Origin of the sequence: Streptomyces macrosporus (assembly GCF_039533145.1) — a bacterium.
Taxonomy (GTDB): Bacteria; Actinomycetota; Actinomycetes; order Streptomycetales; family Streptomycetaceae; genus Streptomyces; species Streptomyces macrosporus.
In genome coordinates, this window is sequence record NZ_BAAASZ010000052.1 from 56668 (window position 1) to 112559 (window position 55892).

The following is a 55892-nucleotide window of genomic DNA, read 5'->3' on the forward strand; positions in this document are numbered from 1 at the left end:
GCAACGGGCTGCTCGACGGCGTCCCCAAGTCCGAGGTCGAGCACCTGCTGCGCCCGGGGACCCGCCGGACGTACGACACCTTCGCCCGCTGCCGCGACTGCGGACACGTCTACTGGCGCGGGGCGCACGGGAGTCGGCTGGAGGAGCTGGTGGCCGGGGCCGCCGAGTCGGTCCGCACCGCCGAGCCCTGATCGGCCCGGCCGAGCCCGGACCGGCCCGACGGGGAGGGCCCGGCGTCCGCGGCCGGGCCCTCCTCTCCCTCCGTCCCGCCGGGTTCAGCCGCGCGGGTCGGCCGCCAGGAACTCCTCCAGCACCGGCGCCAGCGCCTCGGGCCTCACATCGTGGTCCTGTCCGGGAAGCTCGCGGTACTCCCCGCGGGGCACGGCGTCCGCGACCGCCCGTGCCGTGGCGCGCATCCACTCCCAGGTCTCGCCGCCCGCGGCGACGAGGGTGGGCACCGTGACGGAGGCCAGCCGCTCGAAGGGCGGCGAGCCGTCCCCCAGGACCGCGTTGTCGTAGGCGAGGGTGTGGGCCAGCGCCTCGCACCCGGGCCACATCGGGGAGTTCCGCAACTGGTCGACGACCTCGCTCGGCGCGCCCGTCAGCCTCACGAACAGCTCGACCGCGTCGCCCCGGCGTCCGGCCGCCAGCGTCTCCGTCAGGCGCGCGGTGTACTCGGCCTTCCTCCTGCGGCTCTCCTCGTCCGACGAGTACGGGGGCTCGTACATCACCAGGTGCGTGACGCCGGCGTCGCCGTCCGCCGCCGCGGCGAGGGCCAGGGCGGCGCCGGAGGAGAAGCCGCACACCGCCGCCGACCCGCCCGCCGCGGCGATGACGGCCGCGATGTCCTCCACCTCGCGCCGGACGGCGTAGGGCGCGGAGGAGTCGCCGCTCGCGCCGCGCCCGCGGCGGTCGTGGTTGTAGACGGTGAAGCTCCGGGCCAGGAGGGCGGCCAGCGGCGCGTTCGCCGTGCGGTCGCAGAGGGCCCCGCTCACCAGGACGATCGGCGGGCCGTCGCCGTGGCGCTCGTAGGCGATGGGGGTGCCGTCGCGCGAGGTCACTGTCTCCATGGTCTCTCCCTGCCGTGTTCTCGGGGGGTGCGGTTCTCGGGAGGGTGGACCGTCCGGCGCGACGGAACTCATCGGTCGCGGCGCTCCCGTTCTCCTCCGGTGAGTTCCGGAGGGTCACTCATCTGTTCCGCCACCTAGGTTGCGAAGCTACCTAACTCATGGTGTCATCTAGGTATGGCAACAGACCGTAGGGCCAGTTGGCTCAAGGGCGTCCTGGACCTGCTGGTCCTCGCCTGCCTGACCGAGGGCGAGAACTACGGCTACGAGATCGCCAAGCGGCTGGACGAGGCCGGGCTCGGCACGATCCGCGGCGGCACGCTCTATCCGGTGCTCAACCGGCTGGAGGAGGCCGGCCTGGTGGAGGCCGAGTTCCGCGCCGCCGAGCGCGGCCCCGGCCGCCGCTACTACCGGCTGACCGGCGACGGACGCCGGCACCTGGCCGAACAGGGCGGCGCGTGGCTGGTGTTCCACCGGTCGGTGAAGGACGTACTGGGCAAGGGAGGGGTGGAGGAATGACGGGGCAGGGAAAGACGGCGCGGAGCACGGACCCGTACTTCACGGAGTTGGCGGACCGGCTCCGCGCGCGGGGCCTCGCCGAGGCGCGGGTGACCGCCGTCCTGGCGGACCTGCACGAGTACCTGCTGGACGCCGACACCACCCCGGAGGCCGAGTTCGGTCCGGTGGAGGAGTTCGCCGAGCAGCTCGTCCGCGGCGGCACGGACGCCTCCCCCGCCGAGCCCGCCGGAGAGCCGGGCCCCCGCGCCGAGGAGTGGCGCTGGCTCTGCGACGCCTACACCGACCGGGAGCTGCTGGCCCGCTTCGGCGACCAGGGCTGGGAGGTCGAACGCATCGACCGGCTGGGCCGCTTCGTCTGCCGCCGCGACCCCGCCGGCGCGATGCGCTGGGAGTACCGCCGCGAGATCGTCAGCCGCAAGGACCACGACGAGGTGGCCGCCCGCCTCGCGCCGGACGGGTGGGAGCCGTGCGGCCGGTGGACGTACATCACCTACTTCAAGCGCCCGCGCGCCGCCGTCACCGGCCCCGCCGCCGAACTCCCCGCCGTCCCCGAGCCACCGGCGCGCCGCCTCTTCCTCGGCTCGAAGTACCGGTGGCTGCTCGTGGCGGCCGCGGCGGCGTGGGGGGTGGCGGGCGTCGTCCTCCTCGTCACCGACGCCTCCCCCTTCACCCCCGCCACGCTGACGGGCACGCTCGTCGGCGGCCTGGCCGGCGGCGCCTTCGGGTCGTACGCCATGCGCCGCCGGTTGGCGAAGGAGTCCGCCGAACTGCCGTGACGCCCGGCGGGGGTGGACAACCGCCGGGCGCGTCGACCACGCTGACGCACAGCCGACACACAGACGCACCCGGCGGAGGGAACCCCGATGACCGCGGCCGGCACGGCCCGCACGGCAGCCCTGCTCACGTGGCTGCGCCCCGCCCTCTACGGCCTCGTCGTGGCGCTCGTCCTGCTCGACCTCGCCCACGACCTGTTCGGCCTCGGCGTCGACGCCCCCGGCCGGCTGCTGCTCGGGGCCGCCGTCGTCGCGCTCTCCACGGAGATCCCCCGGTCGCTCCTCGCCCGGAACGCGCACCGGGGCCCCGAGCCGGCGCCCGTCGAGGTCGCGCCGCCGGTCACCGGCCGCTGGAGCGCGCTCAACAGCCCCGCCGACAAGGTGCCCAGCCACGGCACCCGCGCCTACGGCCAGGCGTACGCGATCGACATCGTGCACGAGCCGGAGGACCGGCCCCGCCCGGCGTTCGGCTGGTGGCCGCCCGTCCGGCGCAACGGCGACTTCCCCGCGTTCGGCGCACCGGTGCTGGCGGTCGCCGACGCCACGGTCGTCCGCGCCCGGGACCGCCGCCGCGACCACCTCTCCCGCAACTCCTGGCCGGCCCTGCCGCTCTTCTTCGCCGAGGCGTCCGTCCGCGACGTGTCCGGACTCGGCGCGATCGTCGGCAACCACCTGGTGCTCGACCTCGGCGACGGCACGTACGCCCTCTACGCCCACCTGATGCGCGGCTCGCTGACCGTCCGGGAGGGCGAGCGGGTGCGCGCGGGCCAGGTGGTGGCCCGCGTCGGCAACACCGGCAACTCCACCGAACCGCACCTGCACTTCCAACTGATGGACGGGGCGGACCCGCACACGGCGCGCGGCATACCGTTCCACTGGCGCGGCGTCGGCGTCCCGGCGAACGGCGCGACGTTCACCGTGTGACCCGCCGGCCCTCCCACCGTCCGCGCTCCTCCCCGTCCGCCCCGAGGGGCCGGAGGACCCGCCGCACGCCGCCGAACGGCCGGCGGGGACGGCCGGCTCCACCACCGGCACGGCGTCGACCGCCCGCAAACCCCGCTCCCACCACACCAGTTGGCGCGATTGTCCAATTTTGGTCGATTGATCGGCATGCGCAGGGAAACGCGGAGCGGTGTCGGACGAGTTGGGGACGAGCGACGAGCACCGCTCCGCGACACCGAGGGAGAGCGAATGGCGCGCATGTCACGCGGGACCAGAACCGGCGCGATGGTGGCCGCCGGGCTGCTGGCCGGCACGGCGCTGGTCGGCTGTGGGACCGACGGCGGCGGGGAGAACCGGAGCACGGCCGATCGTGTGCAGGAGGGGAGTGCGCGGGCCGAGGGGCGCGAGGACGCCGCCGAGGTCGTGCGGACGGCACACGAGAAGACCGTGGCGGCCGAGACCGCGAAGATGACGCTGAGGCTCCACGCCGCCTCCGGCGGACAGGAGCGGACGGTCACCGGAAGCGGCTCCATCGACCTGGCCGACGGAACCAGCGACCTGACGATCCGGGTCGGCGGCGAGACGATCCGGCAGCGCGTGGTGGACCAGGCGCTCTACCAGAAGCTGCCGGAGTCCCTGCGGGACCGGGTGTCGGACGGCAAACCGTGGATCAGGATCGACCTGCGGGAGGCCGCCGGACGGATCGAGGGCGTCAACGGGGTGCGGATCAGCGACCCCGCCCGGGCCGTCGACTACGCCCGGGCCCTGTCGGACGACGACGCCACCCGGATCGGCCGCGAGAGGATCGACGGCGTCGACACCACGCACTACCGCGTGACCGTGGACGTCGAGGACCTCGCCGGCGAGGACACCGCCCAGGGCGAGCGGCTCCGGCGCCAACTCGGTGAGTCCCTGCCGATGGACCTGTGGCTCGACGACCGGGACCGCATCCGCCGCCAGCAGTTCGAGATCGAGGCCAAGGGCGCCGGCGGCCCGTCGGCGGAGTCGCGGGAGCCGGGAGAGCCCGATCGGACGCGGAGCGCCGCGGTCCGCACCGTGCTGGAGTTCCACGACTTCGGCACCCCGGTCGACGTCTCCGCGCCGCCCGCCGGACAGACCACGGACGTCACCGACAGGTTCGTCCGGCCGAGTGGAGAATCCCCCGCCGGCTGACACCGGCGGGCGCCGATGAGTCCGGCCACCGGCTCGCGTCTCTACCTTCGCAGAGACCCGTGGGCGTCCGCGGGCGAGCGACAGGAGGAGAGATGGCGAACACGCCGAACACGTCGCACACGCACACCACCCACGTGACCCGCACGGCACGCGCGACGCGCACGACGATCACCGAGCCGGTGGCCGAACTCGACCCGCGGTTCAGCGACGAGGGCGCCGTCCCCACCCCCTGGTCCGAGGCGACGCGGGGGCTGGAGGCGGCGGAGGTGTTCTGGCTGTCGACCGTACGGGTCGACGGACGCCCCCACGTCACCCCGCTGCTGGCCGTCTGGCTGGACGGCGCCCTCCACTTCTGCACCGGCCCGACCGAGCAGAAGGCCCGCAACCTCCAACGCAACCCGCACTGCGTCCTCACCACCGGGACCAACATCCTCCGCGAGGGCCTGGACCTGGTGGTCGAGGGCGACGCCGCACGGATCGTCACCGACGCCGAACTCCGGCGCCTGGCCGACCTCTACGAGGCCAAGTACGGTCCCGACTGGCGCTTCACCGTCCGCGACGGCGCCTTCCACGACCCGCGGGGCGGCGAGGCGCACGTCTACCGGGTCGTCCCCACCGTGGCCTTCGGCTTCGCCAAGGGCGACGCGTACGCCCAGACCCGCTGGCGGTTCGCCCGGTGACCGCGGCGAAGTCGGCAGGGGGTCAGGAGCGGAGGATGCCCGCCCGCCGGGCGGCCCTCAGCCAGGAGGGGAACTCCGACAGCAGCCGGTCGTACAGCTCGGGGTCGGGGACCCGATCGATGTCGTCCACGGCGAAGAAGCCGACGTTGTCCACGCGCCGCCCCGGCAGGGTGTCGAACCGCTCCAGCACCCCGTAGTTCGCCCGGCCCATGCCCACGAACTGCCAGAAGATCGGCTCCTCGACCGCCGCCCGCAGCTCCCGCTCGATCTCGTCGTCGCGGTAGACACCGCCGTCGGAGAAGAACAGCACCAGGGTCGGGTCGGGCGCCGGGTTCTCGCGGACGTGGGCGCGGACCTCCGCGATGACCCGCTGCTCCTCGTTCTGGACCCCCACCAGCCGCATGTCCACCTGATCGGGCTCCAGCCCCCGCTTGCGCTTCCTCGGGCGGCCGAACAGGCTCATCTCGCCCACCCGCACATGGCGGCGGATCCACCCGGGCAGCTCGCCGATCCGCAGGTCGGGCAGGCGGGCCGGATGGGTGGCGAACGTCCACGCCTGCATCTCGCCGTCGTCGTCGAGCTGCGCGGCGACGGCCGCCATGCGCTCGACGACGCCCGCGACGGTCCCCTTGCCGTACAGCAGCGCCATCGAGCCGGAGGCGTCCAGGACGAGGATCACCCGCGCCCTGACCCCCTCCGCGCCGTGCTTGCGCAGGCTGACGGCGACCTGCTCCTTGCGCAGGGACAGGCGCGTGCGCACGTCGACGGGCAGGCTCTCCTCGCCCGTGCCCGACCGCGGGGACGCCGCGGTCGGCTGCCGCAGGGGCAGGGGCGGACGCGGGGCGACCGGCTCCCGCGGCGGGAGCGGGGCGGGCGGCCGGACCGGCTCCGGTGCCGTCCGCGGCAGCTCCTCGTCCACGGTGATCCCGTGGTCGCGGGCCAGCCCGGCGAGTCCCGACGCGTACCCCTGCCCGACCGCGCGGAACTTCCACTGCCCGCCGCGCAGGTACAGCTCGCCGCCGACGAACGCCGTCTCGGTCGTCGCCTCCGTCTCGAAGCGCACCACCTCGGCGCCCGTCGCGGCGTCCAGCAGCGACAGCCGCAGCCCGGCCAGTTGCCCGAACGTCCCGCCGTCGGCCGACGCGCACAGCAGCACCCGCGCGATGCCCGCCTCCAGCCGGGCGGTGTCCACCTCGACGGTGTCCGTGACGGTGCCCTCCTGCCGCCGCTTGCCCAGGTGGCGCACGGCGCCGGAGGCGTGGTGGGGCTGGTTGTAGAAGACGAAGTCGGCGTCGTCCCGCACCCGTCCGGCGGCGGTCAGCAACAGCGCCGAGGCGTCGGCGTCCGGCGCGCCGGGGGCGTCCGCCCAGCTCAGCCGGGCCCGCACGGCGGGAACGGGCAGGGGGACGTTGGCTCCCTTGCTCAGCGATATCGGCTCCACGCGCTCCAGTCTGCCCGCCCGCCCCGATGGAAGGCCCCGGGAACCCCTCGTTCGTTCCGAGAGATCCACAGGTCGGATCAGTCCTCGACGACCGGACGGACGGGCGAGGGGAACGGGTCCGGACGGTCGTGGATCTCGCCCCCGGCCAGGACGCGGACACGGCGGCGGAACGGAAGCCGCGCGGATGTGTCGTTCACGACACCCCCGTGCTCCCGCCCGTCCCGGCGCCCGGCTCCCCGCCACGACGGAACCGCAGGTCGGCACCGCCGAGAACCGCGCCGGAGATCAACACCGCTGCCCCGCTTCGCGTTTGGTGCCGGGGGTGGGAATCCGAGACCGGAACCAACGCCTCATCGGTTTATGTATGCTCCTTGTCGTTTCATCACATCCCAGGGGGGATCTTTCGTGCGCAAGCACCCTGTCATGGCCGCTGCCGTCACCGCCGGTGCGCTGGCCGCTCTCGTCGCCGCTCCGGCCCAGGCCGCCGAGTACAGCTCGGCCCTGAAGGTCCGCGGAGTCCAGTACGACGCGCCCGGCCGGGACTCCAACAGCTGCTCCTCCGGCAACACCCGCGAGGAGTACCTGACGATCAAGAACTACTCGTCCTCGGCGACCGTCAACCTCAAGGGCTACATCGTCAAGGACGCCGCCGGGAACCGCTTCACCTTCACCGCGAGCCACTCGCTCCAGCCGGGCGACTACGTGAAGCTCCGCGGTGGCCGCGGCACCGACTCCGACAAGAACAACGTGGTCTACCGCAACAACTGCAACTTCCTCTGGAACAACGACCGCGACACGATCTACCTGTACAAGCCCTCCGGCAGCCGCGCGGACGTCCACTCCTACACCAAGAGCGGATCCGACCCCGACGGCAACGGCTACATCACCTTCCACAAGTAGGCTCCACAAGTAGGCCGAACGCCCCCGGTCCCCCGTCTCCCCGAACGGAGGCGGGGGACCGCCCGGGCCGACGGCCCACGGCGGCCCACGGCGGTCGGGACGTCGGCGCGGAGCCGAGAAGGCCGAGGCTCACACCCGGAAGCCGCAGACGTACACCAAGTCCGTCGGGTCCGTCATCCGCCTCATCCCCGCGTCGACGCGGGCGAGGACGGTCTCCCTGTCGGCGTCCCACGGGTCGATGTCACGGTCCTCGCGCTCACCGACGTCCCCGACCCGGACCCCTCGGTCGATCAACGCGCCGATCAGTTCCAGGGCGACCTCCCGGACCCGCGACACGGGGGCGCCTCTGCCCGCCACCGTCTCGGCCGAGTCCCACAGGGGGACGAAGTAGAGGAGCCCCTTCTCCGCGTACCGGAAGAGGTACTCCACCTCCTCCTCGAAGAGATCGGCCGACACCGCCCCGCCTCCCTCACCTGTCCATCGGTTCCGGCCGCCCGGTCGTTCCCGGAGGCGCCCGTCCGGTGGCAGGAGTCCGTCCCCTCGGCCGGGTGACGGCACAAAGTGGCCGAATCTCATCGTCGGCCGCTTCTCCTCGTCCGTCCGGGGCCGCCGTCCGTCCCCGGCCGCCGGATCTCGCGGCGCGCCTCCGCCCTACAGGCGCCGCACCGCCTGCGCCTCCGCCCTCTCCACCGGCGTACGGCCGTAGACGTGCACCAGCGCGAGGTGGAAGAGCGCCGGCGCGAGCGGGGCCCACCGGTGGACGCGGTCGGCGCGCAGCATGTACCGGGCCACCGCCGCGGGTCGGAAGGGCACGTAGTCGACGGTCTGGTGCTCCCACCGGTCCGCGACCCCCCGGCTCATGCGCTCCTGGAGTCCCTCGCGGGTCAGGTCCTTCAGCCGGGCGTGGAAGTGGGCGCTCCAGTGACGCCTGTCGACGTCCAGCACGAAGGCCAGCAGGTCGAGCGAGTACTCGTGCGGCTCCAGGGACAGCTCCTCGCGCATGCCGCGCCGGGAGACCGCGTACAGGTCCGGCGCGCTCCTGCCGGCGGAGTCGATGTGCCGCGACATCCCCTCGTTGACCGAGGAGTTCCAGACGCCCGGCGCCATGCGGACCCGGTTGCTGCGCCGGCTGACGACCAGCATGTCGTCGGCGGTCACCACCGCGATGTTGACGGCGAAGCTGCACTGCAGGAACGCCGGTGCCCGCAGCGGGTCGTCCGGGTCGAGGTACCGGGAGCGGGGGGTCGTCCCGTCGGACAGCCGACGGTCGAGCTGCTGGGCGGCGAGGAAGGTGTAGTAGTCCGTCGGACGCAGCCGCAGGTGCACTTCCGGCCGTTCGTCGAGGGCCGTCCGGGACACGTCGAAGGACTCCACCGCGTACCGGGGGCCGTTCCACAGCGGCGTCCGCCCCTCCGCCCTCAGGCGCTCGCTCTCCTCCGCGATCTCCTCCCGCCACGCGGCCATGTCCGGCGGCAGCTCGACCTCCCCGTCGAGGACCTGGACGTGGATGCTCTCGGGGGAGATCGGGGAATCCCCGTCGCCCTCCACGATCAGGGCGGAGGTGTGGAGGGGGCCCAGGGAGAAGGTCCGCCACACGGGCGCGGACTCCTCCCGGCTCCGGAGGCCGCGCAGCGCGACGGAGGAACGTCTGCGCAGCCTGAACCAGCCGTCCTGCAACGGCTGTTGGAACAGCACGGCGAACACCATGCCGATCACAGCGCCGACCACTCCGTTGGCCACGTCGATGCCGCCCATGCCAGGGAGGGTATCGGCGGTGATCACACCGGTCGCGCCCTCCGCTTCCCGGATGCCCCGGCAGCGGCCGGGGCATCCGGGAGGAGCGGTCCGTGCGCGGAGGTCAGTCCACGACCGGCAGGTAGACGCGGTGCCCCGCCGCGGCGAACTCCTCGGACTTGCGGCGCATGCCCTCCTCCGGGTCGACGCCCGGGTCGACGGCGGCGTCACCCGCGCCGACGGCCTCGACGGCGAGGTCGCCGCCGTGCTCGCGACGGATGTCCCGGGAGATCTTCATCGAGCAGAACTTCGGCCCGCACATCGAGCAGAAGTGCGCCGTCTTCGCCGGTTCGGCCGGGAGCGTCTCGTCGTGGTAGGCGCGGGCCGTGTCCGGGTCGAGGGCCAGGTTGAACTGGTCCTCCCAGCGGAACTCGAACCGGGCGTCGGAGAGGGCGTCGTCCCACTCCTGGGCACGGGGGTGGCCCTTGGCCAGGTCCGCGGCGTGGGCGGCGATCTTGTAGGTGATGACGCCCGTCTTGACGTCGTCGCGGTCCGGCAGGCCCAGGTGCTCCTTCGGGGTGACGTAGCAGAGCATCGCCGTGCCCCACCAGGCGATCATCGCGGCGCCGATGCCGGAGGTGATGTGGTCGTACGCCGGGGCGATGTCGGTGGTGAGCGGGCCGAGGGTGTAGAAGGGCGCCTCGTCGCAGATCTCCTGCTGGAGGTCGACGTTCTCCTTGATCTTGTGCATCGGGACGTGGCCCGGGCCCTCGATCATCGTCTGCACGTCGTGCGACTTGGCGATCCGGTTGAGCTCGCCCAGGGTGCGCAACTCGGCGAACTGCGCCTCGTCGTTGGCGTCCGCGATGGAGCCCGGCCGCAGTCCGTCGCCCAGGGAGAAGGTGACGTCGTAGACGCGCAGGATCTCGCAGAGTTCCTCGAAGTGGGTGTAGAGGAAGTTCTCCTTGTGGTGCGCCAGGCACCAGGCCGCCATGATCGAGCCGCCGCGCGAGACGATGCCCGTCTTGCGGCGGGCGGTCAGCGGGACGTAGCGCAGCAGGACGCCGGCGTGGACGGTCATGTAGTCCACGCCCTGCTCGCACTGCTCGATGACGGTGTCCTTGTAGACCTCCCAGCTCAGCTCCTCGGCCCTGCCGTCGACCTTCTCCAGCGCCTGGTAGAGGGGGACGGTGCCGATGGGGACGGGGGAGTTGCGCAGCACCCACTCGCGGGTGGTGTGGATGTTGCGGCCCGTGGAGAGGTCCATCACGGTGTCGGCGCCCCAGCGGGTCGCCCAGGTCATCTTCTCCACCTCCTCCTCGATGGAGGAGGTGACGGCGGAGTTGCCGATGTTGGCGTTGACCTTCACCAGGAAGTTCTTGCCGATGATCATCGGCTCGGACTCCGGGTGGTTGACGTTCGCCGGGAGCACGGCGCGGCCCGCGGCGATCTCGTCGCGGACGAACTCCGGCGCGCACCCCTCGCGGATCGCCACGAACTCCATCTCGGGGGTGATCTCGCCCCGCCTGGCGTACGCGAGTTGCGTGACGGACGTGGTGCCGTCGCGGCCCCGGCGCGGCAGGCGCGGGCGGCCGGGGAAGACGGCGTCGAGGTTGCGCAGGCCGCCGCGCGGCGAGGTGTGCCTGATGCCGTCGTCCTCGGGCCGCACCTCGCGGCCCGGGTACTCCTCGGTGTCGCCCCTGGCGACGATCCAGTTCTCCCGCAGCGGCGGCAGGCCGCGGCGGACGTCGGTGTCGATGTTCGGATCGGTGTACGGGCCGGACGTGTCGTACAGCGTCACGTCCCGGCCGTTGGTGAGGTGCACTCGGCGGACGGGCACCCGGATGTCGGGGCGCGTTCCGCTCAGATAGCCCTTGTGCCAGCCGATCTCGCGCTGGGCTCCGCCGTCGGCGGTGTTCTGGGCAGCGTTTTCGGGCGTGCGTGCATCCTGCGTGGTCATGAGACCCAACTCCCTACGCCGGCATTACCCGGTAACAGGTTCGGCGGTCGACGCAGCGTGTCCCCGTGGCCGTCCCACGGAGGTCAGCGTCCTCTCAGCCCCGTGCTCGGAGCTCCCGCGGTGTGCAAAAGCGCCCCCACGCTAACGGCTGATCCCGGACGTGCGCCAGAGTGCCCTCCACACCTCCTGGGATGATCGGGGTGTGGACTCTCCTCCCCGCCCTCCGTACCCCCGTCCGCCACAGCCGCCCACGCCCGGCAACACGCCCGGTCCCGCGGACGCGCACGGCCGCGCACACGACCGCGCGGCCGGACCCGCGGCCGGTCACGCGCACGCGCACCACCACGGTCCCGTCGCGCCCGCCTCGGCGCGGCTGCGCAGGATCATCGCGGTGGTGCTGGTGCCGTTCGCCGTGGCGGTGCTCGCCGGGCTGGTGGTGCTGTGGCCGGGCGGGACCCCGGAGGGGAAGGAGGGGCAGAGCGGTCTCGGCTACGACCGGCAGACGTTCTCCGCCCGGGTCACCGCGGTGGAGGAGGTGGCCTGCGAGGACGTGAACGCGGCCCCCGGACAGCGGCCCGGCGGGGAGCCGGGCGTGGCGGACTCGCTCCCGCGGACGGGCGGGACGTGCCTGAAGGCGACCGTCGAGGTCACCGAGGGCAAGGACGCGGGCCACACGTTCCCGGAGGTCGTCACCCCGGACGCCACCCGCCGTCTGACGGCCGGCCAGGAGGTCGTGGTGGCGTACGCGCCCCGGGCGCCGCGCGAGTTGCAGTACAGCGTGGTGGACGTGCGGCGCACCGTCCCCCTGACGGTGCTGGCCGCCGTCTTCGCGCTGGCGGTGGTGGTCGTCGGACGGCTGCGCGGGGTGCTGGCGCTGGTCGGGCTGGTGGTCGGCTTCGCGGTGTTGACGCTGTTCATCCTGCCCGCGATCCTCCAGGGCTCCGATCCGCTGGCCGTGGCGGTGGTCGGGGGCAGCGCGATCATGCTGGCGACGCTGTACCTGTGCCACGGCGTCAATGCCCGCACCTCGGTGGCCGTCCTGGGGACGCTGGTGTCGCTGCTGCTGATCGGGGTGCTGGGCTCGGCGTTCATCGGCTGGGCGGAGCTGACGGGCAACACCGACGACCAGACGGGCCTGGTGCACACCCTCTACCCGGACATCGAGGTCCGCGGTCTGCTGCTGGCCGGGGTGCTGATCGGTTCGCTGGGCGTGCTGGACGACGTGACGGTGACGCAGACCTCGGCGGTGTGGGAGCTGCGGCAGGCCGATCCGGAGGCGGGCTGGCGCAGGCTCTACGGCGCGGCGATGCGCATCGGGCGCGACCACATCGCGTCGGTGGTGAACACGCTGGTGCTGGCGTACGCGGGCGCCTCGCTGCCGCTGCTGCTGCTGTTCTCCGTCGCGCGGAGCGACGTGGGGACGGTGGCCGGCAGCGAGGTGGTGGCGGAGGAGATCGTGCGGACGCTGATCGGCTCGATCGGCCTGGTCGCCTCGGTGCCGGTGACGACGGCGCTGGCCGCGCTGGTGGCGGTCGCGGACCGCGGGGACGGACGGGACCGGGGGCGCGGTCGGCGGGGACGGCGGCGGGCGCGGCACTGAGCCGCGCCCGCGACGCTCCCGTGCGCCCCGGCATCCGTCGGGGCGCTCCCTCCGCCCCTCCGCCGGATGCCGGAGGGCTCGGGTGCCGGGCGGGTCAGGTGCCGGACGACGAGGTGAACTTCCGCACCACGTAGACCAGTCCGCCGACCAGCGCGACGAAGAGCAGCAGCTTGAACAGCAGCCCCAGGATGAACCCGACGACGCTGGCGATCAGGCCGCCGAAGACGAAGAGCGCGATGGCGGGGATCGCGACCCACTTCACCCACCACGGCAGCGCCGCGAAGGTCTTCTTGACGTCCATGCCCGTTACCCGCTTCCTCTGCCCGATCGCTCGCCCGATCGCATGCCCGATCGCTGTGGCTCCGGGACCGCGGTCTCGTTCCGCGGTCCCCGTCGTCCGTCTCCGATGCTAGGCGGGCCGGAGCCCCGGTGGGAGCCGCACCGGCCCGGGTCCTTCCCCGATCCGGCCCCTAGGGAACCCCGAGGCCGGGGGCGTCAGCTCTCCGGGGGAGAGAAGACGACCAGGACCCGCAGGTCCTCGGAGACGTGGTGGAACTTGTGCGGCACCCCGGCCGGCACGTAGACCACACTGCCGCGCGCCACCTGGGTGGTCTCGTCCCCGACGGTGATCAGCGCCCGGCCGCTGACGACGAAGTACACCTCGTCCTGGCGGTGCGGCTGCTGCGGGTCGGGTTGGCCGCGGTCCAGGGCGTACAGGCCGACGGACATGTTCCGCTCGCGCAGGAACTGGAGGTACGCGCCCTCGTTGGCGGCCCGCTCCGCCTCCAGTTCGTCCAGTCGGAACACCTTCACAGGTCCTCAACCCCTCACCGGTAGGCGGCCGCGTCCACATCTGGGACGATCTCGACCATGGTGACCTTTCTCGTCAAGACGATCGCCAACGCCGTGGCCCTGGCCGTCGCCGTGTGGCTGCTGGACGACATCACGCTCACGGGTGACGACACCGCCGACAAGGCTCTCACGCTGGTCCTCGTCGCGCTGATCTTCGGTCTGGTCAACCTGGTGGTCAAGCCGATCGCGAAGCTGCTCTCCTTCCCGGTGCTGGTCCTCACCCTGGGCCTGTTCACGCTGGTGATCAACGCGCTGATGCTGCTGCTCACCTCCTGGCTGGCGGACCGGACGGGCCTGGCCTTCCACGTCGACGGCTTCTGGACGGCCGTCCTCGGCGCCCTGATCATCTCCATCGTGTCGTGGGCGGTGAACATGCTGCTGCCCGACGGCGACTGACCGCGGAACACCGGCGGAGCACCGTCCGAACGCCGGCACGTCGCCGATGATGGAACACATGCGCACTCGCACGTCCGACACCCCCGACCCCGCCGGCGCCCGTACGCCGTACCGCGTCTGTTTCGTCTGCACCGGGAACATCTGCCGCTCTCCCATGGCCGAGGCCGTCTTCCGCGCCCACGTGGCGGAGGCCGGGCTGGCGGACCTGGTGGAGGTGAGCAGCGCGGGCACCGGCGGCTGGCACGTGGGCGACGGCGCCGACCACCGCACGCTCACGGTGCTGGAGGCGGCCGGATACGCCCTGGAGCACGTCGCGCGGCAGTTCCGCGGCGACTGGTTCGAACGGCTGGACCTGGTGATCGCCCTGGACGAGGGGCACCTGCGCGAGCTGAGGGCGCTGGCCCCCACCCCCGAGGACGCCGCGAAGATCCGGCTGCTGCGCTCGTACGCCCCCGACGCCGACGGCGCCGAGGGGGACGTGCCCGACCCGTACTACGGCGGGATGGAGGGCTTCGAGGAGTGCCTCGCCCTCGTGGAGGAGGCCGTGCCGGGGCTGCTGGAGGAGGTGCGGGCGGCGGTGGAGGCCGACGGGGCCGCCGCGGCGCGGTCGTGAGCGAGGGGTTCGTCGTCGGCCGTGCCGCGGCCCTGACCGGCTCCGCCGTCGACGGGGTTCGGCCCGTGGGCGGCGGCGACATCTGCGACGCGTACCGGATCGCGCTCCCGGACGGCCGCGCCGTCTTCGCCAAGACCCTCCGCCCCGCGCCCGAGGGCTTCTTCGCCGCCGAGGCCGGCGGTCTGGAGCTGCTGGCCTCCACCGGGACGGTCGCCGTTCCCCGAGTGCTCGCCGCCGAGGCGGACGTGCTGCTGCTGGAGTGGATCGAGCCGGGCCGGGCGGACGCCGCGCAGGCCGAACGGCTCGGCCGCGAGCTGGCCGCCCTCCACTCCACACCGGCCCCCGCCTGGGGCAACCCCGACCCGTCCCGCCCCGCCTACCTCGGCTCGGTGCCCCTGCCCTCGCCCGCCGAACCGCCCACCGCCCCGGAGGACTGGCCCGCCTTCCACGCCGAGTGGCGGCTGCTGCCCCTGCTGCGGCAGGCCGTCGACCGCGGCGGGATCGGCCGTGGGGACGCCCGCGACGTGGAGCGGCTGTGCGAGGAGCTGGCCGCCGATCCGGGGGACGGCACGGGCGTCTCCGGACCGCCGCAGCCGCCCGCCGTCGTCCACGGCGACCTGTGGTCGGGCAACGTCCTCTGGTCCGCCGACGGTCGCGCCCGTCTGATCGACCCGGCCGCGCAGGGCGGTCACCCGGAGACCGACCTGGGCATGCTGGAGCTGTTCGGCTGCCCCCATCTGGAGCGGCTGCTGGCCGCGTACGAGGAGGTCAGGCCCCTGCCCGGCCGTCGGGCCCGGCTGCCGCTCCACCAGCTCCAACACCTGCTGGTGCACGCCGTCCTCTTCGGCTCCGGCTACGGCGCCCGGTGCGGTGCGGCGGCCCGGTCGGCGCTGGGCTGAGCGGCGCACGTACGCTCGAAGGCACCGAGTACGACGACCGGGGCGGAGCACGAGGAGCGGCACATGGTGGACGGCGGGAACGGCGACGGCGACGGGACGCGGGTGGTACGGGCCGGGCTGCCCGAGGAGGAGCCCTACGCTCCGCCGCTGCCGGGTCCCGTCCTCGCCGCGCACTACCACCTGCCCGGCGACCCTCCCCCGGAGTCCTTCGGACCCGGGAGGGACCCCCGTGGCGTCCCGTACACCTACGGCCGCGACAACAACCCCACCTGGACGGGGCTGGAGCGCGCGATCGGCGAGCTGGAGGCGCCCGGCGACGAGACGGCGCGGACCACCGTCTTCGCGTCCGGCATGGCCGCGATCTCCGCGGTGCTGCTGTCGCGGACGAAGCCCGGCGACGTGGTGGTGCTGCCCTCGGACGGCTACAACCTGCTGATTCCCATGCGGGAGCGCCTGGAGGGCTACGGCGTGGAGGTCCGCACCGCCCCCACCGGCGGCGACGCGCAGCTGGAGGCGCTGGACGGCGCGACGCTGCTGTGGATCGAGTCGCCCTCCAACCCCGGCCTGGACGTCTGCGACATCCGCCGGCTGGCCGACGCCGCCCACGAGCGCGGCGCGCTGGTCGCCGTGGACAACACCCTGGCCACCCCGCTGGGCCAGCGCCCGCTGGAGCTGGGCGCCGACTACGCCGTGGCCAGCGGCACCAAGGCGCTCACCGGCCACGGCGACGTCCTGCTGGGCTACGTGACCTGCCGGGACGAGGAGCTGGCGGCGTCGGTGCGGCTGTGGCGCAAGACGGTCGGGGCGATCCCGGGGCCGGTGGAGGCGTGGCTGGCGCACCGCTCGCTGGCCACGCTGGAGCTGCGCACCGCCCGGCAGGCGTCCAACGCGCTCGCCGTCGCCGAGGCGCTGCGCGAGCGTCCCGAGGTGAGCGACGTACGCCACCCGGGGCTGCCGGACGACCCGGCGCACGAGGTGGCCGCCCGGCAGATGCGGCGCTTCGGCTGCGTGGTCTCCTTCACCCTGCCGGACAAGGGCTTCGCCGAGCGCTTCCTGGCCGCGCTGCGGCTGGTGGGCGAAGCGACCAGCTTCGGCGGCGTGCGCTCCACGGCCGAGCGGCGCGGCCGGTGGGGCGGGGACGCGGTGCCGGAGGGCTTCGTGCGGATGTCGGTGGGCGTGGAGGACGCCGCCGACCTGATCGCCGACCTCCGGACGGCGCTGGACGTCGCCGGACGCGGCTGACCCGCGGACGACCCGACGCGCGCGCCGGGCGCCGGCCCGCGGAGAGGGCGCGGGCGGCTTGACGCTCCCCCCCTCGTGCCTCAAGCCGCCCCGCGCGACGCGCGTGGACCGCGCCGGGTCAAGGGTAGTTGACCCACCGTCATTGTCCCATCACGATTTTCGACACTCCCGCTCGCCTCGTCGGCCCCGCTCGTCTCGTCGACCCCGGTCGCCCTCGTCGACCCGCTGACCGGGCGGGTGCCGGGTGCCGGGCGAGGTTTCGCCCCCACCGCGCCGGGCGAGACCTTCCCCATGACCGTCGACGCACGCCCCGTGGTCAAGCGCACCGCCCGGGCCATCCTGCTCGATGACGACGAGATGATCCTGATCAAACGCACCAAGCCCGGCCGCGCCCCGTACTGGATCACCCCGGGCGGCGGTGTCGAGCCGGAGGACGCCACCGTCGTCGAGGCGCTCCACCGCGAACTGGACGAGGAACTGGGGGCGAAGGTGACCGACGTGGTCCACGCCTTCGTCGACACCGTCCCCTACGACCCGGCCGACGACCCGGACGCCGCGGACCCGACCGGCCCGCCCGGGGTGAAGGTGCAGCACTTCTTCGTCTGCCGGCCGGCCGACATGGACCCCTCCCGCCGCCACGGCCCCGAGGTGGACGCTCCGCGCGGCGAGTACGAGATCGTCCGCGTCCCCTTCACCCGCGCGGGCATCGCCTCGGTGGAGGTGGTGCCGCCCTCCCTGCGCGCCTTCCTGGACGCCAACATCGAGGGCGTGCGAGCCCTGCTCGCCCCCGACCTGGGCCTGGGCTGACCGGCCCGGAAACGGGAGCCGGTCCGGGGCCGGGCGTCAGCCGAACCAGCCGGTGAAGGGCACCTCCTCGGCCTCCGCGCGGCGGCTGCGCGCCCGGGCCAGCACCCTCTCGGCGTGGGCCCGCCAGGCCGCCGGGTCCTTGGCGTCCGGCAGCGCGTCCGCGAACGCCGGCCGCGCCGGCGGACTCCCCGCGGCCCCCCGCTCCGCGACCGCGGGAACGTGCTCGCGCGCCGGACGCTCGGCCGGACCGCGCTCACGCGCCGCGCGCGCCGTCCCGAAGAAGTCGCCGCCCTTGCGCCGCTGGTCGTCGGTGCCCCAGTCGCGCGGCGTCCCCTTGGGCGCCTTCTGCAGGTGCGGGATGTGCTTGGCGCAGTGGATGTACGCCTCCTCCACCGTCACCCGCACCCACATCCGCGCCCGCCGCCCGGGCACGGAGTCGACCGTGAGCTCGGGGTGCGCCGCCCGGACCGCCTCGTCCTCGACGATCTCGGCACGCCCGTTGACGTGCAGGCCGATCCGGGCCCGGAAGAAGTCGATCATCAGGATGCCCACGTGCGGGTTCTCCTGGATGTTGCCCAGGCTGGCGTGCACGCCGTTGCCCCGGTACTCGGGGTACAGCAGGGTGCGTTCGTCGACCACGTGCAGGAAGCCGGGCGGCCCGGCGCGGAAGGTGCTGTCGCACTCGCCGTGCCGGTCCGCGGTGGCCAGGAAGAACATCTCCTGCCGCCCGATGAACTCCCGCATCCGCTCGTTGAGGTGGTCGAGCATCTGCTCGTCGTAGAAGCGGTCGGCGCGCTCGACCGTGCCCAGCCGCCGCTGTATCGCGTGCTCGCCGTCGCTGCCGGGCCGTACGGGCGTGACCGCGGTCGCCTGCCGGTGCTCCACCGGCTCCACCACCCGCAGCAGCATCGTCTCGTCGGTCGCTCGGACCGCACCCGCCGCTTCCGTCACATCCATCCCGTGGTTCACGCCGCGGTCCACATTCCGTTCCAATTCCCTGCCGCTCTCGGTTCCCTGCCGTACCCGGTCGCGCCCGCCGCCCTCAACCGCCCACGGCGGCCAGGCCGTCGAGGGAGTCGTGCCGTATGCGGTGGGAGGGGATGCCGGACCCCACCAGCGCGTCCACCCCGCTGCGGATCATCCCGGGCGGGCCGGACAGATAGCCGTCGTACGCGTGCCACGGCCCGTACCGCCTGACGGCGTCCGGGAGTTGACCGACGAGACCGTCCGACGGCCCCTCGGAGACCACCGGGCGGACCGACAGCCAGGTGTGCCGCCGCTCCAGCTCGCGCATGGTGTCCAGGTCGTACAGGTCGTGGGCGCTGCGGGCGCCGTAGAACACCTCCATCCGGCGGGCCCGACCGTGCCGGGCCACGTCCTCCACCAGCGCCTTGATGGGCGCGATGCCCGTGCTGCCGCCCAGGCAGAGCAGGCCGTTGTCGCGGGAGTGGTCCACGGTCATCGTCCCCGCCGGGGCGCCCAGCCGCAGCACGTCGCCGGGGCGGGCCCGGTGGACGAGCGCGCCCGACACCCAGCCCGCGGGCACGGCCTTGACGTGGAAGACGAGCAGCCCGTCCGTCCGCGGGGCGCAGGCGAGGGAGTAGTTCCGCCACACCCTCGGCCACCACGGGGTCTCCACACTGGCGTACTGACCGGCCAGGAAGGGGTAGGGCCGGTCCGGCCGCACGGTGATGACAGCGATGTCGGACGTGCGCATCTCGTGCGAGACCACCTCCGCCTGCCACCAGGCCGGGGCGCGCCGCTCGTCCTCCGCCGCGGCGTCGATCATGATCTGGGAGATCGCGGTGTAGGCCCGCACCCAGGCGGCCTCGGCCTCCTCGCTCCAGGTCCGCGTGGCGTAGCGGGTGAGCGCGGCGATCAGGCACTCGCCGACGGCCGGGTAGTGCTCGGGCCGGGTGCCGTACTTGCGGTGGCCGCGACCGAGGTGGGAGAGGTACTGGGTCAGGACGCGGGTGTCGTCGATGAGCTTGGCGGAGGTGAGCAGCGCCTTGAACAGCCGGTCGCGCTGGGCGTCCATGGAGGCGGGGAAGAGCTCGCGCAGCCGCGGGTGCCGGACGAAGAGCAGGGCGTAGAAGTACGAGGTGACCGCCTGGGAGATCGGCTCTATCTCCTCCAGCGTGCGGCGTATCAGCAGCGCGTCGCTCTCGGGGTCGAACCTGCCGTAGTCGGGGTTGGCGACGAACGGCTCGGGCGCGGGACGGGCGGCCGGGGGCGACGGCGCGGGACCGGACGGCGGCGCGGCCCGCTCCTCCGCCGGAGGGGTGAACCAGTTCCACTCCCCACCGCCGGCGTCACGTCCTACGGCGGCGGTCCCGCCGGCCGCGCCCTGGGGAGTTCCGTTGTCCGCCGACGTAGTGGCCATGGTCTGTCTCGCCTCGAACATCTTCCGATCGGTGCGGTCGCTCGCCGGGGGCGGAAAGCGCCCGTAAGGAGACCCCGTGTCATCGGCCGCGGATTGACGTGAGCGGCGATGTGGACTCGACCATACCGGCGACCCGTCAATGCACAAGTCCCCTCCGCGGTTTCACGGAATTCCGCCTCCCCCGCCCCCGCCGGACATGGCCGGCCGCCGCGTCCGGCGTCCCGTCCGCCGTCCCGACGGGCGCGCGGAGCAGGGCAGTCGGCCCTCGCCCCGGCCCGGGGGGCGGGGTCCGGGACCGAGGGGAAACGGATTGCGCGCACGGCGGTCGGCACACCTCCGCATGTCACCGGCGCGCGTCCCGCAAGCCCTCCGTCGCGTATCGCTCACACTTTCGATGCGCGATCTTCACTTTCCCGGGCGGCATACGGAAAACCTGCGGGATCGCCCCCTCCGCGCTTTCCATCACGGGCCGTTCCCTTTCCTCCCCCCGGCCCGCGCATTTCCCCTCTCGGCAACCGGGGCGGACGGCGACCGGACTCCCGGGAACCACACGCGAGCACGCCGGAACGCGCGGGAACACCCGGCGGAGCACCCGCGCGCCTCCCGGGAGCGGACCGCCGCCCTTCCCGTACTCCCGGCCGAGTACACCGGGACACTCCCGCCACCGGACGCGCCGCGGACCGCTAACGACGAACGCGGTGGGCATGCGACACCTCTCCCGCCCGGCCCGCCGGGCCCTCCTGGTCGTCCACGTCACCGTCTCCGCCGCGTGGCTCGGCCTCACCCTCGCTCTGCTGACGCTCGCCGTCGCGGGCGCGGCCGGCGACTCCCCCGACGCCGCCGAGACGGCCTACCGCGCCATGGCGACCATCACCGACCGGCTGGTCGCCCCGGTCGCCCTCCTCACCCTGACCAGCGGACTGGCGCTCTCCCTCGGCACGTCCTGGGGGCCGGCGCGCCACCGCTGGGTGTTCACCAAGTTCTGGCTGACCCTCGCCGCCAACGGCGCCTCGATCCTCCTCCTCCGTCCCGGAATCGACGCCGCCGCGGCCGAGGCCGCCGCCGGACGTCCGGTGAACCCCGTCGACCCCCTCGTCCCCCGTCCGTCGCGCCGGCGACCCACGCGTTCGTCACCGCGATCTCGGTGCTCAAGCCCTGGGGGCCGACACGCCGGGGCAGGCGGGCGCGCGCCGCGGGACGCGCGAGGACGGGAACGAGGACGGGAACGGGGACGGAAGCGGGGACGAGGACGGAGGTCGGGGCCGGCACGAGGGCGTAAACCGGTGGCCGTGCCACCGACCCGTCGGCCATCCTGGGCCTCCGTGACCTCCTCCTCACCGTCCTCACCGACCGCACCGACCGCACCGACCGCACCGACCTCGCCCTTCTCGCCCTCGCCGCTCCCGCCGGCCCCGCCCGTCCGCCGCCTCACCCTCGCCGACCTCCCCGCCTGCCTCGACCTCGCCGCCGACCGCGGCTGGTCACGCGAGGAGCACAAGTGGCGGCTGCTGCTGACCGCCGGACAGGGCTACGGCATCGACGCCCCGGCCGACGACGTCCGCGGCGGCCTGATCGGCGCCTTCGTCCTCACCACCTACGGCCCCCCGGACGGCGTTCCCGGCGGCAGGCCCTGCGTCTGCGTCTCCATGGTGCTGGTCGCCCGGCGCCACGCCCGCCGCGGCCTGGGCCTCCGGCTGATGCGGCACGCGCTCCGGGAAGCCGGCGACGCCACCGTCTTCCTCTTCGCCACCGACCTCGGACGGCCGCTCTACGAACGGCTCGGCTTCACCCCCCTCACCCCCGTCGACACGTACACCGGCCGCTTCGCCTGCGCCTGCCCCGGAGGCCACACCGCCGACGTCCCCGTGCGCGACGCCACCGCGGCCGACCTGCCCGCCGTGCGCGCCCTGGACACCGCCGTCTTCGGCGCCGACCGCACCCACCTCCTCGCCCGCCTGCCGTCCTTCGCCGACCGCCTCGCCGTCGCCGCCTCCGGCACCGAAACGACCGGCTTCGCCGCCGCCTGGCCGAACGGGGACACCACCGTGATCGGCCCGGTCGTCGCCGAGGACGAGACCACCGCCCGCGCCCTGATCGCCCACCTCGCCTCCCGCACCGAGGGCCCGATCCGCTTCGACACCCACGCCCACCACCGGGACCTGGCGGTCTGGCTGCGCGCCCACGGCCTCGCCGGCGGCTTCCTCTCCACGCTGATGGTCCACGGCGCCCCGGACGTCCCCTGCGACACCCGCCGCGTCTTCGCGCCCTGCTCGGTGGCGCTGGGCTGACGCCCCCGGACGGCCCGGCCGAACGATCCGGGGGCGCCGGACGCGCGGGCGTCAGTCCGCGCGCCAGCCCTCCGGGTCCACCCCGCCCGGGACGGGGGCCTCCGGGTCGTACGGGCGGCGCGTGAAGACGAACGTCCCCAGGTCGAGGTGGTCGACCGTGCCGTCCGCCCGGCGTGCCACCCGCAGCGTCTCGCCCGCGTAGTAGCCGTCCAGCCCGGTCCAGGTGCCGTCCTCCTCCGGCCGGAACCGGGAGCCCCGGCCCGCGCCGCCCACCGCGCCCAGTTCCAGCTCCCGTCCCGAGCGCAGCCGCAGCACGAACGCCGACGGCCCCCAGTACCAGGGACCGGTCAGCTCCAGCAGCTCCGGATCGGCCTCGGACCGCGGCCGCCACGGCTCGGGGCAGGACGGCTCGCGCTCCGCCACGATCCCCAGCAGGTCGGCCGCCAGACCGCCCACCGGCAGCCCCGACGTCGCGTTGACCAGCACCACGCTCGCCAGCCGCTCCTCCGGAGCCGTCCACAGCGCGGCGAGGAACCCCGGCATGGACCCGGTGTGCCCCGACAGCAACCGCCCGCCCGAGCGCGCCAGTTGCAGCCCCAGCCCGTACGCCTGGTCCCAGGACCCCGCCTCCGGCGCCACCGCCGGGGACCGCATCTCGGCCAGGCTCTCCGCGCCGAGCACCCGCTCGTCGCCCGCCGACAGGAACGCCGCGTAGCGGCACAGGTCCTCCGCCGTCGACCACAACTGCCCGGCGGGCGCCATCAGCCCGGTCTCCGCGGCCGGTTCGGGCTGCACCACGTCCGCCCACGGATGCACGGCCCACCCCCGGGCGTACGGCTCGACGGGCAGCGCCGTCGTACGGCGCATGCCCAGCGGCTCCAGCACCTCCTCGCGCAGCACGTCGCCCCACGGCGCGCCGCGCAGCCGCTCCACGAGGGAGCCCAGGAGCGCGTAGCCGAGGTTGGAGTAGTGGTGCCGCCGCCCCGTCGGGTGCCGCAGCGGTCGCTCGCCGAAGAGGTCCGTCGGCTCGGGCCTGAGCTTGCCGGGCGTCCGCTCCCACCAGGGGCCGCGCGGCTCGGCGGCCAGGCCGGAGGAGTGGGACAGCAGCTGGGCGATCGTCGCCCCGGCCAACCCCGGCCCCGCCTCCGCGGGCACGTCCAGGTGCTCGCCGAGCGGATCGGCGAGGTCCAGCCTCCCCTCGTCGCGCAGCCGCATCACCAGCACGGCGACGAACGTCTTGGTGATCGACCCGATCCGGTACTGGGTGTCCGCGGTCGGCGGACCGCCGTCCACACCGCCGCGCGCCCCGGCCCACACGGCCCTCCCGTCCCGCACCACGGCCCCGACCACCGAGGGCACCCGCCCCTCGGCCTGGGCTCGGGCCAGCCTGTGGAGGAGCGCCCGACGGGTCTCGGGCAGCGGCTCGACGTCCGGTTCTCCGTTGTCTGTGATCATGTGGCCACTCTCCCCGGTCACGTCCGCGGACGCCGGCGTTTTCCACCGCGCCGCCCGAGGCGGTGCGGTGGCCCGCCCCTGTGGACGACCGACGCGGACGGACGGTCTTTCGCACGCTTTCACGCCGTTCGTTCGTGTCTCCACACGTTTCGCCTCGTTCTCCTGGTGAGGGGCGGGGCCATTGGGGTGACGCCCGATCGGAGGAAACGGTGATGGTGGACGAAACAGTCCTGCTGGAGTCGAGGGCGCTGCGCGAGAGCGTGGCGGGCCGCACGGAGGCGCTCGACAAGGTCAAGGCGCTCTCCGTCCTGCCGGACGGACTTCACGTGACGACCCGGATGGTGGCGGACTACTTCGAGGTGGGTGTCGAAGCCGTCAAGTCACTGGTGAAGGACCACCGGGAAGAACTCCAGGCCAACGGATACCGGCTGTTGACGGGACCCGCACTGAGGTCCTTCAAGGACCTCTGTGGGCTGAACCCGCGCACCCGCTCCGTGGGCGTCTTCTCCCGGCGTGCCGTCCTCAACGTCGCGATGCTGCTGCGCGACAGCGTCGTCGCACGTCAAGTGCGTGCGTATCTGCTGGACGCCGAGCGGAACGCTCGTCCACAGCCTGTGGACAACGTGGTGCGCGCCCGTGTGGACATCGACCTCGCCGCCCTGGACGACCGCATCGCCCGCGTCGGTGCCGAGGCCGCGAGCAGGATCATCGGCCGGACGGTCGTCCCCATGCTGAACCACCTCGTCCGGGCGTCCGGTGAGCAACACCGCGAGCTGGTCGACATCCGCGCGGACCTCGACCGCGTCGAACGCACCCTTCGCGAAAAGGGTCCCGTGAGGACGATGACCGCCGTGGACGCCATGGACCGGCGCGCGTTCGAGGACCACGTGGCCGGCCTGTGCCGCCGCGACGGGTGCACCCTCACCGACACCGTCACCGACACCCGCACCGACACCGGCGGCACCGGCGCTTCGAGCACGGACCTCCTTGGCCGTACCGCCGACGGACGGCGGCTGGTGGTGCGGTGCGAGCACTCCGCACCGGACCGGACCGTGCGGAGCGGGGAGATGCGGGAGTTCATCGGAACGGCGAAGGACGGGCACCGGGCGGAAGTGGCCCTGCTCGTCACCACCTCCACGGTCACCCCCGCCGCGCTGGACCTCGCCGCCCGCCACGGTGTCACCGCCGTACACCGCGCGCTGCTGGAGGCGTGGAGCACCGGGACGGTGCTCCAGGCGCTGCGCTGACGGCCGGCGCGCTCGCGACGGAGGCCCGAAGTCGCAAGAAGAGGTTGCGGCTTCGGGCCTCGCGCAGTCTAGCGGCGACCGGACCGTTCAGAGCGCCAACTTGAACCCCACGTGCGAGGCGACGAAACCCAGGCGCTCGTAGAAGCGGTGGGCGTCGGTGCGGGTGGCGTCGGAGGTGAGCTGGACCAGGGCGCAGCCCGCCCGGCGGGCCTCCTCGATCGCCCACTCGATCAGCCGGGCGCCCAGCCCCGCGCCGCGCTCGTCGGCGTGGACGCGGACGGCCTCGACGAGCCCGCGACTCGCGCCGCGCCGCGACAGCCCGGGGATGACGGTGAGCTGGAGCGTGCCGACGACCCGGCCGTCCCGGACGGCGACGACCAGCTTCTGGTGGGGATCGGCGACGATCCGCTCGTAGGCGGCGCGGTACGGGGCGAGATCGTCGGGCGACTCGCGTCGGGCGCCCAGCGGGTCGTCGGCGAGCATGTCCACGATGGCGCGCAGGTCGTCGGCCGTCGCGGGCCGTATCTCGAGATCGCTCATGATCGTCACCCTACGCGCGCCGCCTCCGCCGCGGTGGACGTTTCCGGGCGGGGTTCGGGGCGCCGGCGAAGACGCCCGGCGGACGTCCGATTCCTTCAAGACCGGCGGCGGGTCCACCGCCCACCATGGCGGCATGGCACCTCGATTCGACCTCGTCGGCCTGGTCGTCACCGACATGGCCGCCTCGCTCGCGTTCTACCGCCGCCTCGGCCTCGACATCCCCGCCGAGGCCGACGGCCTGCCCCACGTGGAGGCCGCCCTGCCGGGCGGGCTCCGCCTCGCCTGGGACACCGTCGAGACGGTCCGCTCCTACGACCCCGACTGGACCCCGCCCCGGGGCGGCGCCCGCGTGGACCTGGCCTTCCTCTGCGACGACCCGGCCGAGGTGGACAAGCGGTACGCCGAGCTGGTCCAGGCCGGGTACACCGGGCACAAGGAGCCCTGGGACGCCTTCTGGGGGCAGCGCTACGCCGTCGTCCTGGACCCCGACGGCATCTCGGTCTCCCTCTTCGCCCCCCTGCGGGAGGATCGGCCCGACAGCAGCACCGAGAGCTGAACCCCGGTCAACTCCCGCACCTCGCGGGAGAAGTGCGCCTGGTCCGCGTACCCGGCCGAGGCGGCGACCGACGCCGCCGGCACACCGGCGCGGGCCATGCGCAGCGCCCGCTCCAGACGCAGCACCCGGGCCAGCGTCTTCGGCCCGTACCCGAACGCGGTCAGCGAGCGACGGTGGAGCTGCCGGGCGCTCAGCCCCGACGCACGCGCCACGGCCGCCACGCTCCCGCCCGCGCGCAGCCGGGCCGCCACCGCCCGGGACAGCGGATCGTCCGGCACGCCGCGCAGCCGGTCCGCGGCCAGGTCCTCCAGCACCCGCGCCCGGTCGGACGCCTCCGCCACCCGGTCGGTCAGCTCCCGCACCTCGCGCCCCAGCCAGAGCGCGTCGAGCGGCACCCGCGCGTCACGCAGCTCGTGCGCCGGTACGCCCAGGACGCGCGGCCCGGTGCCGGGGGCGAACCGCAACCCCACGTAGCTCGTGCCGGGAACGTCGTCGACCAGGTGCGCCCGGGTGTCGGGCCCGGCCACCAGCAGCCCGCCGGCCGTCCAGATCAGGTCCATGCACCCGTCCGGCAGCACCCGTGCCCGGCGGACGTCCGGCAGGGCGCCCCGACGCCAGACCACCGCACCGTCCACCCGTCGCGAGAGCCGTTCCTCGTACACCCCTCCAGCATCCCCCGCCCGCGCCCCACGACGCGAGCGGTTCGCGACGAGCCGGAACCCGCCGGCGGCGGTCCGGGCCACCGGGAGCCGCCGGAGCCGCCGCCCGGTGGGGTCCGTGCCTCTCCCGTCCACGCGACGGCTTGCGACGGCTCAGGACTGCGCCAGGTAGCCGGCGAGGGCGTCGCGGCGGCGCCGGAGGCCGTCGATGCGCTCGTCCATGGCCGCCAACTCCCGGCTCAGGACGGCCCGCAGGTCCGCGCACCAGTCGAACCCCGGCCGCTCGCCCCGGACGCACGGCAGCACCGAACGGATCACCTCGGTGGACAGGCCCGCGTCCAGCAGGGCACGGACCTGCCGCACGGTGACCACCGCGTGCTCGTCGTAGTCGCGGTAGCCGTTCGGACCGCGCCTGACGTCGAGCAGCCCCTGCGCCTCGTAGTAGCGCAGCAGGCGCGGGCTGACCCCGGTGCGCCGGGACAGCTCCCCGATCAGCATCCGACCACCCCCTCGGAGTTGACCTTCACATCGGTGTGAAGCCTTAACGTCGCCCCATGGGCAGACGTTCCACGCATGCCGCCCGGTGTCGGCGGCGACACCCCGACCACCGCCCCGACCGGGCCCGTCGTTCCGTTCCCTCGACTCCACACCACCGGAGGGCCGCATGACCGCCTTCGTCGTTCAACGCAACGGTCGACCGGCGACCGCCGAGGAGTTGACGCCGCTCGCCTTCGCGGGCCACGCCCACTTCACCGCCCTGCAGGTGCGCGGGGGCCGGGTCCGGGGCCTCGACCTCCACCTGGAGAGGCTGCGGTCCGCCTCGGTGGAGCTGTTCGGCCGGGCACTGCCCGACGACCGGGTGCGGTCCTGTCTGCGGGCGGCGCTGGAGGCCGGCCCGGCCGACCTCTCGCTGACGGCCACGGTGTACCTGCCGACGGGCGAGTTCACCGTGGCCGGAGCCGATGTGGAACCCGAGCTACTGGTCCGCACCGGACCGCCCGCTTCCGGCCCGAAGGGCCCCCTGGCGCTGGCGGCGGTCGAGCACGAACGGTTCCTCCCGGCCGTGAAGCACGTGGGCGAGACGGCCAAGACACACTTCCTCCGCCACGCCGTCGAGCGCGGCTTCGACGACGCCGTCTTCGTCGACCGTCGGGGCCGGCTGAGCGAGGGAACGATCTGGAACCTGGCCTTCTGGGACGGCACCACGGTGGTGTGGCCCGTGGCCGAGATGCTCGGCGGGACCACGATGGGCATCGTCCGCCGGCAGTTGGATCGCCTCGGAATCCCCCAGCGCCACCGGGAGGTCACGCTCGCCGACCTGCCGGCGTTGGCCGGGACCGTGGTCATGAACTCGTGGACGCCGGGTGTGGCGGTGCGCCGGATCGGCTCCGTACCGTTGCCCGAGGCACCGTCCTTCGTGGAGACGCTTCACCGGGCCTACCGGGCCGAACCGCTCACCTCGCCGTGAGGGACGGCCCGCCCGACGCCCGCCCGTACCGTTCCCCGGTCCGCGGGTCCGCGAGCAGGCGGCCGTCTCCCGGGTGTGGGCTCGCGAGGGTCCACCGACCGGTCCGGAGGTTCCATGCCCCCGCTGATGACGCTGACCGCGATAACGCTCGACTGCCCCGATCCCCTGGCGCCGGCGGAGTTCTACCGGCAGGCCACCGGCCTCGAACCGCACCCGAGGTCCCACGCCGACTTCGCCGGCCTCCGCCGCGAGGACGGACTCCTCATCGGCTTTCGGCGGGTCGACGACCACCGGGCTCCCCGCCGGCCCGGCCAGAGCGTTCCCCGGCGGCTCCACCTCTGCTTCGCGGTCGACGACCTGGACGAGGCCGAGGCCCGGCTGCTCGAACCGGGCGCCGGCAAGCCGGATCACCAGCCGCACGGGGATCGCCGGCGGGTTCTCACCGACCCGGCCGGACGTCCCTTCTGTCCGACGGTCAGGAGCTGAGTCCGGCTCGGGGCGGCCGGTCGGCTCCGCCGTCGACCGGACATCGGCCGTGGGACCGGGGACGGTGGAGGTCGTCTCACGGGTCGGTGACCGCGCTCGGTCCCACGGCGATGTCACGTCCTCGGACCCGATCCCTCCCACCGCCACGGCAACCCGCCACCGGAGCGGCACGCACCGTCCCCGTACTCGGTGGTGCACTCGGACGAGTACGGAGCGAACGGGGCCGGCCAGGGCCGCCTAACCCGCGGCCGTCGCCGCGTCGGCGGGCCCGGGGGCGGGTGGCTCGGGGGCGGCGTCCGGTGCGGGGGACGGCGTGCGGTAGGCGCGGAGGGGGGTGTTGACGGCGGCCACGGCGATGACCGCCAAGGTGGCGGACAGGCCGCCGACGACCAGGGAGAAGGGAGCGGAGGTGGCCGATGCCAGCAGGCCGCCGCGGAAGTTGCCGAGTTCGGGGCCCGCGACGCCGATGACGTGTTCCACGGAGGAGACCCGCCCCCGGTACGCGTCCGGGGTCTCCACCTGGACGAGGGCGCTGCGGGTGATCACCGACACGGTGTCGGCCGCGCCGGCCACGGCCAGACAGCCGAGCGCCGACCACAGCGATCCGGCCAGGCCGAAGCCGGCCAGGGCCAGGCCCCAGACGCCGGCCGCGGTCAGTTGGACCAGACCGGCACGGCGCCGGCGCGTCACCGTGCCGGAGAGCAGGCCGGCCGTGATCCCCCCGACCGCGACGGCCGAGAGGAACAGGCCGAGGGTCTGCGGATCGCCGCCGAAGCGGATCTCGTTGATCAGCGGGAAGAGCGCGATCGGCATGGCGAGCAGCGTCGCGGACAGGTCGGTGGCCATCGAGCCCCACAGCGTCGGGCGGCGCAGGATGATCCGCCAACCGCCGCGCCGCGGCCGGCGCCCGGTGCCCGCCGCGTCGGTGCCCTCGGGCCTCATGGCCGGGAGGCGGATCACCGTGAGCATGGAGACCGCGACGGTGACGGCCTGCGCGGCGTAGGCGGCGGGGAAGCCCCAACGGGCGATGATCAGCCCGGCCAGCGCGGGCCCGGCCAGCATCGCGGCCTGGAAGGAGACGTTGGTCAGCGCGAGCCCGGCCGCGACCTGATCGGCCGGCAGCAGCCGGACCGGGAAGGTGCGCCGGGCAGGCGCGCCGAGCGCGCCGCAGGCGGCTCCCAGGGCGACCAGGGCGAGCAGCAGCGGCACGCTTCGGTTGTCCGCCAGTGCCTGGGCGCACAGCCCCGCCGCGGCCAGCAGTTGGCCCGCGGTGGCGGCCCACACCACCGTACGGCGGTCGACGGTGTCGGCCAACGTGCCGCCGAGCAGCCCGAACAGCACCATCGGCAGGCCGGTGGCGAGCCCGATGGCGCCGGTGCCCACCGGGCTGCCGGTCAGGTCCCAGACCTGGGCCAGCACCGCCACCGTGGCCATCTGCGTGCCGAGTTGGGAGGCCGAGGAGCCGATCCACAGGTCGCGGAACAGCCGACTGCCGCGCAGCGGACGGGTGTCGAGGAACCGAACGGGCCCCCTCATCGCGGCGGCTCGACGAGGTGGTCGAGGATCCGCTGCCGCATCGACCGGCGTTCCAACGCCCTGCGCAGATCCTCGACGACGGTGGTCAGCGCGTAGGGGATCTCGGCGTCCAGCTCGGCGACCGTCGCGTGCGTGGCGCGCCACTCGGCCTCCAGGAACGGCACCAGCGATCGGCCACGCTCCGTCAGGTCGACCCGCCGGGTGCGGGCGTCGGGGCCCGGCTCGGTGGTGAGCAGACCCTCCTTGCGCATGGCGGCGACGGTCTGGCTGATCGCGGAGTGCGAGCGGCCGAGGGACTCCGCGAGCTCGCGGATGGTCAGCGGCCCGGTATGGGCGAGCCGGATCAGCGGATAGGCGAACCGCGGCCGCACCCCCTCGATGCCACGCTCGACGTAGACCTGCTCGATCTCGGCGTCCATGGCGGCCAGCAGCTCGTGCAGCGACTGCCAGGGATCGGGGAGCGCCGTGGGGTCGGAAGATGTCACAGCGCTAATATAACAGCGCTGTCATAAATGGCGGCGGCCTTTCCCGGCCATCCCGCCCCTGTGGGTGCCGATGCCCCTGCGCGTACCCGCCCCGCTCGTGCCCCCTCCCCACCCCGTCAGCACAACGGCGACTCACCGACACGTGATCCACCGGTCCGGGTCTCCCCCGGGGAACCGGGGAACCGACGCGGCCGGGCGTCAGGTCTGGGCCATGTCGACGAACCGCGAGTAGTGGCCCTGGAAGGCCACCGTGATCGTCGCCGTCGGGCCGTTGCGGTGCTTGGCCACGATCAGGTCCGCCTCGCCCGCACGCGGCGACTCCTTCTCGTAGGCGTCCTCACGGTGCAGGAGAATGACCATGTCGGCGTCCTGCTCGATCGAACCCGACTCACGGAGGTCCGAGACCATCGGCTTCTTGTCCGTGCGCTGTTCGGGGCCGCGGTTGAGCTGGGAGAGCGCCACCACCGGCACCTCCAGCTCCTTGGCCAGCAGCTTGAGGTTCCGGGACATCTCCGAGACCTCCTGCTGACGGCTCTCGGGACGGCGCGAGCCTCCCGACTGCATCAACTGGAGGTAGTCGATGACGACCAGCCGCAGGTCGTTCCGCTGCTTCAGGCGGCGGCACTTGGCGCGGATCTCCATCATCGTCAGGTTCGGCGAGTCGTCGATGTACAGCGGCGCGTTGGTGACCTCCGGCATCTGACGCGCCAGCCGGTTCCAGTCCTCGTCCGTCATGCTGCCCGAGCGCATGTGGTGCAGCGCCACGCGCGCCTCGGCCGACAGCAGACGCATCGCGATCTCGTTGCGCCCCATCTCCAGCGAGAAGATCACGCTGGGCAGGTTGTGTCTGATCGAGCACGCGCGGGCGAAGTCCAGGGCCAGAGTCGACTTGCCCATGGCGGGTCTCGCCGCGATGACGATCATCTGGCCCGGGTGGAGGCCGTTGGTGAGGGAGTCCAGGTCGGTGAAGCCCGTGGGGACGCCCGACATCTGGCCGCTGCGCGAACCGATCGCCTCGATCTCGTCGAGCGCGCCCTCCATGATCTCGGCGAGGGGGAGGTAGTCCTCCGACGCGCGCTGCTCGGTGACCGCGTAGATCTCCGCCTGGGCGGTGTTGACGATCTCGTCGACGTCGCCGTCGGCCGCGTATCCCATCTGCGTGATGCGGGTGCCCGCCTCGACCAGGCGGCGCAGGACGGCGCGCTCGTGGACGATCTCCGCGTAGTACTGGGCGTTGGCCGCGGTGGGGACCGTCTGGACCAGGGAGTGGAGGTAGCCGGGGCCGCCGACCTTGGCGATCTCGCCGCGCCTGGTCAGCTCCGCGGCGACCGTGATGGGGTCGGCGGGCTCCCCCTTGGCGTACAGGTCGAGGATGGCCTGGTAGATCGTCTCGTGGGCCGGCCGGTAGAAGTCCTTGCCCTGCAAGGTCTCCACCACGTCGGCGATGGCGTCCTTGGAGAGCAGCATGCCGCCGAGGACCGACTGCTCGGCGTCGATGTCCTGCGGGGGGACGCGCTCGAAGGAGCCCGCCGCGCCCGCGGGCCAGGTGTCGGGGCCGCGGTCGTGCCGCTCGCCGTCCGGTGCCACGCCCCGGCGTTGGCGTGAGAGGGGCAGGTGGTCGCCCGGTCCGGTGCCTCCCGCGACAGGGGCGTAACCGGGTGCCGGGCTCTCGACGTGCTCGGACTGCGTCACCCCGCCACCTCCTCCCGTTCCGTGCGGCCGCGCCCCCCATTCCTACGGCACGGCTCTGACAATGGGCGCGCCCGCCGATCGGTTACGGCGCGTCGAGTCCGTGGCGAAGACGAGGGGAACAGCGGGCGGGTGCCGGACAACGGTATGGCCGTGGAGGGCTTCGACCAACTCGGTTATCCACAGGGCATGTGGACGAGCGGGCCCAGCCTGTGGAGAACTCGGTGAATCCTGTGCACGAGCCGGGGGACGGACCTGTGGAGAACTCGGCGACTTCCTCTCCGCACCCGTCCCGACCTGCTGTTTCGCCATCCACCGGCTGTGCAGGAGAAAAACTTCGCGCCCGCCGCCAAGATCGCGACAAACGGCACAGAGGATCTCACCGCAGGTGAACAATGGTAAGAGTCACAGCGCTCTTGCAACTATTACTTGTGGATGTTTGGATCGGATCATGACACACGCTCCCCAGCCCGCCGGGCGCGCCGCCGTACGACGCCACGATCGCGAGATCATCGCGCTGGCCCTCCCCGCCTTCGGCGCGCTCGTCGCGGAGCCCCTGTTCGTCATGGTCGACAGCGCGATCGTCGGTCATCTGGGCACCCCACAGCTCGCCGGGCTCGGTGTGGCCGCCACGCTGCTGACGACGGGCGTGAACATCTTCGTCTTCCTCGCCTACGCCACCACCGCGGCCGTCGCCCGCCGCGTCGGTGCCGGAGACCTGCCCGCCGCGATCCGCCAGGGCATGGACGGCATCTGGCTGGCGCTGCTGCTGGGCGCCGCGGTGGTGGCCGTCGTCCTGCCCACCGCGCCCGCCCTGATCGACCTGTTCGGAACCTCCGCCACCGCGGCGCCCCACGCCGTGACGTACCTGCGGATCAGCACGCTGGGCATTCCGGCGATGCTCGTCGTCCTGGCGGCCACCGGGGTGCTGCGCGGGCTCCAGGACACCCGGACCCCGCTGTACGTCGCCGTCGGCGGGTTCTCCGCCAACGCCGTGCTCAACCTGGTCCTGGTCTACGGCGCCGGGTGGGGCATCGCCGGCTCGGCGTGGGGCACGGTGATCGCCCAGTGCGGCATGGCCGCCGTCTACCTGGTCGTGGTGGTCAGGGGCGCCCGACGGCACGGGGCCTCCCTGCGCCCGGACGTCGCCGGGATACGCGCCGGCGGCCGGGCCGGTGCGCCGCTGCTGGTCCGTACGCTGTCGCTGCGCGCCATGCTGGTGATCGCGACCGCCGTCGCCGCGCGGCTGGGGGACGCCGAGGTGGCCGCGCACCAGATCACCCTCACCATCTGGTCGTTGCTGGCCTTCGCGCTGGACGCGATCGCCATCGCCGGACAGGCCATCATCGGCCGGTACCTGGGCGCCGAGGACGCGGAGGGGGCGCGGGCGGCCTGCCGCCGGATGGTGCAGTGGGGCGTGGTGTCCGGGGCGGTGCTGGGGGTGCTCGTGGTGGTGGCCCGGCCGCTGCTGCTGCCGCTGTTCACCTCGGACACGGCCGTGCACGACCAACTGACGCCGGCGCTGCTGGTGGTGGCGGTGACCTCGCCGATCGCGGGGGTGGTCTTCGTGCTGGACGGCGTGCTGATGGGAGCGGGCGACGGGCCGTACCTGGCGTGGGCGGCGCTGGTGACCCTGGTGGTGTTCGCGCCGGTGGCGCTGGCCGTTCCGGTGCTGGGGGGAGGGCTGACCGCGCTGTGGTGGGCGGTCGCCGGGCTGATGATGACGGTCCGGCTGGTCACCCTGTGGCTGCGGGCGCGCTCCGGGCGCTGGGTGGTCACCGGGGCGGTGCGGGCCTGACGAGCGCGCACCGCGCGGAACGCGCAGGGCCGCGGTCCCGTGGGGGACCGCGGCCCTGTGTGTCACCGTCGTACCGGCCGGCTCACCGGCCGGGTACGGACGCGGCGATCGCCGCTCAGGCGGCGCCGACCTCGACGCCGACCTTGGCGGTGACCTCGGGGTGCAGGCGCACCATCACCTGGTGGGAGCCGAGGGTCTTGATCGGCGAGCCCAGCTCGATGCGGCGCTTGTCGACGTCCGGACCACCCGCGGCCTTGACCGCCGAGGCGATGTCGGCCTGGGTGACGGAGCCGAACAGGCGGCCCTGGTCGCCGGCGCGGACCTTCAGGCGGACCGTGAGGCCCTCGATCCGGCTCTTGATCTCGTTGGCCTGCTCGATCGTGGCGATCTCGCGGATCTTGCGGGCGCGACGGATCTGCTCGACGTCCTTCTCCCCGCCCTTGGTCCAGCGGATCGCGAAACCACGGGGGAGCAGGTAGTTGCGGGCGTACCCGTCCTTCACCTCGACGACGTCGCCGGCGTTGCCGAGACCGGAGACCTCGTTGGTCAGGATGATCTTCATGAGTCGGTCACCCTTTCCTTATCGAGCGGTCGAGGTGTAGGGCAGCAGCGCCATCTCGCGGCTGTTCTTCACGGCCGTGGCGACATCGCGCTGGTGCTGGGTGCAGTTGCCGGTGACCCGGCGGGCACGGATCTTGCCGCGGTCGGAAATGAACTTCCGCAGCAGGTTCGTGTCCTTGTAGTCGACGTAGGAGATCTTCTCCTTGCAGAACACGCAAACCTTCTTCTTCGGCTTGCGAGCAGGCGGCTTCGCCATTGTCTCTCTCCGTTTGGTTCAAGAAGTCTGTGCCTGTGAGCGCAGCCCTTCCCGGCCCGTGGGGGTCTGTCAGAAGGGGGGCTCGTCCGAGTAGCCACCGCCGGAGCCGCCGCCCCAGCCACCGCCGCCGCCCTGCTGGCCGCCGGCCGGAGCGCCCGTGGCCCACGGGTCTCCCGCGGGGGCGCCGCCGCCCTGCTGGCCGCCGGGGCCGCCGCCCCAGCCGCCGCCACCCTGACCACCGCGACCGGTGGTCTTGGTGATCTTGGCCGTGGCGTTGCGCAGGCTGGCGCCGACCTCGTCGACGTCCAGCTCGTAGACCGTGCGCTTGACACCCTCGCGGTCCTCGTACGACCGCTGCTTGAGGCGGCCCTGCACGATGACGCGGGTGCCCCTGGTGAGGGACTCGGCGACGTTCTCCGCCGCCTGCCGCCACACCGAGCAGGTCAGGAAGAGGCTCTCGCCGTCCTTCCACTCGTTGGTCTGGCGGTCGAAGGTGCGGGGAGTGGACGCGACACGGAACTTCGCGACCGCCGCACCGGAGGGGGTGAAGCGCAGCTCGGGGTCGTCGACGAGATTGCCGACGACCGTGATGACGGTCTCGCCTGCCATGGGTGAACCTCTCGGCGGGGGTGCTGCTGGCTGCTGGTGATGCTGTGGTGCTCGGGGGGTCGGGGTGCTACCCGGCCCTCGATCCGCTGGGCGGGACGCTCAGTGGACGTCGGGGCGGAGGACCTTGGTCCGCAGAACCGACTCGTTCAGGTTCATCTGACGGTCGAGCTCCTTGACGACCGCGGGCTCGGCCCGCAGGTCGATGACCGAGTAGATGCCCTCGGGCTTCTTCTTGATCTCGTAGGCGAGACGACGGCGGCCCCAGGTGTCGACCTTCTCCACCTTGCCGTTGCCCTCGCGGACCACGGAAAGGAAGTTCTCGATCAGCGGGGAGACAGCGCGCTCCTCGAGATCGGGGTCGAGGATGACCATCACCTCGTAGTGACGCATGTGGAACCCACCTCCTCTGGACTCAACGGCCACGGTCGTTCCGTGGCAGGAGGGTCTATGCGTTGCGAACAACGGTATCGGCCGGCACCGACAGTCCCGGGGGCTTTCCCGGAACCGCCCGGGAATCCGTTCCCGGGAAGATCGTGACCTGGGCAGACACCGTGCAGACGGTACAGAGTACCCGCACCGAGACTCCGGTTGAAATCCGGTGCCCGCTCGCCGCAATCTGGACACAACGGATGTGAGTGGCGTCACCTGGCGCCACTTCCGGCAGTCCGGACATCCCGGACTCTCCGCTGGGAGGTGCCCCATGGCGCAGGCGGTACGGAAGAGGGGCGGCGGGATCGCCTCCATCCTGAACAGCGACCACCAGGCGCATCCGGTCGAGAACCGCCTCGTCGCGGTGACGGCGGTTCTCGGTCTGATCGCGTTCGTCACATGTTTCTTCTCCGGCCTGCACCTGCTCAGCTCCTGGGCGGGCCTGGTGGGCATCGTCACCGGCCTGTGGGGCCAGATGATCTCCGCGACCACGGAGGAGCGGTTCGTGCTGGTCATCGGCACGGGGGCGGCGGCCGTCGGCTTCTTCCTGGGCATGTGGAACGGCGGCCTGTTCTGAGACCCGGCCCGGCGGCCGCCTCCCCCGCCGCCCCGCACCCCCCGCTTCAGGCTCCCTTCGGGCTCCGTCCCCGGCGTTGCCCCGCCGGGGCACGATCGGCGCCGTTCGGCCCGCAGTAGGCTTCCGGCCAGACCCTGCGAAGTACGCCGGAGGAGCGCCCCGTATGAGCCTGACCCTGAGGACGATCAGTCGCGAGCAGCACCTGGCGTATATCCGCAGCCTCCCATCGGCCAGCCACATGCAGGTCCCGGCGTGGGCCGACGTGAAGACCGAGTGGGGCTCGGAGAACCTGGGCTGGTTCGACGGGAACGGCGAACTGGTCGGGGTCGGTCTGGTGCTGTACCGGCAGCTGCCGAAGGTCAAACGCTATCTCGCGTACCTGCCCGAAGGGCCGGTGATCAACTGGTACGCCCCGAACCTGGAGGAGTGGCTGCGCCCGATGCTGGCGCACCTGAAGGCCAAGGGCGCCTTCTCGGTGAAGATGGGGCCGCCCGTGGTGATCCGGCGCTGGGACGCCCCCGCGATCAAGGCGGGCATCCAGAACCCGGACGTGAAGCGGCTGCGGGACGTGGAGGCCACGCACATCGAGCCGCGCGCCTTCGAGGTGGCCGACCGGCTGCGGCGGATGGGCTGGCAGCAGGGCGAGGACGGCGGCGCCGGCTTCGGCGACGTACAGCCCCGCTACGTCTTCCAGGTGCCGCTGGAGGGCCGGACGCTGGACGAGGTGCACAAGGGCTTCAACCAGCTGTGGCGGCGGAACATCAAGAAGGCCGAGAAGGCCGGTGTCGAGGTCGTGCAGGGCGGCTACGACGACCTGCCCACCTGGCAGGAGCTGTACGAGGTCACGGCCGAGCGCGACCGGTTCCGGCCGCGTCCGCTGGTGTACTTCCAGCGGATGTGGAAGGCCCTGAACGCCGAGGACCCCAACCGGATGCGGCTGTACCTCGCCAAGCACGAGGGCGAGGCGGTGGCCGCGGCCACGATGCTCATCGTGGGCGGGCACGTGTGGTACTCCTACGGCGCGTCGGCGAACCACAAGCGGGAGGTCCGTCCGTCGAACGCCATGCAGTGGCGGATGCTCCAGGACGCCTACGCCCTGGGGGCCAGCGTGTACGACCTGCGCGGCATCAGCGACTCCCTGGACGACAGCGACCACCTCTTCGGCCTGATCCAGTTCAAGGTGGGCACGGGCGGCCAGGCGGTGGAGTATCTCGGCGAGTGGGACTTTCCGCTCAATAAGCTGCTCCACAAGGCGCTCGACATCTACATGTCGCGCCGCTGAAGCCCGTCTCCACGCACGTCCGGCGGTTCCGGAGGACCCGACCGGACCGATGAGAAAGGTTCCGTACGGCCATGGCGCTCACCCTCTACGTCGACACCGAACGCTGGCGGGCGCACCAGCAGACGGTGCTCCGGCAGTACCCGGGCCTGGTCCCCGTCTGCAAGGGAAACGGCTACGGCTTCGGCCACGAGCGGCTGGCCGAGGAGGTGACCCGCTTCGGTTCGGACGTCATCGCCGTGGGCACGACGTACGAGGCCGCTCGCATGAAGGACTGGTTCAGCGGGGACCTGCTGGTGCTCACGCCGTTCCGCCGCGGTGAGGAGCCGGTCCCGCTGCCGGACCGGGCGATCCGTACGGTCTCCTCGGTGGACGGGGTGAACGCGCTGGTGGGCGCGCGCGTCGTCATCGAGGTGATGAGCTCGATGAAGCGGCACGGGGTGCTGGAGGAGGACCTCGGCAAGCTCCACGCCGCGATCGACGACGTGCGGCTGGAGGGCTTCGCGATCCACCTGCCGCTGGACCGCACCGACGGCACGGACGCGGTGGAGGAGGTCATCGGCTGGATGGACCGGCTGCGGGCGGCCCGTCTTCCGCTGGAGACGATGTTCGTCAGCCATCTGAAGCCGGAGGAGTTCGCGCGGCTGAGGCAGCAGTTCCCCCAGACCCGGTTCCGGGCGCGGATCGGGACGCGGCTGTGGCTGGGCGACCACAAGGCGACGCAGTACCGGGGTTCGGTGCTGGACGTGACGCGGGTGGCCAAGGGGGACCGCTTCGGTTACCGCCAGCAGAAGGCCCCGGGCGACGGGTGGCTGGTGGTGGTGGCGGGCGGCACCTCGCACGGGGTGGGCCTGGAGGCCCCGAAGACGATGAGCGGTGTGACGCCGCGGGCCAAGGGCGTGGCGCGGGCCGGGCTCGCGACGGTCAACCGCAACCTCTCCCCGTTCGTGTGGGACGGGAAGCAGCGCTGGTTCGCCGAGCCGCCGCACATGCAGGTGTCGATCCTGTTCGTCCCGGAGGACGCGGCGGAGCCGAAGGTCGGCGACGAGCTGACGGCGATCCTGCGGCACACCACGACGCAGTACGACCGGCTGGTCGAGCACTGACCGCCGCGGGCCGCCCGCGGCGGCGGGCGCGCGGTCGGGTGCGGAAACGGCGAGGGCCCCCGGACATCGCGTCCGGGGGCCCTCGCCGTCGCATGGGCGGCCTGTTCGCCGGCGCCCCTGTTCCGCCGGCGCTCAGTGCGTCACCCGCGTTCCGTCGGTGCCCGACGGCTCAAGCGGTCGACACGCGAAGGCCGACGCTCAGCGCTCGACCTCGCCGCGGATGAACTTCTCCACGTTCTCCCGGGCCTGGTCGTCGAAGTACTGCACCGGCGGGGACTTCATGAAGTACGAGGACGCCGACAGCACCGGACCGCCCACTCCCCGGTCCTTGGCGATCTTCGCGGCGCGCAGCGCGTCGATGATCACACCCGCGGAGTTCGGCGAGTCCCACACCTCCAGCTTGTACTCCAGGCTCAGCGGAACGTCGCCGAAGGCGCGTCCCTCCAGCCGCACGTACGCCCACTTGCGGTCGTCCAGCCAGGCCACGTAGTCGGACGGGCCGATGTGGACGTTCTTCTCGCCCAGGTCCCGGTCGGGGATCTGGGAGGTGACGGCCTGGGTCTTGGAGATCTTCTTGGACTCCAGCCGGTCGCGCTCCAGCATGTTCTTGAAGTCCATGTTGCCGCCGACGTTCAGCTGCATCGTGCGGTCCAGGATCACCCCGCGGTCCTCGAACAGCTTGGCCAGCACCCGGTGGGTGATGGTGGCGCCCACCTGGGACTTGATGTCGTCGCCGACGATCGGAACACCGGCCTCGGTGAACTTGTCCGCCCACTCCTTGGTGCCGGCGATGAAGACCGGGAGGGCGTTGACGAAGGCCACCTTGGCGTCGATGGCGCACTGCGCGTAGAACTTGGCGGCCTCCTCCGAGCCCACCGGCAGGTAGCAGACCAGGACGTCGACCCGGCGGTCCTTGAGGACCTGGACGACGTCGACCGGCTCCTCGGCCGACTCCTCGATGGTCTCGCGGTAGTACTTGCCCAGGCCGTCCAGGGTGTGACCGCGCTGGACGGTGACACCGGTCGTGGGCACGTCGCAGATCTTGATGGTGTTGTTCTCGCCGGCGCCGATGGCGTCGGCCAGGTCCAGGCCGACCTTCTTGGCGTCCACGTCGAACGCGGCCACGAACTCGATGTCCGAGATGTGGTAGTCACCGAACTGCACGTGCATCAGACCCGGCACGCGGCTCTTCGGGTCGGCGTCCTTGTAGTACTCGACGCCCTGCACCAGCGACGCGGCGCAGTTGCCCACGCCGACGATGGCTACGCGAACCGAACCCATTGGCGGTTGCTCCCTGTGTTCTCAGTCGTTCCCGAAGAGGACCCGCACGGCGCGGACCCTCACTTGGCGGTGTCCTCACCAGACGGATCGGACGGGGTCTCCCCGCGGCGCCGGTCGCGCCCCGCCCGCTCGCTCTCGATGAGTTCGTTGAGCCAGCGGACCTCGCGCTCCACGGACTCCATTCCGTGTCGCTGGAGTTCGAGGGTGTAGTCGTCCAGGCGCTCGCGCGTGCGGGCCAGGGAGGCGCGCATCCTGGCGAGGCGCTCCTCCAGCCGGCTGCGGCGGCCTTCCAGCACCCGCATCCGCACGTCGCGCGAGGTCTGGCCGAAGAAGGCGAAGCGGACGCCGAAGTGCTCGTCCTCCCAGGTGTCCGGACCGGTCTGGGACAGGAGCTCCTCGAAGTGCTCCTTGCCCTCGGCCGTCAGCCGGTAGACGATCCTGGCCCGGCGCCCGGCGAGCGGCGCCGAGGGGGAGTCCTCGGGCGGGGTGCCGGGCTCCTCCGTCAACCACCCCCGCTGCACCAGCGTCTTGAGGCAGGGGTAGAGGGAGCCGTAGCTGAAGGCGCGGAAGACGCCCAGCGAGGTGTTGAGCCGCTTGCGCAGTTCGTAGCCGTGCATCGGCGACTCGCGGAGCAGCCCCAGAACGGCGAACTCCAGGATTCCCGAGCGCCTGCCCATCGCCGTCACTCCCTCCGTCCGTCGGTGCCGCGGCCGTGTGCCGGCCGCGGTGTCCTCCCCCGCGTCTCTCGACTCGCGGTGTTCCCTGTTCCGCTCTGTCGATACCTCGCATCGATGTATCGACTCGATACATCGTAGCGATAGCTCAGACGATAGAACGCCGACCCGGACGGGACAAGAAGAGGGGGTGAGGGGGCTCACACCGCCGATTCGTCACAGGTCACTCGACCCTTTTGCGCGGAAAGCCGACATTGGCAGGTTTTGGAGCTGCGTAGTCTGTCCGCTGTGCAGAAGGTGACCGGGAACCAACGAGACGTTCGACGCGTCCTCGTCCCGGGTGCAGTGCGGCCAGTTCGGGGAGTCCGGCCGGGCCGCACGTCGGGGGACCGGAAGTACACTGCCGCCTTCAGGCGCGAGCGCCTGCCCGAGGAGTAGCTGTTCCACATGAGCGAGCACCGTCGCAAGCCACCGCAGTCGCGTGGCCGGCGCGCCGCCCAGCCGCCGTCCGGTGGCCGGCGTGCCGCGCAGTCACCGCACGACGCCACCCCCAGCTCCCACGGCATGCCCTCTGACCGCCCTTACGGCGGCCGGGCCGAGGCCCGTCGCGCGGCGCAGCGCGCCGCGGGCGGCAGACGCCGTGCCGCGAGCGGCGCCACCGCCGTCGGAGGACGCCGAGCGCGCTACGAGCCGGAGAAGAAGCGGTTCATCGACTACCCGCGGTCCGACAGGGACGGCTGGCGGCGCTGGACGCCGTCGTGGAAGCTGGTCACCGGTCTGTGTCTGGCGTTCCTGGGCGCCCTCGTCGGCCTCGCGGGTCTGGCACTGGCCATGGTCGAGATCCCGACCGAGGCGAACGCCGCGGCGGTCCGGCAGAACAACGTCTACTACTGGAACGACGGCAAGACGGTGATGGCCCGGGTCGGTGAGCAGAACCGGCAGAACGTCAAAATAGAGGACATCCCGAAGTCGATGCAGCAGGCGGTCGTCGCCGCCGAGAACGCCACCTTCTGGGAGGACAGCGGCGTCGACCCGGTGGGCATCGCCCGCGCGTTCGTCAAGATGGCCACCGGCGGTGACACCCAGGGTGGTTCGACCATCACCCAGCAGTACGTCAAGAACACCTACCTGACCCAGGACCAGACCATCACCCGCAAGGTGAAGGAGCTGTTCATCTCCATCAAGGTCAACACCGACATGGAGAAGGACGAAATCCTGCAGGGCTACCTCAACACCAGCTACTACGGGCGGAACGCGTACGGCATCCAGGCCGCGTCCCAGGCGTACTTCAAGAAGAACGCCGAGGACCTCACGCTCTCCGAGAGCGCCCTGCTCACCACGGTGCTCAAGGGTCCCGACCTGTACGACCCGGCCGGCGGGGTGAACAGCTCCGCCCAGGAGAACACCCAGCGCGCCAAGAAGCGCTGGAGCTGGGTCCTGGACCGGATGGTCGAGCTGAAGATGATCAGCCAGAGCGAGCGGGACGAGTGCGAGTTCCCCGAGATCGCCCGCCGCGAGGCGCCGACCGACATGAGCGGTCAGGTCGGTTACCTGGTGTCCGTCGCCGAGGCCGAGGTGATGAGGAAGCTCGATCTCACCAAGGAGCAGTTCGACCAGGGCGGCTACCAGATCCACACGACCTTCGACAGGAAGAAGGTCACCGCGCTGACGAAGGCGGTCGACGAGGTCCGCGATCAGTACCTCAAGCCGGACGAGCGCCCCGGCGGCAAGGACAAGTACGTCCAGTTCGGCGCCGCCTCGGTGGAGCCGGGCACGGGCGAGATCGTCGCGATCTACGGCGGTCCGGGCTTCGACAAGGGCCACTTCACCAACAACGCGGACACCCAGGGCGTCCCGGTCGGTTCGGTCTGGAAGCCGTTCGTGCTCTCCGCCGCCATGGAGTACGGCACGTACCGGAGCGGAGGCGAGGGCATCTCGCCGGAGAGCGTGTACAACGGCGACAACAAGCTCAAGATCAAGCAGCAGGACGGCACCGACTACCTGGACAAGGAAGGCAACCCCTTCTACCAGGTGAACAACGGCGACGAGGACCACGGGCCCATCACCCTGCGCAAGGCCATGGAGGTGTCCGCCAACACCCCCTTCGTCCAGCTCGGCATGGACGTGGGCATGGACAAGGTGAAGACCGTGGCCGAGAAGGTCGGCATCGACGAGAACAGCTTCGACCCCAACCTCAACCCCTCCTTCGCGCTGGGCACCTCCACCCCGGGCGCCATCGAGATGGCCGAGGCGTACGCGACGTTCGCGAAGTCCGGCACCCACGTCGAGCCGTACGCGGTGACCAAGGTCATGAAGAACGGCGAGGAGAGGCCGGGCTTCGAGAGGCCGCGGAAGGAGACGGCGCTCGACGCCAACATCGCCAACAACATCACCGACATCCTGCACAAGAACGTCGTCAACGGCCCGGACGGCACCGGTTACCGGGCCCGGCAGCTGGGCCGCCCCGCCGCGGGCAAGACCGGTACCACCGACCAGAACAAGTCCGCCTGGTGGGTCGGCTACACCCCGCAGTTGTCCACCGCGGTCACGATGTTCCGCAGCGACCCGGAAGAGGGAACGCTGCTGTCGATGAACGGCACGGGTGGCTTCCCGTCCATCCACGGTGGTGAGCTGCCCACCCAGGTGTGGGTGAACTACATGAAGGACGCCCTGGCGGGCGAGCCGGTGGAGAACTTCCCCAAGGCACTCCCCGTGGGCGAGAGGGCCGACCAGATCAGCACCCCGTCCCCGACGCCGTCCGCGTCCGAGTCGCCCGACCCGAGCCCGTCCGAGAGCGAGGAGACGGAGCCCTCCACGGAGCCCTCGTCGTCCGCGCCGTCGCCGTCGACCCAGCCGTCGAACACCTGCCGGCCCGGTGAATGGTTCTGTGAGGACACCGAGGGCCAGACGGAGGGGAACACCGGCGGCACCGACCAGGGCAACACCAACGGCTCCGACGGCGGTACCGACGAGGGCACCACCACGGGCTCCGACGGCGGTACCGACCAGGGCAACACCAACGGTCGCCCGGGCGGCGACAGTGGCTCCTCGCTCTGGGGCCAAGGCGGCAGCAACGACTGATCCTCACGCCCGACGCTGGACCTTCTCCGGCCCCCGTGCTCTCGCGCGGGGGCCGGAGTGCATGGCCATCGAAGCGGCCAGACTCGTTTGAAGGTTGCATGCCATGCTGCCCGAAATTACGATCACGGAATGCGTATCAGGAAGAAACTCTCCGTCGTGATGGCGCTTGCCTCCGCTGCCGCCTCCATAGTTCTGTTAACCCCCTCCTCGGCCATGGCCGCCTACGGCTGCGGCAGCACAGCTCCGGACAAGGACAGTCAGGCCTACGGGAAGTACTTCGCGACTTCTGTGAACATCCGCAGCGGTCCGTACACGAGTTGCGCTGTGAGAGGGGTCGGCTACACGAGCCACACGGTCGATATCCACTGCTACACCAACGTGTACTACAACGGGCGTAACTGGACCTATGTCCGCGACGTCACCACAGGCGTGACCGGCTGGGTCTGGGATGGGAATCTGAACACAGTCTCCTACAGCCTGTGCTAACGGCCGTGGGGAACCGAACGCCATGACCGAGTGGACGGTCTGCCCGCCCGGAGTGGCGGGCAGACCGGGTTCCCTGGCCGGTAGCGGATGACCACCTGCCGAGCGAAGGAAGGGGCCTCTGCGGTCCCGACATGTGCCGGTTCCTTGGGTGGCGCGAACAGGCCATACGGCAGGATGGGCCCATGACGTTCGCGCGCCAGGACCCACAGGCACCGGTACGGCCCACCGACCAGGACGAGATCGCGGCCAGTGGCAGCGAGCTGATCGGTGGGCCGATCGGCAGGCGCGCGCTGACCGGGCGGCACTGGTGGTCGCCCGTGCGGGTCGTGCTGCTGGTGGCGATGGGGATGTTCGCGCTCGGCATGGTGCAGAAGCTGCCCTGCTACGAGAGCGGCTGGTTCCACGACCGGACCGCCCAGTACGTGCACGCCTGCTACTCCGACATCCCGCACCTCTACACCGGACGCGGCTTCGCCGACGACCTCACGCCGTACTTCGACCGCATCCCGCAGACCGTCTCCGGCGGGATGGAGTACCTGGAGTACCCGGTGCTGACCGGGGTTTTCATGGAGGTCGCCTCCTGGCTCACCCCGCACGGCGGCGAGATGATGCACCGGCAGCAGATCTACTGGATGGTCAACGCCGGGATGCTGATGGTCTGCGCCGCCGTCCTGGTGGTGTGCGTGGCCCGCGTCCACCGGCGCCGTCCCTGGGACGCCCTGCTGGTCGCGCTCGCGCCGGCCCTGGCCCTGACCGCCACCATCAACTGGGACCTGCTCGCCGTCTCCCTGACCGCCGCGGCGATGCTGATGTGGTCGCGGAGCCGTCCGTTCGCCTTCGGGGTGCTGCTCGGCCTCGCGACCGCCGCCAAGTTCTACCCGTTCCTGCTGCTGGGACCGCTGCTGGTGCTCTGCTGGCGCGCGGGGCGCTGGAGGGAGTTCGGGTCGGCGCTGGGCGGGACCGTGCTCTCGTGGCTGGCGGTGAACCTGCCCGTCCTGGTGTTGGCGCGGGACGGCTGGTCGAAGTTCTACACGTTCAGCGAGGAGCGGGGCATCGACTTCGGCTCGATCTGGCTGGTCGTCTCGCAGCGCACCGGCGATCCGCTGGAGCACGCCAACACCTACGCCATGGTGCTGATGGCCCTGGGGTGCGCCGGGATCGCCGCGCTCACCCTGTACGCGCCTCGGCGTCCGCGCTTCGCCCAGCTCGCCTTCCTCGTCGTCGCCCTGTTCATCCTGACCAACAAGGTCTACTCGCCGCAGTACGTGCTGTGGCTCATCCCGCTGGCCGCCCTGGCCCGGCCGCGCTGGCGCGACTTCCTGATCTGGCAGGCGTGCGAGGTGGCGTACTACCTCGGCATCTGGTTCTACCTCGCCTACACGGGCAGCGGCGACGATCACCACGGGCTGCCCACCGAGGGCTACCAGATCGCCGTCGCGGTCCACCTGCTGGGCACGCTGTACCTGTGCGCGGTGGTGCTGCGGGACATCCTGGTCCCGGAGCGCGACGTGGTCCGTCGCGACGGTTCCGACGACCCCTCGGGCGGCGTGCTGGACGGCTCGCCCGACGTCTTCGTCCTCGGTCGGCGCCGTGACCACGGGTACGGGTACGAGGCTCCCGAGGGAGACCGGGAACCGATCACGGGGTGGGGTCCGTCCTCCCGGCCGCACTCTCACGCGGGGTGATCCTCCGAGGGCCGTGGGCGGATGGGGAAAAGGCGTCGTTTCACGTGAAACACGGGCACGCTCGGGGAGCGGTGTGTGCCGTTCCGGCGGGTGTGTGAGGCTGAGCGCATGGCTGTTGTGCGTGACCTGCGCGTGCTCCTGCGCTTCCCCGGCTTCCGTCGGCTGCTGACCGTACGGCTGCTGTCCCAGTCGGCGGACGGCGTCTTCCAGGTCGCGCTCGCCGCCTATGTGGTCTTCTCCCCCGAGCAGGAGACCTCCCCCGCCGCCATCGCCTCCGCGATGGCGGTTCTGTTGCTGCCCTACTCGCTGCTCGGCCCCTTCGCCGGGGTGCTCCTCGACCGTTGGCAGCGACGCCAGGTGCTGCTGTACGGGAACCTGCTGCGCGTCGTGCTCGCCCTGGGGACGGCGGCCCTGGTGTTGGCCTCGGTTCCGCTGTGGCTGTTCTACCTCGCCGCGCTGTCGGTCACCGCCGTCAACCGCTTCGTCCTCGCCGGGCTCTCTGCCTCGCTGCCACGCGTGGTGGACGGCGAGCGACTGGTGATGGCGAACTCCCTGTCCCCCACGGCGGGCACCCTGGCCGCCACCGCGGGGGGCGGGCTCGCCTTCCTCGTACGGATTCCCGCCCCGGAGGGTGCCGCCTCGGACGCGACGGTGGTGGTCGTGGGAGCCGTGCTCTACCTGCTGGGCGCGTTGGCCTCGCTCCGGATGGACCGGGAACTGCTCGGCCCCGACCCGTCCGTGTCCCGGCCGCATCTGGCCACGGCCGTCGTCGACACCGCGCGCGGCCTGGTCGCCGGGCTGCGGCACCTGGCCCGGCGGCGCAGGGCCGCGCAGTCGCTCGCCTCGATGGCGCTGCTGCGGTTCTGCTACGGCGCGCTGACGGTGATGGTGCTGATGCTGTGCCGGTACGCCTGGAACGGCGGTGCGGTCGGCGGTATGGCGCTGCTCGGTGTGGCGGTGGCCGTCTCGGGCCTGGGCTTCTTCGCGGCCGCCGTCCTCACCCCCTGGGCCGCGCAGCGCGCCGGACGGTTCGGCTGGATCGCGGTGTGCGCGGCCGGCGCGGCCGTGCTGGTGCCCTCACTCGCCCTGTCCTTCGCACCCCTGCCGATCCTGGGCGCCGCCTTCGTCGTCGGCCTGGCCACCCAGGGCGCCAAGATCGCCACGGACACGGTCGTGCAGTCGTCGGTGGACGACGAGTACCGGGGGCGGGTCTTCTCCCTCTACGACATGCTCTTCAACGTCGCCTTCGTCGGCGCCGCGGGCGTGGCCGCCCTGATGCTCCCTCCCGACGGCCGCTCGGCGGCCCTGGTGCTGACGGTGACGGCGCTGTACGCGACGGTGGCCGTCGCCGTGTTTCACGTGAAACACGGCGACGGCCACCGCGACGGACGGGGGGACGCGGTCACGCCCGCTCGGCCCACCACTTCCTGAGGGCCTCGGCCGCGGCCTCGCGTCCCATCGGACCGTGCTCCAGCCGCAGCTCCAGCAGGTACCGGTACGCCTCGCCCACCTCGGGGCCGGGGCGGAGCCCCAGGACCTCCATGATCTCGTTGCCGTTGAGGTCCGGGCGGATGGCGTCCAGCTCCTCCTGCTCCTTCAGCCGCTCGATGCGCGCCTCCAGGCTGTCGTACGCGCGCGCCAGGGCGTTGGCCTTGCGCTTGTTGCGCGTGGTGCAGTCCGAACGCGTCAGCTTGTGCAGCCGCTCCAGCAGGGGGCCGGCGTCACGGACGTAGCGCCGCACCGCCGAGTCGGTCCACTCTCCGGTGCCGTAGCCGTGGAAGCGCAGGTGGAGTTCGACCAGACGGGAGACGTCCTTGATCATCTCGCTCGGGTACTTGAGCTTGGTCATCCGCGCCTTGGTCATCTTCGCGCCCACCACCTCGTGGTGGTGGAAGGAGACGCGTCCGTCCTTCTCGAACCGGCGGGTCCTGGGCTTGCCGATGTCGTGCAGCAGGGCGGCCAGCCGCAGGGTGAGGTCCGGGCCGTCGTCCTCCAGGTCGATGGCCTGCTCCAGCACGGTCAGGGTGTGCTCGTAGACGTCCTTGTGCCGGTGGTGCTCGTCACGCTCCAGCCGCAGCGCGGGCAGCTCGGGCAGCACCCGCTCGGCCAGGCCGGTCTCCACCAGGAGCTCCAGCCCCTTGCGCGGGTGGTCGCCGAGGAGCAGCTTGTTCAGCTCGTCGCGCACCCGCTCCGCCGAGACGATCTCGATCCGGTCGGCCATCGCCCTCATCGCGGCGACCACGTCGTCCGCGGGATCGAAGCCGAGCTGGGAGACGAACCGGGCGGCGCGCATCATCCGCAGCGGGTCGTCCGAGAAGGACTCCTCGGGGGTGCCGGGGGTGCGCAGCACCCGGCGCGCCAGGTCCCCCAGGCCGTCGTGCGGGTCGACGAAGGTCTTCTCGGGCAGCGCGACCGCCATGGCGTTGACGGTGAAGTCACGGCGTACGAGGTCCTCCTCGATGGAGTCGCCGTAGGAGACCTCGGGCTTGCGCGAGGTGCGGTCGTAGGCCTCCGAGCGGTACGTCGTCACCTCGATCTGGTAGTTCTCCTTGCGGCAGCCCACCGTGCCGAAGGCGATGCCCACCTCCCACACCGCGTCCGCCCACGGCCGCACCAGGGTCAGGATGTCCTGCGGGCGGGCGTCGGTGGTGAAGTCCAGGTCGTTGCCGAGCCTGCCCAGCAGCGCGTCGCGTACGGAACCGCCGACCAGGGCCAGCTCGAATCCGGCATCCTTGAAGCGGCGGGCCAGGTCGTCGGCGACAGGGGAGACCCGCAGCAGTTCGCTCACGGCTCTGCGCTGAGCCTCCCCCAGCGCCGCTGGAGGGGCCCCTCGGGTGGGCTCGTGAGCCGGCTGCTGAGGGTGGCTGTCAGTGTTGGCGTTCGGCACAGCAGAACAGGGTACGTTGCCCTCCCCGCCCGATCCTCTTCGATCACCGATCGGCTCGCGGTCCGTACCCGGCCACGGGCGGCTCCGCGGCACTCACGGCCGTCGGAGGTCGTTAGCATCTGGGGGCAGCATCTGGGTGCGTCAGACCAGCAACAGGGCGGTACCGGGCGACCGGCGGACAGGATGGACGAGCACGTGGCCGAGGCGGCACAGACCCCAGCGACCCTCACCGCTCCTGCCCGGCGCCGCCGGTTGCGGCGCTGTGGGTCCGTCCTGGCCGCCCTGCCGTTGCTGACCGGGACGTTCCTCGGCCTTCCGGAGACCGCCTCCCACGCCGCTCCCCGCACCACCGCCTCCCCGGCGACGCCCTCGGCCGCCTCAGCCGACGCGTCGAGCACCTCCACGGTCTCCATCAACCGGCTGACGCCCTCGGCGCCCGGGAAGGGGGACACGGTCACCATCTCCGGGCAGGTCGGCAACACGACCGGCGCCACCGTCACCGACGCCCGGGTGGCACTGCGCGTCGGCTCCCGGCTGACCTCGCGCAGCTCGGTCGAGGAGGTCTCCTCGCGTCCGGGGGTGTCCCCCGGGATCGACGGGGCGGAGATCGACGGCAAGGGCACCGTGGAACTGGGCGACATGCCGGCCGGTTCCAGCCGCTCCTTCACCCTGACCGTGCCCGTCGGGAAGCTGCCGTTGGACGAGGCCGGCGTGTACCCGATCGGCGTGTCGCTGTCGGGGCGGACGCGCGAGCAGCCGTACGAGCACGTGCTGGGCGTCGACCGGACCTTCCTGCCCTGGCAGTCGTCCTCGCCCGAGGCGGAGACGCGGATCACCTTCCTGTGGCCGTTGATCTCCACCGCGCACCTCGGCGCCCACACCGAGGCCGACGACGAGGACCAGACGCCGGTCTTCGACAACGACGACCTCGCCGAGGAGATCGCCCCCGGCGGACGGCTCCAGCAGCTGGTCGCCCTCGGCAAGGACCTCCCGGTCACCTGGGTGATCGATCCGGACCTGCTGGCCTCGGTCGCGGCGATGACCGAGAGGTACGAGGTACGGATCGACGACGACACCACCGTTCCGGGCCGGGGGCAGGAGCACGCGCGGCAGTGGCTCTTCGAGCTCCAGCAGGCGGTGGAGGACGAGGAGGTCGTCGCCCTCCCCTTCGGCGACCCCGACCTGGCCTCCCTCGCCCACCGCGGCAAGAACGTCCCCGGCACGCTCGGCCACTTGGGCCCGGCCACCGAACTGGGCAGGAAGACGGTGGAGACCGAGCTGCACGTCGAACCCAGCACCGACTTCGCCTGGCCGGTGGAGGGCGCCATCGACCCCTCGATCGTCTCCGTGGCCACCTCGGCCGGCGCTCACAACGTCATCACCCGCAGCGACAGCCTGCGCGAGACCGGCGGACTGAACCACACCCCCACCGCCGCCCGGCCGATCGGCGGCGGCACCACGGCCATCGTGGCGGACGCCAAGCTCTCCCAGCTGTTCCAGGGAGACATGACGCGGGCGCGGAACTCGACGCGGTCCGTGCAGCGGTTCCTGGCGCACACCCAGCTGATCACCGCCCAGCGGCCGGGCACGCGCAGCATCGTCGTGGCGCCGCAGCGCAGGCCCACCGCCAGCCAGGCCCAGACGATGGCCGCCGCGCTCCGGTCGCTGGAGCTCGACGGCCGCTGGATGGAGTTCGTGCCCCTCTCCGAGGCCGCGGAGGCCGAGCCGGACCCGCGGGCCAACCGGAAGGTGCCGAGCCAGAGCGCCTACCCGTCCGCCCTGCGCAAGCAGGAGCTGCGCACCGAGGCGTTCGAGGAGATCCGCGCCACCCAGAACACGCTGGAGGACTTCGAGGAGATCCTCTCCCAGCCCGACCGGGTGAGGACGCCCTTCAACAACGCCATCCGCCGCTCGATCTCCACCTCCTGGCGCGGTGACCGCGAGTCCGCGGCGGAGTACCGGGAGGCGACCCACGCCTACCTGGAGGAGCTGACGGGGGGAGTCCGGCTGATCGAGAAGTCGGACATGAAGCTGTCCGGCCGCAGCGCCACCATCCCCGTCACCGTGCAGAACAACCTCTTCCAGAGCGTGGAGGGGCTGGAGTTGCGGCTGACGTCGGGGCGTCGGCTCGGCCTGGACGTCGGCGGGCCGCAGCCGGTGACGGTGAAGGGCGGGCACAGCCAGTCCGTGAAGGTGCCCACCACCGCCAAGGCCAACGGCCGCACCTGGGTGGAGGCCCAGCTCTACACCGAGGACGGCGAGCCCTGGGGCGAGCCCATGACCTTCCACGTGGAGGTCACCGAGATCACCTCCGCGGTGATGCTGGTGATCTCCGGCGGTGTCCTGCTGGTGGTCCTGGCCGGTGTGCGGATGTACACCCAGCGCAAGCGCGCCGGAGCCCGCCCCGATCCGGACGCCCCGGCGGCGCCGGAGCCCTCCGTCGAGGAGGACGACGAGGACGACGAGGGGGCCGGGGACGCCCCTCGGGGCGGCACCGGAGAGGATGCCGGGAACGAGCAGGAGAGTGACCGGACCGGGGACACCGAGTCCGAGCGTCACGGCTCCTCCGGCATGGGTGAGAAGGTGGACCGTTGAGCGAGCTGTCGGGGCCGGCGAGAGCGGCCGCGGACGATGAGGTGGGGTTGCAGCGATGAACGCGCCGTACGACCGTGACCGCGGCGACACGCCGGGCGGGGACCCGACCGCCCGGGGCGGCCGGGAGCCGTACGACCGGAACGCCCCGCACCCCGACGGCCCCCGGGACCTCTACGGGCAGCCGTCGCCGTCCCACCACGCCCCCGACCCCCGCCGCTGGGCGCCGACACCGCCGCCGGAGCCGGAGGGCCCCTCACGGCGGCTGCCGTACGGCGACGACCCGGCGACCGTGCGCTTCACGGGCGTGGACGACCTGCTCAGCAGAGCACCGGACGAGGACGGTGGGCGGACGCGCGACGACGCCTTCGCGCACCTCTACCGCGACCAGCAGGCTCCGCCGCCCGGGCCGTACCAGCAGTACCCGTCGTCCGGGCAGCCGGCGGGTCCGACCGACTCCCGGCATCCGTACGGGCACCGGCCCCCGGAGCACCGGGAGGGGGAAGCCTCCGGATCGCGGAACCCGTACGAGCCGTCCCCCCAACCCGGTCCCCACCAGACCGGTCCGTTCCACCAGACCGAGCAGCCGCCGCCCTCCGCCTCCGCCCCCCAGCCCCCGCCGTTGCAGCAGGCCGTGGCGGAGGAGGAGACCACCGGCGCGACGCCTCCGGTGGCTCCCGCCAAGCCCGCGCGTCGCGGCGGCGGCATACTGAAGTCCAGCGCCATCATGGCCGCGGGCACCATGGTCTCCCGGCTCACGGGCTTCGTCCGCACCCTGGTGATCACCGCCGCGCTCGGCGCCGCCCTGCTCGGCGACGCCTACACCGTGGCCTACACGCTGCCGACGATGATCTACATCCTGTCCATCGGCGGCGGCCTGAACTCCGTCTTCGTCCCGCAGCTCGTGCGGGCCATGAAGAACGACGCCGACGGCGGCGAGGCGTACGCCAACCGCCTGCTCACCCTGGTCACGGTGGTCCTCGGCGCCCTCGTAGCGCTCACCGTGCTCGGCGCGCCCCTGCTGGTACGGATGATGTCGGTGCCGATCGCCGACGATCCGGAGGCCAACAACGTGGCGGTCACCTTCGCCCGCTACTGCCTGCCGACGATCTTCTTCATGGGCGTCCACGTCGTCATGGGCCAGATCCTCAACGCCCGGGGCCGGTTCGGCGCGATGATGTGGACCCCGGTCCTGAACAACATCGTCATCATCACCACCTTCGGCCTGTTCATCTGGGTGTACGGCACGGCCCGCACCTCCGGGATGACCGTCGAGACGATCCCGCCGGAGGGCGTCCGACTGCTCGGGGTCGGCACCCTGCTGGGCCTGGTGGTGCAGGCCCTGGCGATGATCCCCTACCTGCGGGCCACCGGGTTCCGCGTCCGTCCGCGCTTCGACTGGCGCGGCCACGGCCTGGGCAAGGCCGCGCGCCTCGCCAAGTGGACGTTCCTGTTCGTCCTGGCCAACCAGGCGGGACTGCTGGTCGTCACCCAGCTCGCCACCTGGGCGGGCAAGGCCGCGGACGCCGACGGGCACCCCGGCACCGGCATCCTGGCCTACAGCAACGCCCAGCTGATCTGGCAGATGCCGCAGGCCATCATCACCGTCTCGGTGATGGCCGCCCTGCTGCCGAGGATCTCCCGCGCCGCCCACGACGACGACCCGGGCGCCGTCCGCGACGACATCTCGCACGGGCTGCGCACCTCGGCCGTCGCCATCGTGCCCGTCGCCTTCGCCTTCGTGGCGCTGGGCGTGCCCATGTGCCTGCTGATGTACTCCTCCGCGGGCGTCGACGCGGCCACCTCGATGGGCTACACGCTGATGGCCTTCGGCCTGGGCCTGATCCCGTACTCCGTGCAGTACGTCGTGCTCAGGGGCTTCTACGCCTACGAGGACACCCGCACCCCCTTCTACAACACGGTCATCGTCGCCATCGGCAACGCGGCCGGCTCCGCGCTGTGCTTCCTGGTGCTGCCCAGTCGCTGGGCGGTCGTCGGCATGGCCGCCTCGTACGGCATCGCCTACGCCATCGGCGTGGGCGTCGCCTGGAAGCGGCTGCGCAAGCTGCTCGGCGGGGACCTGGACGGCGCCCGCGTCGTCCGCACCTACACCCGGCTCTGCGGCGCCGGTGTTCCGGCCGCCCTCGTCGGCGGCGGCATCGCCTACGCCGTACTCCAGGCGCTCGGCGCCGGTTTCGTCGGTGGCGCCACGGCCCTGGTCGCGGGCGGTCTGGCGCTGGCCGTGGTGTTCGTCCTGGCCGCCAAGCGCATGCGGATCGAGGAGCTGACGGCCATGGTGGGTATGGTCCGCGCCAAACTGGGCCGCTGACGAAACCGCCCGGCCTCGGCCGCACAACCCTCGGCCCCACCCGTGTGTCGTGCATACCGATGGACTGTGGGCACAATTGTCTCTGGCTGTGTTGACGAACAGGCTGCAACGAATGGGGAGGCAGGACCGACGGTGGCGGAACGGAGCACGGCTGCCGTCGACGTGGCCGACAAGAGCGGCGGAGCGGGCGGCAAGGACAAGCCGCCGACCGCCGAGGCGGAGCAGGCCACGGCCGACGGTGCAACGGCCCACGAGAGCGATGACAACGACGCCGCGGAGGACAACGCTCCCACCGCGCATACGAAGGGCTCCGAGACACAGCCCACCGACTCGGCACCACCGACGTCCTCGTCCCGACCACCTCAGCCTCCCGAGCTGCACAGCGGACACAAACTCGCCCGGCGCTACCGCCTGGAGGAGTGCGTAACGCGCCTGGACGGCTTCAGCAGCTGGCGCGCCGTGGACGAGAAGCTGCGCCGCGCCGTCGGCGTCCATCTGCTGGCCGCCGACCACCCACGCGCCCGTTCCGTCCTCGCCGCGGCCCGCTCCGCAGCCCTCCTCGGCGACCCCCGCTTCGTCCAGGTCCTGGACGCGGTCGAGGAGAACGACCTCGTCTACGTCGTCCACGAGTGGCTCCCGGACGCCACCTCCCTGACCACCCTGCTCGCCGCCGGCCCCCTGCAGACCCACGAGGCGTACCAGCTCGTCTCCCAGGTCGCCCAGGCGATGGCCGCCGCCCACCGCGAGGGACTGGCCCACCTGCGGCTGACCCCCGGTTGCGTCCTGCGCACCGCCGCCGGCCAGTACCGCATCCGCGGCCTCGCCGTGAACGCCGCGCTGCGCGGCATCGCCTCCGACCATCCCCAGCGCACCGACACCGAGGCGATCGGCGCCCTGCTCTACGCCGCCCTCACCCAGCGCTGGCCCTACCGTGAGGACGCCTACGGCCTCAGCGGCATGGCCGAGCTGACCGGAGACTCCCTCGTCCCGCCGGACCAGGTGCGCGCCGGGGTGCACCGCGGTCTCTCCGAGTTGGCCATGCGCGCGCTCGTCAACAAGGGCGCCACCGCCTCCCGCCAGGAGCAGCCCTGCACCACCCCGGAGGAACTGACCAAGGCGATCGCCGCGCTCCCGCGCATCCGCCCGCCGGAGCCCGAGTTCACCGCGCCGCCCCCGTACCAGCGCTCCTCCCTCCGGAACGGTGCCCCCACCGCCCGCACCCCCGTGGGGCCCGGCGGTCCCGCGGGGGCCGTGCCGCCCGTGCCTCCCGCCCTGCCCGGCCGCACCGGCAGATTCCTGAAGTGGAGCGTCTCCGCCCTGCTCATCGCCGCGCTGGGTCTGGGCAGCTGGCAGCTCGCCGACGCCCTGATGCGCGGTCGGGTCGAGCAGCCTTCCGACCCCGGGGCCGCCCAGAACAGCGGCAAGACGGACGCCGAGGCCCCGAAGGCGGAGGACCTCGACATCAAGACGGCCCAGGAGTACTACCCCGACGGCAGGCCCCAGGACGCCGACGAGGTCGGCCTGACCCACGACGGCGACTCCCAGACGTACTGGCGCAGCAAGTCCTTCCGTGACGGTCCCGTGCTGAGGCCCTACAAGGCGGGATTCGGGATCGTCTACGACCTCGGCACCGAGAAGAAGATCTCGTCCGCGACGATAAGCCTGCGCTACGGAGGCGACCACACGGCCGTCTCCCTCTACGCGGCCGACGCCCTCTCCTCGTCCGCCTCCATCGACGGGATGCGCGAGATCGCGTCGGGGAACACGTCCTCGAACTCCCTGAAGCTGGCTCCGAAGAAGCCGCACAGTGCCCGGTATCTGGTGGTGTGGATCACCGCCGCGCCGTACGCACCGGGTGACTCCTACAGCAAC

Annotated in this window: 53 protein-coding genes (2 of these 53 only partly in view); 29 read left to right on the plus strand and 24 right to left on the minus strand. The window is 72.4% G+C overall.

All coding sequences use genetic code 11. The annotated features are described in order from the left end of the window. On the plus strand, window positions 1–191 hold the end of the coding sequence (locus ABD335_RS29600) for a Mut7-C RNAse domain-containing protein (protein WP_344329052.1). It extends 583 nt beyond the left edge of the window; 191 of the gene's 774 nt are visible here — the last part of the coding sequence; its start codon lies beyond the left edge, outside the window; it ends in the stop codon at window positions 189–191. Between the two features lie 84 nt (window positions 192–275). On the opposite strand, the gene ABD335_RS29605 is transcribed toward ABD335_RS29600, so the two are convergent. After that, a complete protein-coding gene (locus ABD335_RS29605; RefSeq protein ID WP_344329054.1) occupies window positions 276–1070 on the minus strand; it encodes an alpha/beta fold hydrolase in 795 nt (264 codons plus the stop codon). A gap of 174 nt (window positions 1071–1244) precedes the next feature. Here ABD335_RS29605 and ABD335_RS29610 point away from each other — a divergent pair, with 174 nt between their 5' ends. The 5 genes from ABD335_RS29610 to ABD335_RS29630 all read left to right on the plus strand — a co-directional run bounded on the left by ABD335_RS29610 (window position 1245) and on the right by ABD335_RS29630 (window position 5154). Next, entirely contained in the window at window positions 1245–1586 is a 342-nt protein-coding gene (locus ABD335_RS29610) for a PadR family transcriptional regulator (protein WP_344329057.1), read from the plus strand. Next, on the plus strand, window positions 1583–2362 hold the full coding sequence (locus tag ABD335_RS29615; RefSeq protein ID WP_344329058.1) for a hypothetical protein: 780 nt from the start codon (window positions 1583–1585) through the stop codon (window positions 2360–2362). Before ABD335_RS29610 ends, ABD335_RS29615 begins: the two co-directional genes overlap by 4 nt. A gap of 87 nt (window positions 2363–2449) precedes the next feature. Next, a complete protein-coding gene (locus ABD335_RS29620) occupies window positions 2450–3283 on the plus strand; it encodes a M23 family metallopeptidase (protein ID WP_344329059.1) in 834 nt (277 codons plus the stop codon). Window positions 3284–3559: 276 nt separating this feature from the next. Then, window positions 3560–4474 (plus strand): SCO4651 family lipoprotein, encoded by a 915-nt coding sequence (locus ABD335_RS29625; RefSeq protein ID WP_344329061.1) that lies wholly within the window; start codon window positions 3560–3562, stop codon window positions 4472–4474. Between the two features lie 92 nt (window positions 4475–4566). After that, window positions 4567–5154: a pyridoxamine 5'-phosphate oxidase family protein gene (locus ABD335_RS29630; RefSeq protein WP_344329062.1), complete on the plus strand. Its 588-nt coding sequence runs from the start codon at window positions 4567–4569 to the stop codon at window positions 5152–5154. 22 nt (window positions 5155–5176) lie between these two features. Here ABD335_RS29630 and ABD335_RS29635 read toward each other — a convergent pair whose 3' ends face one another. Together ABD335_RS29635 and ABD335_RS31000 are read right to left on the minus strand one after the other, a co-directional pair. Continuing rightward, window positions 5177–6595 carry a VWA domain-containing protein gene (locus ABD335_RS29635; protein ID WP_344329063.1) on the minus strand — a complete coding sequence of 473 codons (1419 nt, stop codon included), beginning with the start codon at window positions 6593–6595 and terminating at the stop codon, window positions 5177–5179. Between the two features lie 77 nt (window positions 6596–6672). After that, a complete protein-coding gene (locus ABD335_RS31000) occupies window positions 6673–6792 on the minus strand; it encodes an Imm7 family immunity protein (protein WP_425583782.1) in 120 nt (39 codons plus the stop codon). Window positions 6793–7018: 226 nt separating this feature from the next. On the opposite strand from ABD335_RS31000, the gene ABD335_RS29640 reads away from it, so the two are divergent. Beyond that, window positions 7019–7495, plus strand: a complete 477-nt coding sequence (locus tag ABD335_RS29640; protein ID WP_344329387.1) for a lamin tail domain-containing protein — start codon at window positions 7019–7021, stop codon at window positions 7493–7495. Between the two features lie 129 nt (window positions 7496–7624). Here ABD335_RS29640 and ABD335_RS29645 read toward each other — a convergent pair whose 3' ends face one another. From ABD335_RS29645 to thiC, 3 genes are all read right to left on the minus strand, one after another. Then, entirely contained in the window at window positions 7625–7951 is a 327-nt protein-coding gene (locus tag ABD335_RS29645; RefSeq protein ID WP_344329066.1) for a hypothetical protein, read from the minus strand. Between the two features lie 195 nt (window positions 7952–8146). Then, complete coding sequence (locus tag ABD335_RS29650; RefSeq protein ID WP_344329067.1) at window positions 8147–9250, minus strand: hypothetical protein; 1104 nt, start codon at window positions 9248–9250, stop codon at window positions 8147–8149. A 103-nt stretch (window positions 9251–9353) separates the two neighbouring features. Then, window positions 9354–11189 (minus strand): phosphomethylpyrimidine synthase ThiC, encoded by a 1836-nt coding sequence (thiC, locus tag ABD335_RS29655; RefSeq protein WP_344329069.1) that lies wholly within the window; start codon window positions 11187–11189, stop codon window positions 9354–9356. A gap of 202 nt (window positions 11190–11391) precedes the next feature. Between thiC and ABD335_RS29660 the strand changes: the two genes are divergently transcribed. After that, a complete protein-coding gene (locus ABD335_RS29660; protein ID WP_344329071.1) occupies window positions 11392–12789 on the plus strand; it encodes a YibE/F family protein in 1398 nt (465 codons plus the stop codon). Between the two features lie 94 nt (window positions 12790–12883). Here ABD335_RS29660 and ABD335_RS29665 read toward each other — a convergent pair whose 3' ends face one another. Both ABD335_RS29665 and ABD335_RS29670 read right to left on the minus strand, forming a co-directional pair. Continuing rightward, window positions 12884–13090, minus strand: a complete 207-nt coding sequence (locus ABD335_RS29665) for a DUF5326 family protein (RefSeq protein ID WP_344329073.1) — start codon at window positions 13088–13090, stop codon at window positions 12884–12886. Window positions 13091–13284: 194 nt separating this feature from the next. After that, window positions 13285–13602 carry a cupin domain-containing protein gene (locus ABD335_RS29670; RefSeq protein ID WP_344329075.1) on the minus strand — a complete coding sequence of 106 codons (318 nt, stop codon included), beginning with the start codon at window positions 13600–13602 and terminating at the stop codon, window positions 13285–13287. 57 nt (window positions 13603–13659) lie between these two features. Between ABD335_RS29670 and ABD335_RS29675 the strand changes: the two genes are divergently transcribed. From ABD335_RS29675 to ABD335_RS29695, 5 genes are all read left to right on the plus strand, one after another. Beyond that, the gene (locus ABD335_RS29675) at window positions 13660–14037 is read left to right on the plus strand and encodes a phage holin family protein (RefSeq protein ID WP_344329077.1); all 378 of its coding nucleotides are present in this window, start codon (window positions 13660–13662) and stop codon (window positions 14035–14037) included. A 58-nt stretch (window positions 14038–14095) separates the two neighbouring features. Continuing rightward, window positions 14096–14650, plus strand: coding sequence for a low molecular weight protein-tyrosine-phosphatase (locus ABD335_RS29680; protein WP_344329078.1), 555 nt, complete (start codon window positions 14096–14098; stop codon window positions 14648–14650). Further along, complete coding sequence (locus ABD335_RS29685; RefSeq protein WP_344329079.1) at window positions 14647–15549, plus strand: fructosamine kinase family protein; 903 nt, start codon at window positions 14647–14649, stop codon at window positions 15547–15549. Before ABD335_RS29680 ends, ABD335_RS29685 begins: the two co-directional genes overlap by 4 nt. A 63-nt stretch (window positions 15550–15612) precedes the next feature. Continuing rightward, window positions 15613–16791 carry a cystathionine gamma-lyase gene (locus tag ABD335_RS29690; protein WP_344329081.1) on the plus strand — a complete coding sequence of 393 codons (1179 nt, stop codon included), beginning with the start codon at window positions 15613–15615 and terminating at the stop codon, window positions 16789–16791. Window positions 16792–17082: 291 nt separating this feature from the next. After that, window positions 17083–17598 (plus strand): NUDIX domain-containing protein, encoded by a 516-nt coding sequence (locus ABD335_RS29695; RefSeq protein WP_344329082.1) that lies wholly within the window; start codon window positions 17083–17085, stop codon window positions 17596–17598. Between the two features lie 36 nt (window positions 17599–17634). Here the strand turns inward: ABD335_RS29695 and ABD335_RS29700 are convergent, their stop codons facing one another. Next, entirely contained in the window at window positions 17635–18420 is a 786-nt protein-coding gene (locus ABD335_RS29700; protein ID WP_344329388.1) for a pyridoxamine 5'-phosphate oxidase family protein, read from the minus strand. A 220-nt stretch (window positions 18421–18640) separates the two neighbouring features. Next, window positions 18641–19981: a globin domain-containing protein gene (locus ABD335_RS29705; RefSeq protein WP_425583783.1), complete on the minus strand. Its 1341-nt coding sequence runs from the start codon at window positions 19979–19981 to the stop codon at window positions 18641–18643. Window positions 19982–20685: 704 nt separating this feature from the next. Between ABD335_RS29705 and ABD335_RS29710 the strand changes: the two genes are divergently transcribed. Then, window positions 20686–22269, plus strand: a complete 1584-nt coding sequence (locus ABD335_RS29710) for a GNAT family N-acetyltransferase (protein WP_344329085.1) — start codon at window positions 20686–20688, stop codon at window positions 22267–22269. Between the two features lie 51 nt (window positions 22270–22320). Here the strand turns inward: ABD335_RS29710 and ABD335_RS29715 are convergent, their stop codons facing one another. Continuing rightward, window positions 22321–23724, minus strand: a complete 1404-nt coding sequence (locus tag ABD335_RS29715) for a serine hydrolase domain-containing protein (RefSeq protein WP_344329086.1) — start codon at window positions 23722–23724, stop codon at window positions 22321–22323. Between the two features lie 212 nt (window positions 23725–23936). On the opposite strand from ABD335_RS29715, the gene ABD335_RS29720 reads away from it, so the two are divergent. Beyond that, the gene (locus tag ABD335_RS29720; protein ID WP_344329087.1) at window positions 23937–24971 is read left to right on the plus strand and encodes a restriction endonuclease; all 1035 of its coding nucleotides are present in this window, start codon (window positions 23937–23939) and stop codon (window positions 24969–24971) included. An 87-nt stretch (window positions 24972–25058) separates the two neighbouring features. On the opposite strand, the gene ABD335_RS29725 is transcribed toward ABD335_RS29720, so the two are convergent. Next, entirely contained in the window at window positions 25059–25511 is a 453-nt protein-coding gene (locus ABD335_RS29725) for a GNAT family N-acetyltransferase (protein WP_344329089.1), read from the minus strand. 133 nt (window positions 25512–25644) lie between these two features. Between ABD335_RS29725 and ABD335_RS29730 the strand changes: the two genes are divergently transcribed. Beyond that, window positions 25645–26067, plus strand: coding sequence for a VOC family protein (locus tag ABD335_RS29730; protein ID WP_344329091.1), 423 nt, complete (start codon window positions 25645–25647; stop codon window positions 26065–26067). On the opposite strand, the gene ABD335_RS29735 is transcribed toward ABD335_RS29730, so the two are convergent. Then, window positions 25977–26729, minus strand: a complete 753-nt coding sequence (locus ABD335_RS29735; protein WP_344329093.1) for a helix-turn-helix domain-containing protein — start codon at window positions 26727–26729, stop codon at window positions 25977–25979. The genes ABD335_RS29730 and ABD335_RS29735 overlap by 91 nt on opposite strands. Window positions 26730–26879: 150 nt before the next feature. Further along, on the minus strand, window positions 26880–27224 hold the full coding sequence (locus ABD335_RS29740) for a MerR family transcriptional regulator (RefSeq protein ID WP_344329095.1): 345 nt from the start codon (window positions 27222–27224) through the stop codon (window positions 26880–26882). Window positions 27225–27390: 166 nt separating this feature from the next. Between ABD335_RS29740 and ABD335_RS29745 the strand changes: the two genes are divergently transcribed. Then, on the plus strand, window positions 27391–28194 hold the full coding sequence (locus ABD335_RS29745) for an aminotransferase class IV family protein (RefSeq protein WP_344329096.1): 804 nt from the start codon (window positions 27391–27393) through the stop codon (window positions 28192–28194). 114 nt (window positions 28195–28308) lie between these two features. Then, entirely contained in the window at window positions 28309–28680 is a 372-nt protein-coding gene (locus tag ABD335_RS29750) for a VOC family protein (RefSeq protein ID WP_344329097.1), read from the plus strand. 237 nt (window positions 28681–28917) lie between these two features. On the opposite strand, the gene ABD335_RS29755 is transcribed toward ABD335_RS29750, so the two are convergent. From ABD335_RS29755 to dnaB, 3 genes are all read right to left on the minus strand, one after another. After that, on the minus strand, window positions 28918–30216 hold the full coding sequence (locus ABD335_RS29755) for an MFS transporter (RefSeq protein ID WP_344329099.1): 1299 nt from the start codon (window positions 30214–30216) through the stop codon (window positions 28918–28920). Next, on the minus strand, window positions 30213–30701 hold the full coding sequence (locus tag ABD335_RS29760; RefSeq protein ID WP_344329100.1) for a MarR family winged helix-turn-helix transcriptional regulator: 489 nt from the start codon (window positions 30699–30701) through the stop codon (window positions 30213–30215). Before ABD335_RS29760 ends, ABD335_RS29755 begins: the two co-directional genes overlap by 4 nt. 198 nt (window positions 30702–30899) lie before the next feature. Then, on the minus strand, window positions 30900–32393 hold the full coding sequence (gene dnaB / locus ABD335_RS29765; RefSeq protein ID WP_425583784.1) for a replicative DNA helicase: 1494 nt from the start codon (window positions 32391–32393) through the stop codon (window positions 30900–30902). Between the two features lie 448 nt (window positions 32394–32841). Here dnaB and ABD335_RS29770 point away from each other — a divergent pair, with 448 nt between their 5' ends. Continuing rightward, the gene (locus ABD335_RS29770) at window positions 32842–34188 is read left to right on the plus strand and encodes an MATE family efflux transporter (protein WP_344329102.1); all 1347 of its coding nucleotides are present in this window, start codon (window positions 32842–32844) and stop codon (window positions 34186–34188) included. 115 nt (window positions 34189–34303) lie between these two features. Here ABD335_RS29770 and rplI read toward each other — a convergent pair whose 3' ends face one another. From rplI to rpsF, 4 genes are all read right to left on the minus strand, one after another. Then, window positions 34304–34750, minus strand: a complete 447-nt coding sequence (gene rplI, locus ABD335_RS29775; RefSeq protein WP_344329104.1) for a 50S ribosomal protein L9 — start codon at window positions 34748–34750, stop codon at window positions 34304–34306. Window positions 34751–34768: 18 nt separating this feature from the next. Beyond that, window positions 34769–35005 (minus strand): 30S ribosomal protein S18, encoded by a 237-nt coding sequence (rpsR, locus tag ABD335_RS29780; RefSeq protein WP_003978893.1) that lies wholly within the window; start codon window positions 35003–35005, stop codon window positions 34769–34771. A 69-nt stretch (window positions 35006–35074) separates the two neighbouring features. Then, window positions 35075–35614 (minus strand): single-stranded DNA-binding protein, encoded by a 540-nt coding sequence (locus ABD335_RS29785; protein WP_344329105.1) that lies wholly within the window; start codon window positions 35612–35614, stop codon window positions 35075–35077. Between the two features lie 99 nt (window positions 35615–35713). After that, window positions 35714–36004 carry a 30S ribosomal protein S6 gene (gene rpsF / locus ABD335_RS29790; protein ID WP_344329106.1) on the minus strand — a complete coding sequence of 97 codons (291 nt, stop codon included), beginning with the start codon at window positions 36002–36004 and terminating at the stop codon, window positions 35714–35716. A gap of 310 nt (window positions 36005–36314) precedes the next feature. On the opposite strand from rpsF, the gene ABD335_RS29795 reads away from it, so the two are divergent. The 3 genes from ABD335_RS29795 (at window position 36315) to ABD335_RS29805 (ending at window position 39005) form a co-directional block, all read left to right on the plus strand. After that, window positions 36315–36620 carry a hypothetical protein gene (locus ABD335_RS29795; RefSeq protein ID WP_344329108.1) on the plus strand — a complete coding sequence of 102 codons (306 nt, stop codon included), beginning with the start codon at window positions 36315–36317 and terminating at the stop codon, window positions 36618–36620. A gap of 163 nt (window positions 36621–36783) precedes the next feature. Further along, on the plus strand, window positions 36784–37902 hold the full coding sequence (locus ABD335_RS29800; RefSeq protein ID WP_344329110.1) for a lipid II:glycine glycyltransferase FemX: 1119 nt from the start codon (window positions 36784–36786) through the stop codon (window positions 37900–37902). Between the two features lie 71 nt (window positions 37903–37973). Then, window positions 37974–39005 (plus strand): alanine racemase, encoded by a 1032-nt coding sequence (locus ABD335_RS29805; protein WP_344329112.1) that lies wholly within the window; start codon window positions 37974–37976, stop codon window positions 39003–39005. A 198-nt stretch (window positions 39006–39203) separates the two neighbouring features. Here ABD335_RS29805 and ABD335_RS29810 read toward each other — a convergent pair whose 3' ends face one another. Together ABD335_RS29810 and ABD335_RS29815 are read right to left on the minus strand one after the other, a co-directional pair. After that, window positions 39204–40286 carry an inositol-3-phosphate synthase gene (locus ABD335_RS29810; RefSeq protein ID WP_344329113.1) on the minus strand — a complete coding sequence of 361 codons (1083 nt, stop codon included), beginning with the start codon at window positions 40284–40286 and terminating at the stop codon, window positions 39204–39206. Between the two features lie 59 nt (window positions 40287–40345). Beyond that, window positions 40346–40963: a PadR family transcriptional regulator gene (locus ABD335_RS29815; protein ID WP_344329114.1), complete on the minus strand. Its 618-nt coding sequence runs from the start codon at window positions 40961–40963 to the stop codon at window positions 40346–40348. A 444-nt stretch (window positions 40964–41407) separates the two neighbouring features. Here ABD335_RS29815 and ABD335_RS29820 point away from each other — a divergent pair, with 444 nt between their 5' ends. From ABD335_RS29820 to ABD335_RS29835, 4 genes are all read left to right on the plus strand, one after another. Next, window positions 41408–44041 (plus strand): transglycosylase domain-containing protein, encoded by a 2634-nt coding sequence (locus ABD335_RS29820; RefSeq protein WP_344329116.1) that lies wholly within the window; start codon window positions 41408–41410, stop codon window positions 44039–44041. A gap of 129 nt (window positions 44042–44170) precedes the next feature. After that, a complete protein-coding gene (locus ABD335_RS29825; RefSeq protein WP_344329118.1) occupies window positions 44171–44527 on the plus strand; it encodes an SH3 domain-containing protein in 357 nt (118 codons plus the stop codon). A 182-nt stretch (window positions 44528–44709) separates the two neighbouring features. Then, window positions 44710–46212, plus strand: coding sequence for a glycosyltransferase family 87 protein (locus ABD335_RS29830; RefSeq protein WP_344329120.1), 1503 nt, complete (start codon window positions 44710–44712; stop codon window positions 46210–46212). Between the two features lie 108 nt (window positions 46213–46320). Beyond that, window positions 46321–47643 carry an MFS transporter gene (locus ABD335_RS29835; protein ID WP_344329122.1) on the plus strand — a complete coding sequence of 441 codons (1323 nt, stop codon included), beginning with the start codon at window positions 46321–46323 and terminating at the stop codon, window positions 47641–47643. Here ABD335_RS29835 and ABD335_RS29840 read toward each other — a convergent pair. Next, window positions 47615–49099, minus strand: coding sequence for a CCA tRNA nucleotidyltransferase (locus ABD335_RS29840; RefSeq protein ID WP_425583785.1), 1485 nt, complete (start codon window positions 49097–49099; stop codon window positions 47615–47617). The two genes, ABD335_RS29835 and ABD335_RS29840, sit on opposite strands and share 29 nt — an antisense overlap. 183 nt (window positions 49100–49282) lie before the next feature. Between ABD335_RS29840 and ABD335_RS29845 the strand changes: the two genes are divergently transcribed. From ABD335_RS29845 to ABD335_RS29855, 3 genes are all read left to right on the plus strand, one after another. Continuing rightward, entirely contained in the window at window positions 49283–51694 is a 2412-nt protein-coding gene (locus ABD335_RS29845; protein ID WP_344329124.1) for a DUF6049 family protein, read from the plus strand. Between the two features lie 55 nt (window positions 51695–51749). Next, window positions 51750–54020, plus strand: a complete 2271-nt coding sequence (murJ, locus tag ABD335_RS29850; protein WP_344329126.1) for a murein biosynthesis integral membrane protein MurJ — start codon at window positions 51750–51752, stop codon at window positions 54018–54020. 132 nt (window positions 54021–54152) lie between these two features. Then, on the plus strand, window positions 54153–55892 hold the 5' portion of the coding sequence (locus tag ABD335_RS29855) for a protein kinase family protein (RefSeq protein WP_344329128.1). 48 nt of this gene lie beyond the right edge of the window; only the first 1740 of its 1788 coding nucleotides appear in the window; the start codon lies at window positions 54153–54155; its stop codon lies beyond the right edge, outside the window.

What these genes read in the sequence shown, in the direction of transcription:
- ABD335_RS29675 (WP_344329077.1), top strand. Translation starts at nt 13,660, where the DNA reads ATGGTGACCTTTCTCGTCAAGACGATCGCCAACGCCGTGGCCCTGGCC.
- ABD335_RS29665 (WP_344329073.1), bottom strand. Translation starts at nt 13,090, where the DNA reads ATGGACGTCAAGAAGACCTTCGCGGCGCTGCCGTGGTGGGTGAAGTGG.
- ABD335_RS29845 (WP_344329124.1), top strand. Translation starts at nt 49,283, where the DNA reads ATGGACGAGCACGTGGCCGAGGCGGCACAGACCCCAGCGACCCTCACC.
- ABD335_RS29630 (WP_344329062.1), top strand. Translation starts at nt 4,567, where the DNA reads ATGGCGAACACGCCGAACACGTCGCACACGCACACCACCCACGTGACC.
- ABD335_RS29825 (WP_344329118.1), top strand. Translation starts at nt 44,171, where the DNA reads ATGCGTATCAGGAAGAAACTCTCCGTCGTGATGGCGCTTGCCTCCGCT.
- ABD335_RS29835 (WP_344329122.1), top strand. Translation starts at nt 46,321, where the DNA reads ATGGCTGTTGTGCGTGACCTGCGCGTGCTCCTGCGCTTCCCCGGCTTC.
- murJ (WP_344329126.1), top strand. Translation starts at nt 51,750, where the DNA reads ATGAACGCGCCGTACGACCGTGACCGCGGCGACACGCCGGGCGGGGAC.
- ABD335_RS29610 (WP_344329057.1), top strand. Translation starts at nt 1,245, where the DNA reads ATGGCAACAGACCGTAGGGCCAGTTGGCTCAAGGGCGTCCTGGACCTG.
- ABD335_RS29695 (WP_344329082.1), top strand. Translation starts at nt 17,083, where the DNA reads ATGACCGTCGACGCACGCCCCGTGGTCAAGCGCACCGCCCGGGCCATC.
- ABD335_RS29830 (WP_344329120.1), top strand. Translation starts at nt 44,710, where the DNA reads ATGACGTTCGCGCGCCAGGACCCACAGGCACCGGTACGGCCCACCGAC.
- ABD335_RS29720 (WP_344329087.1), top strand. Translation starts at nt 23,937, where the DNA reads ATGGTGGACGAAACAGTCCTGCTGGAGTCGAGGGCGCTGCGCGAGAGC.
- ABD335_RS29740 (WP_344329095.1), bottom strand. Translation starts at nt 27,224, where the DNA reads ATGCTGATCGGGGAGCTGTCCCGGCGCACCGGGGTCAGCCCGCGCCTG.
- ABD335_RS29715 (WP_344329086.1), bottom strand. Translation starts at nt 23,724, where the DNA reads ATGATCACAGACAACGGAGAACCGGACGTCGAGCCGCTGCCCGAGACC.
- ABD335_RS29605 (WP_344329054.1), bottom strand. Translation starts at nt 1,070, where the DNA reads ATGGAGACAGTGACCTCGCGCGACGGCACCCCCATCGCCTACGAGCGC.
- ABD335_RS29770 (WP_344329102.1), top strand. Translation starts at nt 32,842, where the DNA reads ATGACACACGCTCCCCAGCCCGCCGGGCGCGCCGCCGTACGACGCCAC.
- thiC (WP_344329069.1), bottom strand. Translation starts at nt 11,189, where the DNA reads ATGACCACGCAGGATGCACGCACGCCCGAAAACGCTGCCCAGAACACC.
- ABD335_RS29705 (WP_425583783.1), bottom strand. Translation starts at nt 19,981, where the DNA reads ATGGCCACTACGTCGGCGGACAACGGAACTCCCCAGGGCGCGGCCGGC.
- ABD335_RS29690 (WP_344329081.1), top strand. Translation starts at nt 15,613, where the DNA reads ATGGTGGACGGCGGGAACGGCGACGGCGACGGGACGCGGGTGGTACGG.
- ABD335_RS29805 (WP_344329112.1), top strand. Translation starts at nt 37,974, where the DNA reads ATGGCGCTCACCCTCTACGTCGACACCGAACGCTGGCGGGCGCACCAG.
- ABD335_RS29785 (WP_344329105.1), bottom strand. Translation starts at nt 35,614, where the DNA reads ATGGCAGGCGAGACCGTCATCACGGTCGTCGGCAATCTCGTCGACGAC.
- rpsR (WP_003978893.1), bottom strand. Translation starts at nt 35,005, where the DNA reads ATGGCGAAGCCGCCTGCTCGCAAGCCGAAGAAGAAGGTTTGCGTGTTC.
- ABD335_RS29755 (WP_344329099.1), bottom strand. Translation starts at nt 30,216, where the DNA reads ATGAGGGGGCCCGTTCGGTTCCTCGACACCCGTCCGCTGCGCGGCAGT.
- ABD335_RS29710 (WP_344329085.1), top strand. Translation starts at nt 20,686, where the DNA reads ATGCGACACCTCTCCCGCCCGGCCCGCCGGGCCCTCCTGGTCGTCCAC.
- ABD335_RS29810 (WP_344329113.1), bottom strand. Translation starts at nt 40,286, where the DNA reads ATGGGTTCGGTTCGCGTAGCCATCGTCGGCGTGGGCAACTGCGCCGCG.
- ABD335_RS29820 (WP_344329116.1), top strand. Translation starts at nt 41,408, where the DNA reads ATGAGCGAGCACCGTCGCAAGCCACCGCAGTCGCGTGGCCGGCGCGCC.
- ABD335_RS29615 (WP_344329058.1), top strand. Translation starts at nt 1,583, where the DNA reads ATGACGGGGCAGGGAAAGACGGCGCGGAGCACGGACCCGTACTTCACG.
- ABD335_RS29725 (WP_344329089.1), bottom strand. Translation starts at nt 25,511, where the DNA reads ATGAGCGATCTCGAGATACGGCCCGCGACGGCCGACGACCTGCGCGCC.
- rpsF (WP_344329106.1), bottom strand. Translation starts at nt 36,004, where the DNA reads ATGCGTCACTACGAGGTGATGGTCATCCTCGACCCCGATCTCGAGGAG.
- ABD335_RS29795 (WP_344329108.1), top strand. Translation starts at nt 36,315, where the DNA reads ATGGCGCAGGCGGTACGGAAGAGGGGCGGCGGGATCGCCTCCATCCTG.
- ABD335_RS29730 (WP_344329091.1), top strand. Translation starts at nt 25,645, where the DNA reads ATGGCACCTCGATTCGACCTCGTCGGCCTGGTCGTCACCGACATGGCC.
- ABD335_RS29815 (WP_344329114.1), bottom strand. Translation starts at nt 40,963, where the DNA reads ATGGGCAGGCGCTCGGGAATCCTGGAGTTCGCCGTTCTGGGGCTGCTC.
- ABD335_RS29640 (WP_344329387.1), top strand. Translation starts at nt 7,019, where the DNA reads ATGGCCGCTGCCGTCACCGCCGGTGCGCTGGCCGCTCTCGTCGCCGCT.
- ABD335_RS29680 (WP_344329078.1), top strand. Translation starts at nt 14,096, where the DNA reads ATGCGCACTCGCACGTCCGACACCCCCGACCCCGCCGGCGCCCGTACG.
- ABD335_RS29750 (WP_344329097.1), top strand. Translation starts at nt 28,309, where the DNA reads ATGCCCCCGCTGATGACGCTGACCGCGATAACGCTCGACTGCCCCGAT.
- ABD335_RS29745 (WP_344329096.1), top strand. Translation starts at nt 27,391, where the DNA reads ATGACCGCCTTCGTCGTTCAACGCAACGGTCGACCGGCGACCGCCGAG.
- ABD335_RS29625 (WP_344329061.1), top strand. Translation starts at nt 3,560, where the DNA reads ATGTCACGCGGGACCAGAACCGGCGCGATGGTGGCCGCCGGGCTGCTG.
- rplI (WP_344329104.1), bottom strand. Translation starts at nt 34,750, where the DNA reads ATGAAGATCATCCTGACCAACGAGGTCTCCGGTCTCGGCAACGCCGGC.
- ABD335_RS29620 (WP_344329059.1), top strand. Translation starts at nt 2,450, where the DNA reads ATGACCGCGGCCGGCACGGCCCGCACGGCAGCCCTGCTCACGTGGCTG.
- ABD335_RS29800 (WP_344329110.1), top strand. Translation starts at nt 36,784, where the DNA reads ATGAGCCTGACCCTGAGGACGATCAGTCGCGAGCAGCACCTGGCGTAT.
- ABD335_RS29650 (WP_344329067.1), bottom strand. Translation starts at nt 9,250, where the DNA reads ATGGGCGGCATCGACGTGGCCAACGGAGTGGTCGGCGCTGTGATCGGC.